Origin of the sequence: Rhodococcus sp. T2V, from assembly GCF_029269925.1 — a bacterium.
Taxonomy (GTDB): domain Bacteria; phylum Actinomycetota; class Actinomycetes; order Mycobacteriales; family Mycobacteriaceae; genus Rhodococcus_F; species Rhodococcus_F koreensis.
This window is the reverse complement of the sequence record NZ_JARJBD010000071.1, coordinates 1-52709: the sequence shown is the minus strand read 5'-3', so window position 1 is coordinate 52709 and position 52709 is coordinate 1. Positions and strand designations below refer to the sequence as shown.

General features: G+C 67.0%; 53 protein-coding genes and 6 pseudogenes. 20 read left to right on the top strand and 39 right to left on the bottom strand.

Annotation, left to right across the window (positions count from 1 at the left end; all coding sequences use genetic code 11):
* From P3H15_RS38870 to P3H15_RS55875, 8 genes and pseudogenes are all read right to left on the bottom strand, one after another.
* Window positions 1-1172 (bottom strand): annotated as a pseudogene (locus P3H15_RS38870) (IS3 family transposase); the annotation flags it as partial.
* Window positions 1173-2794: 1622 nt separating this feature from the next.
* Window positions 2795-3460, bottom strand: coding sequence for a ScbR family autoregulator-binding transcription factor (locus tag P3H15_RS38865; protein ID WP_276142118.1), 666 nt, complete (start codon window positions 3458-3460; stop codon window positions 2795-2797).
* A 1274-nt stretch (window positions 3461-4734) separates the two neighbouring features.
* A complete protein-coding gene (locus P3H15_RS38860; RefSeq protein ID WP_276142117.1) occupies window positions 4735-4962 on the bottom strand; it encodes a hypothetical protein in 228 nt (75 codons plus the stop codon).
* Window positions 4963-5050: 88 nt separating this feature from the next.
* Window positions 5051-5191: a hypothetical protein gene (locus tag P3H15_RS38855; RefSeq protein ID WP_276142116.1), complete on the bottom strand. Its 141-nt coding sequence runs from the start codon at window positions 5189-5191 to the stop codon at window positions 5051-5053.
* A gap of 258 nt (window positions 5192-5449) precedes the next feature.
* Window positions 5450-5638, bottom strand: a complete 189-nt coding sequence (locus tag P3H15_RS38850) for a hypothetical protein (protein WP_276142123.1) — start codon at window positions 5636-5638, stop codon at window positions 5450-5452.
* Window positions 5610-5906, bottom strand: a pseudogene (locus tag P3H15_RS55560) (amidase family protein); the annotation flags it as partial. The pseudogene P3H15_RS55560 and the gene P3H15_RS38850, both read right to left, overlap by 29 nt.
* 34 nt (window positions 5907-5940) lie before the next feature.
* Window positions 5941-6476 (bottom strand): annotated as a pseudogene (locus P3H15_RS38840) (transposase); the annotation flags it as partial.
* 62 nt (window positions 6477-6538) lie between these two features.
* Window positions 6539-6949 carry a DUF4188 domain-containing protein gene (locus tag P3H15_RS55875; RefSeq protein ID WP_369426223.1) on the bottom strand — a complete coding sequence of 137 codons (411 nt, stop codon included), beginning with the start codon at window positions 6947-6949 and terminating at the stop codon, window positions 6539-6541.
* Window positions 6950-7774: 825 nt separating this feature from the next.
* Here P3H15_RS55875 and P3H15_RS38835 point away from each other — a divergent pair.
* Window positions 7775-8764 (top strand): hypothetical protein, encoded by a 990-nt coding sequence (locus P3H15_RS38835; protein ID WP_276142115.1) that lies wholly within the window; start codon window positions 7775-7777, stop codon window positions 8762-8764.
* A gap of 23 nt (window positions 8765-8787) precedes the next feature.
* Here P3H15_RS38835 and P3H15_RS38830 read toward each other — a convergent pair whose 3' ends face one another.
* Window positions 8788-9069: a DUF1876 domain-containing protein gene (locus P3H15_RS38830; RefSeq protein WP_087557380.1), complete on the bottom strand. Its 282-nt coding sequence runs from the start codon at window positions 9067-9069 to the stop codon at window positions 8788-8790.
* A 268-nt stretch (window positions 9070-9337) separates the two neighbouring features.
* Between P3H15_RS38830 and P3H15_RS38825 the strand changes: the two are divergent.
* The 4 genes and pseudogenes from P3H15_RS38825 to P3H15_RS38810 all read left to right on the top strand — a co-directional run bounded on the left by P3H15_RS38825 (window position 9338) and on the right by P3H15_RS38810 (window position 13395).
* Window positions 9338-10511: pseudogene (locus P3H15_RS38825) on the top strand (FAD-dependent monooxygenase).
* Window positions 10512-10615: 104 nt separating this feature from the next.
* Window positions 10616-10900 carry a hypothetical protein gene (locus P3H15_RS38820; RefSeq protein WP_276142114.1) on the top strand — a complete coding sequence of 95 codons (285 nt, stop codon included), beginning with the start codon at window positions 10616-10618 and terminating at the stop codon, window positions 10898-10900.
* A gap of 68 nt (window positions 10901-10968) precedes the next feature.
* Window positions 10969-11616 carry a response regulator transcription factor gene (locus P3H15_RS38815; protein ID WP_072951667.1) on the top strand — a complete coding sequence of 216 codons (648 nt, stop codon included), beginning with the start codon at window positions 10969-10971 and terminating at the stop codon, window positions 11614-11616.
* A 48-nt stretch (window positions 11617-11664) separates the two neighbouring features.
* Window positions 11665-13395: a GAF domain-containing sensor histidine kinase gene (locus tag P3H15_RS38810; protein ID WP_276142113.1), complete on the top strand. Its 1731-nt coding sequence runs from the start codon at window positions 11665-11667 to the stop codon at window positions 13393-13395.
* Between the two features lie 12 nt (window positions 13396-13407).
* Here P3H15_RS38810 and P3H15_RS38805 read toward each other — a convergent pair whose 3' ends face one another.
* A complete protein-coding gene (locus P3H15_RS38805) occupies window positions 13408-13947 on the bottom strand; it encodes a TetR/AcrR family transcriptional regulator (protein ID WP_276142112.1) in 540 nt (179 codons plus the stop codon).
* Window positions 13948-14000: 53 nt separating this feature from the next.
* Here P3H15_RS38805 and P3H15_RS38800 point away from each other — a divergent pair, with 53 nt between their 5' ends.
* The gene (locus P3H15_RS38800; RefSeq protein ID WP_276142111.1) at window positions 14001-14936 is read left to right on the top strand and encodes an alpha/beta fold hydrolase; all 936 of its coding nucleotides are present in this window, start codon (window positions 14001-14003) and stop codon (window positions 14934-14936) included.
* A 97-nt stretch (window positions 14937-15033) separates the two neighbouring features.
* Here P3H15_RS38800 and P3H15_RS38795 read toward each other — a convergent pair whose 3' ends face one another.
* Entirely contained in the window at window positions 15034-15780 is a 747-nt protein-coding gene (locus P3H15_RS38795; RefSeq protein WP_276142110.1) for a response regulator transcription factor, read from the bottom strand.
* A gap of 158 nt (window positions 15781-15938) precedes the next feature.
* Between P3H15_RS38795 and P3H15_RS38790 the strand changes: the two genes are divergently transcribed.
* Window positions 15939-16787 carry an alpha/beta fold hydrolase gene (locus P3H15_RS38790; protein WP_276142109.1) on the top strand — a complete coding sequence of 283 codons (849 nt, stop codon included), beginning with the start codon at window positions 15939-15941 and terminating at the stop codon, window positions 16785-16787.
* Between the two features lie 22 nt (window positions 16788-16809).
* On the opposite strand, the gene P3H15_RS38785 is transcribed toward P3H15_RS38790, so the two are convergent.
* Window positions 16810-17493, bottom strand: coding sequence for a hypothetical protein (locus tag P3H15_RS38785; protein ID WP_276142108.1), 684 nt, complete (start codon window positions 17491-17493; stop codon window positions 16810-16812).
* A gap of 334 nt (window positions 17494-17827) precedes the next feature.
* On the opposite strand from P3H15_RS38785, the gene P3H15_RS38780 reads away from it, so the two are divergent.
* Window positions 17828-19333, top strand: a complete 1506-nt coding sequence (locus tag P3H15_RS38780; protein ID WP_276142122.1) for an MFS transporter — start codon at window positions 17828-17830, stop codon at window positions 19331-19333.
* Between the two features lie 156 nt (window positions 19334-19489).
* Window positions 19490-19915, top strand: a complete 426-nt coding sequence (locus tag P3H15_RS38775) for a hypothetical protein (RefSeq protein WP_072946288.1) — start codon at window positions 19490-19492, stop codon at window positions 19913-19915.
* 28 nt (window positions 19916-19943) lie between these two features.
* Here P3H15_RS38775 and P3H15_RS38770 read toward each other — a convergent pair whose 3' ends face one another.
* The gene (locus tag P3H15_RS38770) at window positions 19944-20480 is read right to left on the bottom strand and encodes a carboxymuconolactone decarboxylase family protein (protein ID WP_072946287.1); all 537 of its coding nucleotides are present in this window, start codon (window positions 20478-20480) and stop codon (window positions 19944-19946) included.
* 128 nt (window positions 20481-20608) lie between these two features.
* On the opposite strand from P3H15_RS38770, the gene P3H15_RS38765 reads away from it, so the two are divergent.
* Window positions 20609-21769 carry a zinc-binding dehydrogenase gene (locus P3H15_RS38765; RefSeq protein WP_276142107.1) on the top strand — a complete coding sequence of 387 codons (1161 nt, stop codon included), beginning with the start codon at window positions 20609-20611 and terminating at the stop codon, window positions 21767-21769.
* A gap of 13 nt (window positions 21770-21782) precedes the next feature.
* On the top strand, window positions 21783-22655 hold the full coding sequence (locus P3H15_RS38760) for a DUF4436 family protein (protein ID WP_276142106.1): 873 nt from the start codon (window positions 21783-21785) through the stop codon (window positions 22653-22655).
* A 38-nt stretch (window positions 22656-22693) separates the two neighbouring features.
* Here the strand turns inward: P3H15_RS38760 and P3H15_RS38755 are convergent, their stop codons facing one another.
* The 7 genes from P3H15_RS38755 to P3H15_RS38725 form a co-directional block, all read right to left on the bottom strand.
* Complete coding sequence (locus P3H15_RS38755) at window positions 22694-23101, bottom strand: DUF302 domain-containing protein (protein WP_276142121.1); 408 nt, start codon at window positions 23099-23101, stop codon at window positions 22694-22696.
* A gap of 110 nt (window positions 23102-23211) precedes the next feature.
* The gene (locus tag P3H15_RS38750; RefSeq protein ID WP_276142105.1) at window positions 23212-23481 is read right to left on the bottom strand and encodes a metal-sensitive transcriptional regulator; all 270 of its coding nucleotides are present in this window, start codon (window positions 23479-23481) and stop codon (window positions 23212-23214) included.
* A gap of 132 nt (window positions 23482-23613) precedes the next feature.
* Window positions 23614-24255, bottom strand: a complete 642-nt coding sequence (locus P3H15_RS38745; protein ID WP_276142104.1) for a hypothetical protein — start codon at window positions 24253-24255, stop codon at window positions 23614-23616.
* Complete coding sequence (locus P3H15_RS38740) at window positions 24255-25259, bottom strand: inorganic phosphate transporter (RefSeq protein WP_276142103.1); 1005 nt, start codon at window positions 25257-25259, stop codon at window positions 24255-24257. Before P3H15_RS38740 ends, P3H15_RS38745 begins: the two co-directional genes overlap by 1 nt.
* Window positions 25260-25384: 125 nt before the next feature.
* Entirely contained in the window at window positions 25385-26377 is a 993-nt protein-coding gene (locus tag P3H15_RS38735) for a nitroreductase family protein (protein ID WP_276142102.1), read from the bottom strand.
* Between the two features lie 162 nt (window positions 26378-26539).
* Window positions 26540-27952 carry a wax ester/triacylglycerol synthase family O-acyltransferase gene (locus P3H15_RS38730; RefSeq protein ID WP_276142101.1) on the bottom strand — a complete coding sequence of 471 codons (1413 nt, stop codon included), beginning with the start codon at window positions 27950-27952 and terminating at the stop codon, window positions 26540-26542.
* 62 nt (window positions 27953-28014) lie between these two features.
* Window positions 28015-28557 (bottom strand): hypothetical protein, encoded by a 543-nt coding sequence (locus P3H15_RS38725; RefSeq protein WP_276142100.1) that lies wholly within the window; start codon window positions 28555-28557, stop codon window positions 28015-28017.
* A gap of 287 nt (window positions 28558-28844) precedes the next feature.
* Here P3H15_RS38725 and P3H15_RS38720 point away from each other — a divergent pair, with 287 nt between their 5' ends.
* Entirely contained in the window at window positions 28845-29723 is an 879-nt protein-coding gene (locus P3H15_RS38720) for a universal stress protein (RefSeq protein ID WP_276142099.1), read from the top strand.
* A 178-nt stretch (window positions 29724-29901) separates the two neighbouring features.
* Here P3H15_RS38720 and P3H15_RS38715 read toward each other — a convergent pair whose 3' ends face one another.
* From P3H15_RS38715 to P3H15_RS38705, 3 genes are read right to left on the bottom strand one after another with little or no spacing between them, the layout of a single operon-like run.
* A complete protein-coding gene (locus P3H15_RS38715; RefSeq protein WP_276142098.1) occupies window positions 29902-30768 on the bottom strand; it encodes a universal stress protein in 867 nt (288 codons plus the stop codon).
* Window positions 30765-31703, bottom strand: a complete 939-nt coding sequence (locus P3H15_RS38710) for a universal stress protein (protein WP_276142097.1) — start codon at window positions 31701-31703, stop codon at window positions 30765-30767. The genes P3H15_RS38715 and P3H15_RS38710 overlap by 4 nt, the downstream gene beginning before the upstream one ends.
* Window positions 31704-31705: 2 nt before the next feature.
* Window positions 31706-31897 (bottom strand): hypothetical protein, encoded by a 192-nt coding sequence (locus P3H15_RS38705; RefSeq protein WP_276142096.1) that lies wholly within the window; start codon window positions 31895-31897, stop codon window positions 31706-31708.
* Between the two features lie 155 nt (window positions 31898-32052).
* Between P3H15_RS38705 and P3H15_RS38700 the strand changes: the two genes are divergently transcribed.
* From P3H15_RS38700 to P3H15_RS38690, 3 genes are all read left to right on the top strand, one after another.
* A complete protein-coding gene (locus tag P3H15_RS38700) occupies window positions 32053-33093 on the top strand; it encodes a hypothetical protein (protein ID WP_276142095.1) in 1041 nt (346 codons plus the stop codon).
* Between the two features lie 48 nt (window positions 33094-33141).
* On the top strand, window positions 33142-33807 hold the full coding sequence (locus P3H15_RS38695; RefSeq protein ID WP_276142094.1) for a response regulator transcription factor: 666 nt from the start codon (window positions 33142-33144) through the stop codon (window positions 33805-33807).
* A gap of 84 nt (window positions 33808-33891) precedes the next feature.
* Complete coding sequence (locus P3H15_RS38690; RefSeq protein WP_276142093.1) at window positions 33892-34767, top strand: universal stress protein; 876 nt, start codon at window positions 33892-33894, stop codon at window positions 34765-34767.
* Here the strand turns inward: P3H15_RS38690 and P3H15_RS38685 are convergent.
* The 6 genes from P3H15_RS38685 to P3H15_RS38660 are packed head-to-tail and all read right to left on the bottom strand — an operon-like array spanning window position 34691 to window position 39722.
* Window positions 34691-35215: a hydrogenase maturation protease gene (locus P3H15_RS38685; protein WP_276142092.1), complete on the bottom strand. Its 525-nt coding sequence runs from the start codon at window positions 35213-35215 to the stop codon at window positions 34691-34693. The genes P3H15_RS38690 and P3H15_RS38685 overlap by 77 nt on opposite strands.
* Window positions 35212-36504: a Ni/Fe hydrogenase subunit alpha gene (locus tag P3H15_RS38680; RefSeq protein ID WP_276142091.1), complete on the bottom strand. Its 1293-nt coding sequence runs from the start codon at window positions 36502-36504 to the stop codon at window positions 35212-35214. The genes P3H15_RS38685 and P3H15_RS38680 overlap by 4 nt, the downstream gene beginning before the upstream one ends.
* On the bottom strand, window positions 36501-37280 hold the full coding sequence (locus tag P3H15_RS38675; protein ID WP_276142090.1) for an oxidoreductase: 780 nt from the start codon (window positions 37278-37280) through the stop codon (window positions 36501-36503). The genes P3H15_RS38680 and P3H15_RS38675 overlap by 4 nt, the downstream gene beginning before the upstream one ends.
* On the bottom strand, window positions 37280-38122 hold the full coding sequence (locus tag P3H15_RS38670) for an FAD/NAD(P)-binding protein (protein WP_276142089.1): 843 nt from the start codon (window positions 38120-38122) through the stop codon (window positions 37280-37282). The genes P3H15_RS38675 and P3H15_RS38670 overlap by 1 nt, the downstream gene beginning before the upstream one ends.
* Entirely contained in the window at window positions 38119-38580 is a 462-nt protein-coding gene (locus P3H15_RS38665; protein WP_276142088.1) for a Crp/Fnr family transcriptional regulator, read from the bottom strand. The genes P3H15_RS38670 and P3H15_RS38665 overlap by 4 nt, the downstream gene beginning before the upstream one ends.
* Window positions 38577-39722: a 4Fe-4S dicluster domain-containing protein gene (locus P3H15_RS38660; RefSeq protein WP_276142087.1), complete on the bottom strand. Its 1146-nt coding sequence runs from the start codon at window positions 39720-39722 to the stop codon at window positions 38577-38579. Before P3H15_RS38660 ends, P3H15_RS38665 begins: the two co-directional genes overlap by 4 nt.
* Window positions 39723-40017: 295 nt before the next feature.
* On the opposite strand from P3H15_RS38660, the gene P3H15_RS38655 reads away from it, so the two are divergent.
* Entirely contained in the window at window positions 40018-40329 is a 312-nt protein-coding gene (locus tag P3H15_RS38655) for a dsRBD fold-containing protein (protein ID WP_276142086.1), read from the top strand.
* Between the two features lie 100 nt (window positions 40330-40429).
* Here the strand turns inward: P3H15_RS38655 and P3H15_RS38650 are convergent, their stop codons facing one another.
* Together P3H15_RS38650 and P3H15_RS38645 are read right to left on the bottom strand one after the other, a co-directional pair.
* Window positions 40430-40717, bottom strand: a complete 288-nt coding sequence (locus P3H15_RS38650; RefSeq protein WP_276142085.1) for a DUF1876 domain-containing protein — start codon at window positions 40715-40717, stop codon at window positions 40430-40432.
* 94 nt (window positions 40718-40811) lie between these two features.
* Window positions 40812-41075 (bottom strand): three-helix bundle dimerization domain-containing protein, encoded by a 264-nt coding sequence (locus tag P3H15_RS38645; protein ID WP_276142084.1) that lies wholly within the window; start codon window positions 41073-41075, stop codon window positions 40812-40814.
* Window positions 41076-41246: 171 nt separating this feature from the next.
* Here P3H15_RS38645 and P3H15_RS38640 point away from each other — a divergent pair, with 171 nt between their 5' ends.
* Together P3H15_RS38640 and P3H15_RS38635 are read left to right on the top strand one after the other, a co-directional pair.
* On the top strand, window positions 41247-41585 hold the full coding sequence (locus P3H15_RS38640) for a GNAT family N-acetyltransferase (RefSeq protein WP_276142083.1): 339 nt from the start codon (window positions 41247-41249) through the stop codon (window positions 41583-41585).
* A gap of 298 nt (window positions 41586-41883) precedes the next feature.
* A pseudogene (locus tag P3H15_RS38635) lies at window positions 41884-42837 on the top strand (1-phosphofructokinase family hexose kinase).
* A gap of 51 nt (window positions 42838-42888) precedes the next feature.
* Here P3H15_RS38635 and ppsA read toward each other — a convergent pair.
* Window positions 42889-45234, bottom strand: coding sequence for a phosphoenolpyruvate synthase (ppsA, locus tag P3H15_RS38630; protein ID WP_276142082.1), 2346 nt, complete (start codon window positions 45232-45234; stop codon window positions 42889-42891).
* 138 nt (window positions 45235-45372) lie between these two features.
* On the opposite strand from ppsA, the gene P3H15_RS38625 reads away from it, so the two are divergent.
* Window positions 45373-46059 (top strand): SRPBCC family protein, encoded by a 687-nt coding sequence (locus P3H15_RS38625; protein ID WP_276142081.1) that lies wholly within the window; start codon window positions 45373-45375, stop codon window positions 46057-46059.
* A 38-nt stretch (window positions 46060-46097) separates the two neighbouring features.
* Here the strand turns inward: P3H15_RS38625 and P3H15_RS38620 are convergent, their stop codons facing one another.
* Entirely contained in the window at window positions 46098-47000 is a 903-nt protein-coding gene (locus tag P3H15_RS38620) for a 3-oxoacyl-[acyl-carrier-protein] synthase III C-terminal domain-containing protein (protein WP_276142080.1), read from the bottom strand.
* Window positions 46984-48087: a 3-oxoacyl-ACP synthase III family protein gene (locus P3H15_RS38615; RefSeq protein WP_276142079.1), complete on the bottom strand. Its 1104-nt coding sequence runs from the start codon at window positions 48085-48087 to the stop codon at window positions 46984-46986. The genes P3H15_RS38620 and P3H15_RS38615 overlap by 17 nt, the downstream gene beginning before the upstream one ends.
* Before the next feature lie 198 nt (window positions 48088-48285).
* Here P3H15_RS38615 and P3H15_RS38610 point away from each other — a divergent pair, with 198 nt between their 5' ends.
* A complete protein-coding gene (locus P3H15_RS38610; protein ID WP_276142078.1) occupies window positions 48286-48849 on the top strand; it encodes a CBS domain-containing protein in 564 nt (187 codons plus the stop codon).
* On the opposite strand, the gene P3H15_RS38605 is transcribed toward P3H15_RS38610, so the two are convergent.
* The 5 genes and pseudogenes from P3H15_RS38605 to P3H15_RS38585 all read right to left on the bottom strand — a co-directional run bounded on the left by P3H15_RS38605 (window position 48831) and on the right by P3H15_RS38585 (window position 52501).
* Window positions 48831-50246, bottom strand: a complete 1416-nt coding sequence (locus P3H15_RS38605) for a wax ester/triacylglycerol synthase domain-containing protein (protein WP_276142077.1) — start codon at window positions 50244-50246, stop codon at window positions 48831-48833. The genes P3H15_RS38610 and P3H15_RS38605 overlap by 19 nt on opposite strands.
* A 510-nt stretch (window positions 50247-50756) precedes the next feature.
* Entirely contained in the window at window positions 50757-51017 is a 261-nt protein-coding gene (locus P3H15_RS38600; protein ID WP_276142120.1) for an SHOCT domain-containing protein, read from the bottom strand.
* A gap of 284 nt (window positions 51018-51301) precedes the next feature.
* Window positions 51302-51802, bottom strand: coding sequence for a universal stress protein (locus tag P3H15_RS38595; protein ID WP_276142119.1), 501 nt, complete (start codon window positions 51800-51802; stop codon window positions 51302-51304).
* A 15-nt stretch (window positions 51803-51817) separates the two neighbouring features.
* A pseudogene (locus P3H15_RS38590) lies at window positions 51818-52197 on the bottom strand (universal stress protein); the annotation flags it as partial.
* A 28-nt stretch (window positions 52198-52225) separates the two neighbouring features.
* Window positions 52226-52501 (bottom strand): DUF1918 domain-containing protein, encoded by a 276-nt coding sequence (locus tag P3H15_RS38585; protein WP_276142076.1) that lies wholly within the window; start codon window positions 52499-52501, stop codon window positions 52226-52228.
* Window positions 52502-52709: the final 208 nt, after the last annotated feature.

Below are 52709 nucleotides of genomic sequence, written 5' to 3'. Positions count from 1 at the left end.
TGAAGTACGAGAGCCACTCGAACAGCTCCAGCCGTGCCTGCGACTTCGACGTCCAACTCCGTCCGTACAGCCATTCCCTCTCGAGCCCTTGGAAGAACGACTCGGCGAGGGCGTTATCATAACTCGAGCCGACCCGGCCTCGACTCGGGCGGATCCCATGACCGCGGCAAACATCAGCGAAAGTTGCTGCAGTGTACTGAGATCCGCGATCGCTATGAAAAATCACCCCACCCACATCACCGCCGCGGGCGCGAACCGCCATCTCGATCGCATCCGTGACGAGCTCGGTGCGCATGTGGTCGGCGATCGACCAACCCACCACCCGACGTGAACAGATGTCGATCACCGTGGCCAGATACAACCACGAGGACCCCACCGGAATGTAAGTAATGTCCCCACACCACTTCGTGTTCATCGCCGTGGCGGTGAAATCCCGCATCATCAGATCAGGGACGGCCGGTGCGGATGTGTCCGCGATGGTCGTGCGCTTGCTGCGGCGCAGGTGCCGGCCGACCACGTGGTGGATCCGCATCAGCCGGGTCACCCGTTTGCGGTTGATCCTGCGCCCGCGGGACCGCAGTTCCGCATGCACGCGCGGGGCGCCGTACGCGCTGCGGTGCTGGGCATGGATGGCGCGGATCTCGGCGACTGTCGCGGCCTCCTCCGCAGCATGCTCGGCGCGAGAATCCTCGGTGGCCAAGTGCTTGTAGTAGCCGGAGCGGGAGGTCCCAAGACCCGGCATAGCCGCTGCACGCCGAACTCGACGCGATGAGCGGAGATGAAGTCCCAGCGGCGGGTCTTCACTTCACCTCCTTGGGCAAATAGGCGGCTGCCCGGCGCAGAATCTCGCGTTCGAGCTGCCATTCCTTCTCCGCCCCGCGCAGCCGGGCGTTCTCCGCTCGCAGCTGTGCAAGCTCGTCCGTCACGGCCTCAGAGTCGGCGTTGGCGCGGTCCGCCGAGCGAGTGTTGCGGGCGGTGTCCTGACGGACCCACGTCCGTAACGTCTCGCCGCTGATCCCTACATCCGATGCCACCGACGCGTACGTGCGTTTGCCGTCGGCCGCGCGGTACAGCACGACCGTGTCTTTCCGGAATTCCTCCGTGTACAGAGACTGGCGTCCATCTCGACATCCCTCCTGGGCTCCACTGGAACCATTGTCCGGGGTGTCCACTCCAAGGGAGCAACCTCAGTCTCATCCCGCCCCGAGCGGGCGGCCATGAGAATTGTGCGCCGCCGGCGACGTCGAGACGGCCGCGAACCGCGCGGCCTGCGCGACCACATACTTCACCGAATGGTGAACATATCCTCCCCGCTGGTCAACGGAGCATTCTTCTCAGGCATGTCGTCGGCGGCCGTATCACAGAGCGCCCACACCACGAGCGCCGCGGCGCCGACGACAAGACACCCGCACCTTAATCAGGACTCGACCGAGAGCACCTATCTTCGGCGAAGCGTGGACCACCGATCAAGGCCGTTGCCGTGCCGTCGGCGTCGGTCACGATGCCGAGCGAGCGACCAAAATGGTATTGGCGCAGAACATGATCGAACACGCGCGCGACGAGTCAGGTGCCGTTCGCCTAGCTCACCGCGGACGGGACCTACGGTCAGGTGAAATCCCTGCAAATCTGGCCCGAGGAACAAGAAGTGTCGTACATGCCGGCGAACCCGCCTGGGCGACGACGTGATCACCCCCGACGGGCGCAACGGCCGGGCGAACGAAATGATCGCCGCGCGGCTCCGCCGAGTATATGTCGCCGGACCTTCGCAACGACGGTATTCCGTTGTGCAGGTGCCGATTTCCATCTCCTAGGCGCCCGGATGTGGCGACTGACTGCCTGCGAAACGCCGTCGAGTTCGGCGACCTCGTCGACCGTGAGGCCCTTACGCCGCGCCACGAAATGCACGCACCGCTGCGTCGGGCGTGAGGCCGCCGCGATCGGCGTCGCGACACCTGTGGCGAGCGGCCACGCGTCGAGATGCACCTCCCGCTGGGGGGCGGACCCTTGTTTCCCCAACTCGACGACACACATAATTCGGCTCTCAAAGTTTCGCGTTACCGAATCGAGATAGGTCAGCGCCGGGACCGGTAAATGATCTTGAACTGTCGGACCATCCGCGAAAATGACATTCACGGCACTTCCCGTGAGGAACCGTCGCGGCGCACGCACGACCGAAAGATCCGGTACGACGAAAGGGGTCCGCAGGTAAAGCACGGCCCCCTTCCGTCACCCAAGAGCCAGTTCAGCAACTGGCCAGTGCTACCCGCCGCTGAGTGACCCAGCAGAACCCGAGAAGAAGTCGAGAACGCCGAGAAGGGTGGAGACGTTCGAGAAAAAGTCGGCCAAGAAAGCGAGGTCCATCTTTGTAACTCCAGTTCGATTGTTCAGAGAATCGTGACACACAGCACACGATGTGAATATTTATACCGGTCCGATAACAATTCCGCAACGCCAATTTGCGGTCAACCAGCAACGAGGGGAATCCGGCCCACACCGAGAAGATGGCACATCGCGGTCCGGATCCGCGGTGGTCAAGCCCTCGGTGTCCGCAAGACTAGCCGCCCATCATCGCGCCCACCACCGGGTCCGGCTCGCTGCCGCGTAGTCCTCGAGGATCTCTCCGATGACATCGGCCGCGGCGCTCCTGCGGACCAGCACCCGGCACGCGAGCGAACCTGCACGAACACGGCCCGGCAGGTCATCCGGCCGCTGTTCCAATCGCGGTCGCCTGGCGGAGTGCGCACTTCTCGGCCTGCGGCGAAGATGTACAGGCCGCGTCGGCACGGCGAGCGCACTAATCCTTACGATCGGGCGATCCGATAAGGGGAACGTCGGTGCGGGCCGCCCGGATCCGCATCATGCCGGGATGCCGGGCGGTCGGCATGATCCCCGGCAGCAGGAACCCCCACATCTCATCGACCCGCTGCTCGAGATCCACGCGATGGGTCAGGACCTGCGACACGGTCTGGACCCCAGTGAACGCGCCGATGACGAACCGCGCGAATGTCGGCGGGTCGACGGTGTCGACAAGATCGCCCTCGGCGACCGCCCGAACCGCCAACGCTTGACAGGCGGCGATCCAATCCAAATACGGGCCCGCGGGACCACGGTCGTCGGCACTGAGCTCGAGGGTGATGCGGATCCCGGCCCGCACGATCGGATCCTGCACGATCTGCCGGGCCATCTCGTGGCACAGCATCACGATCTGCTCGATCGCCGACGCCTCCTGCGCGGCGATCGCCTGCACCGCGGAGATGGAGATCCGGTGCTGCTCGGCGATGATGTGCCGGGCCAAATCCTCCTTAGACCGAAAATGAAAGTACAACGCCCCCTTCGTCATGCCGGCCGCCTCGAGGATTTCGACGAGACTGGCGCCCTCGAACCCGGACTTGTCGAACATTTCCGCTGCCCCGCGGACGATCTGCGCCCGGGTCACCGCCGCCCGTTGCTGTTGAACCATGTATCGCACCTTCCGTGCCGTTCGCCACTGCAGCCCGGCGCCTTTCGATCGCACCCCTGCAGCCCGCGCGACGCTACCACCAGCACCGGTGCGCCTCACCTCCGAAGGAACCCGCGTCCACACGCGTGGGCGCCGATACCGGCTCACACGAAAACAGACCACCGGGGCGCTTTTTCGATGAGCTCCGCCCGCCCTCTCGGGGCGTCGCAGCTCCCACGTGTCGTCATCGGTGGTCGCTGCACTACCCGGCGATCTCGTCGGCGTCCCATGCCAGCCAGGTCAACTGCCCACCGACCCATCCCCCGGCAAGAACAGATCCGCCCACCGGCACTGCGGCCCAAGGACACACACTAACGCCAACCCGGAATCGGACAACGTCTGCCACAGCTGCTCACCCACCCGCGACGCCATACCACCCATTCAACCGCACCACACCGCACCGCACCGACACGAGGTCCATACCAACCAGTCCGACCTCGAACATCCGCACCCACCACCGGGCGCTGTGCACCACACGCCGACCATCTCCCTACGTCCGGACGAGCGGAGTTCGGGGATCGCTGCCGACCAAATCGGTCAGGCACCAAATCCGCCCCGTTAGAACCAACGCCCACAGTTAGATGCGTCGTCGAATCGGCGATTCTGCGCCGACGGCCGCCAGCCGTGTGTCGGGCAACCCGAGAAAGCTATGTGGCGTGGATCACACTTAGGCCATCGAGGCACGCGGCTGATCTACCATTTCCTCGCACCGGAACACGAAGCAGCAGGTGAAAAGGCTTATACCGCGGCCGCCAAACCCCTACTGGCTAGCAGAGATTGGTGCACTACGCCGCTGAAAACATCCACTGCCGCCAGACGATATACGTTCCTGTAGATCCGGTCAAAAACCTCACACCCAGCAAACGTCCGAGGAGACATCAGCGACGCCAATCATCCAGGTACACCGACGCGGAACCCCCGCCCCTCGAACGGAGCGGGTCGCCTCACGGACGCACACTGCGTGACGAGCGCGGTCAGGATTGACGTGAGGGTACCTGTTACACGTCCCGGCGAGGCCCGGTCGGAGCGGACAATACTCCGACCGGGTCGCTTCGGCCCACCTGGATGCCATGGCATCTCGGGCGACCTCTGACGCGCGTATACTATTGGAGCAGCAGCTATTTCATGTTCAGATGACACTCTGGCCGCGCGGGCGTACTTTCGTTTGTGCAGCCGACGCCCGGCGGCAGGTGCGACCCGTCAAAATTGCACACTCTCGGCACATACCGTCACCGTCACCCGACACAGATCAGTGCACCCACGACCGCTACTGCGACCAGCGAGGCGCCGCCGCAGATCAGCCACGCTCGGGTTGTCAACTGCCGCCATCGATCACACCGCACTTTTACATCCGCACCAGCGACCGAGCCCACCGGATTCGGATGGGACGCCCGGGACTCCGCAAGGCGGCGGACCTTCGCGTCCGCTCGTGCCGCCACACCAAACGAGACGGGCACAACCACTCCCCTGTCAGCTCTATCGCCGAACTACCACCACGTGTTTCACACTGCAACGCCAGGCGTCGGCGCAGGACTGACTGGCGCCGCGGGCCTACACGCCGGGCATCGGGAACTTCCACACCGATACCACAACCACGCCCATGATCAGACCGGCGTACAGAACAGTGCCAACCACACCGAACCGCAACGTATTCAGCAGACTTGCACCCATGCTCTCGGTATGTCGTGCCATGACAACTCTTCCCTCACGTGCAGATATTCTCGATTGCCACGTCGACGGCGGCGTACCAGCTACTTTGGACCGACGTCGACACCCGCACATCGGCCGAACTACCTACACCCATACCCGAAATCGGGTCCGAAGGATTGGGTCTGCGCAAGACCACGTTGGCGGGGCTGCGCTTGGCCGCGAACCACACATCAACCGGTGCCGCCTCCCCATGGGCCCTTCGACGCGGCACCCTCGGCTGATGGTCACCCGCGAAGCGAGTCACTCCTCCCCCATCCCCTTCGACGACTTCTGTGCACGATGGTCCGCGAAGGTCGTGCGCTTGCTGTCGCGCAGGTGGCGGCCGACGACGTGATGGATCCGCATCAGCCGGGTCACCCGCTTGCGGTTGATCCTGCGTCCGCGGGACCGGAGTTCGGCATGCGACACCGAGCCGGGGCGCGAGCGCATCGGCACTGAGCGAGCTGCGGATCCGCGCGTCGGGTCCGGAGATCACCGACAGCAGCAGTTCCAGGTCGTCGACGTTGCGGGCCATCGGCCCCTGCGTCACCAGTGCGTCCCAGGGCGCGCTGTTGGGCCAGCACGGCACGCGGCCGGGCGTGGGGCGCAGTCCGACGACGTTGCAGAACGACGCCGGGTTGCGCAGCGAACCGCCCATGTCGCTGCCGTCGGCGAGCGGAATCAGTCCCGCGCCCAGTGCGGCTGCGGCGCCGCCGCTCGGCCTGGCGCTCGCCCTGCCCGAGAAGCCGTTGCATGCGCGGGGCATAGTAGGCGCTGCGGTGCTCGGCGTGGATGGCGCAGATCTCTGCGACCGTCGTGGCCTCCTCGGCCTGGCACTCGACCCGGCCGGCTCGGTGGCCAGGTGCTTGTAGTAGCCGGAGCGGGAGGTCCCGAGTACCCGGCACAGCCGCTGCACGCCGAAACTCGGCACGATGAGCGGAGATGAAGTCCCAGCGGCGAGTCTTCACTTCACCTCCTTGGCGAAATACGCGGCTGCCCGGCGCAAGATCTCGCGTTCGAGCTGCCATTCCTTCTCCGCACCGCGCAGCCGAGCATTCTCCGCGCGCAGCTGCACGAGCTCGTCCGCATCGGTCCCGTCGGCGCCGGTACTGCGGTCCTGCGACCGCCCGTTACGGGCGGTGTCATTGCGGACCCACGTCCGCAGCGTCTCGCCAGTGATGCCCAAGTCCGCCGCCACCGCCGCGTACGTGCGTTCGCGGTCGGCCGCGCGGCACGGCGCGACCGCATCCTTCCGGAATTCCTCCGTGTACAGAGACTGGCGTCCCACCTCGACATCCCTCCTGGCTCTCCTGGAACCGTTGTCCTGGGTGTCCACTCCAAGGGGGAGCCTCAGTCTGCCCGCGATGGCATCTTCCAGCGTGCTGACGCATACGGTCCGCCGTAGTTCTTACCGAACGGGGTCGACAATCCCTCGAACGGTGTCCGGTAGCGCGGTGTCAGGATGGTGGCTTGGCTCGGTGGTAGTGCGTCCGATCCGGACGGCGGCCAAGTCGTGTCCGCGTGTGATCGGAGCGACGGCGGTGGCAGCGGCCAGCCCATACGGCGGCATGTTGGTTCGATCGTCTCGAGGTTTGCGGTGGTGACCCGGTACGCCTCGTGCCAGATTCCGACATCGCCGAAGTTGCCGATGCGTTTGTTGAATTGGCACCAGGACTCGCGATTGGGGTCGTTGCGGTCTCTCGCGAAGCGGGTCGGGTCTTCGAACGAACGCCAGAACTGCACGATGATCGGCGACGGCATATGGGCCTACGGAAACGTCGGCCGTGAAGCGACCGCGGTGGATGTCGGCCATGAGCGGTACCTCCTGCGGATTGCGGGCGACATGGTCGGTCGCGGGTGCGTTGCCGGTTCGGGATCGTCTCCGCCCGCGTTGTGTGGCGACGCGATCGGGTGTTCCCCGCCATCCCGAGGTCTCGGAGACGAGAGGGGGCGCCCACGGTTCAGGCCGTGGTGAGGCATGTGCCCTCCGGCGAATGCGTGGACCCGAGCTGAGAGTGGGCTGCTTCCGTCCGGTCGTGTAGGTGAGTATGCGACGGCAGACCGTGGTCCCGATATCCCCCGAGTGTGCGATGGTTTCCGGCCCGGCCCAAGGCTGACACTGGCGGTAGTCACCAGTCGTGCCGACCCGGACGCTACGGGCACGGCAATCGCAGCCACGTGGGTGCCGCAGCGCCGCCGCCGGACCGGAGGTCAGCCGCACGTGTTTCGGGTCGGCTGCTCGCGTCGGCGAGGGGGCGGTGCGGACGTTCGACGACAAAGCACGAGTGGGTATGACGTGGCAGGCACGCCAGAGAGTTCCTGCGCGCGCCGGCATCCTCACCCCTCGAACTCGTACCCGCCGGTTCGGTGTGTCGTTTCCGAATGAACGTTCAGTGTCCCCCGCCCCGGCGATGACCTTATGTTTCGTCACTTTGACGTAATAGGGTGCCCGACCCGCACGTGAATCGTCGCGCGGGCGGTGACCATCGGCCCTTATCTCGCACCGATGGACGGCGAACACTGGGATACAGGCACCGGCGTTCCGCGCCGGGTGGGGGCGGAACGCGATTCACCGAGGAGGCGATCGTGAACAGCACCATTCCCGACGAGAACGTTGTTCGCATTGCCGTGGACCTTGCCTGCCGGGCGCCATCGGTACACAACAGCCAGCCGTGGCAGTGGACGTACGCCGACGGCCAACTCGACCTCTACACCGAACACGGCCGCGTCCTGGCGTCGACCGACCCGACGGGGCGGCAGTTGGTCGTCAGTTGTGGTGCGGCGCTGAATCATCTTCAGACGGCGCTGACCGCACTCAGATGGGCGGCGGACGTCCAGCGTGTCCCGGACGGGCCCCGCTCCGGTCACCTGGCGACGATTCGGTTCCGTCACGACGCCCGGCCGCAGTCGCACGACTTCGACCTGCTCGCGGCGATCCGGCACCGGCACTCCGACCGCAGGCCCTTCGGTCCCGTCAGCCTGAAGACGCCACTGCCCGCCGCGTTGGACGAGGTGGTGCGTCGCCAGGACGTCCACCTGACCGTGCTGAGGCAGGAGGCGCGTCCGGCACTCGCGAGGGCAACCGAAACGACCGCGGCCGCGAGAAAATACGACTCCGCCTATCAGGCCGAGCTGCACTGGTGGGCCGGTCATTCCACCGCGCAGGGCGGAATCCCCGCCGAGGCGCTGGCCACCGCGGACAACCGGGACCGCGTCGACATCGGGCGCCGCTTCCCCGCCGGCCGGGACGCCGGCGCGACCACGGAGACGGACCGCTCGACTGTGCTGGTGTTGAGCACCGCCAGCGACGGTCGCGGTGAGTGGCTCCGCGCCGGTGAGGCCCTGTCCGCTGTGCTGCTGGAGGCCACCGTCGGCGGATTGTCGACGTGCCCGCTGACCCACATGACCGAACTCCGCCAGGGCCGGGAGATCATCCGCGAACTGCTTCCCGACCGCGGGTTCCCGCAGGCGCTGATCAGGGTGGGCACCACCGAGAAGAAGTCGGCGCCGCGGCAGACTCCGAGACGGCCGGTCGAATCGGTCTTCTCGGTCGGCCGGCGTCGTATCCCCCGCTGACGGGTGCGCGTCGGCACGGGCGATTATCCGGTGAGATGGACGCGGCTGTGCGTAGCCGTTTCCACGTCGGCCGCGGTGGCCTCGATCAGTTGGTGGGCGAGGTCGGACAACGCGCGTGCGGTGGCCAGTTCCTCTCCGATCTCGGGGATTTCGGTGTCGTCCGGGTTTCGGCGGGCGAGTCCGGACCCGACGAACGTGCGGGTGTCGCGGGTGCGGAGCCGGGCCTGTGCGCGGGTTCTGGAGCCGCCTTCCTCCGAGTCATGTTCGTCGATGACGATCTCCACCAACCATGTCGTCTCGTTCATGTCCGGTGGCCTCCGTTCGGTGTGAGTGCGGGACCGAGGTGGTCCTGTTACCCAGTGTCCTACGGTGCCGGCGATCAATGAACCGTGAGAATGACGGAACGGCATAGGAAAGGGCAGGGAGTCGTCCGCTCCGTGCCCCTTTCAACGTATAGCGCACCGGGGGCCTTGCGGCAAGACCCTGGTCGTGCCGCAGAATCTCCCGTCGAAGCCAGAATCTGCGGAAAGCGCAGCAGCTGGCCGGAATGCAACCGTGCCGAATGGGGATTTCATGATCGACGTGATCGTTGCCGGCGGCGGACCGACCGGCTTGATGCTGGCCGCCGAGTTGCGGCTGCACGGCGTGGACGTGCTCGTGCTGGACAGGGAACCGGAGCCGATGACAGTGGTCCGCTCGCTCGGCCTGCACGTGCGCAGTATCGAACTGATGGATCAGCGCGGCCTCCTGGACCCTGCTGGCCGAGCACGCCACCGAACTCGGTGTCGAGATCCGGCGCGGCTGCGAACTGGTCGGGCTGAGTCAGGACGAGGACGGGGCGAGCGTCGAACTGGCCGCGTCCGGAGACACCCGGTTGCGCGCCCGGTATCTCGTCGGCTGCGACGGCGGCCGCAGCACGGTCCGCACGCTGCTCGGCGGCGGCTTCCCCGGCGAGCCGTCGAGGGTCGAGACACTGCTGGCGGAGGTGGAGCTGACGGCGCCGCCGGAGGAACTGGCAGCCGTGGTGGCCGAGGTCCGCAAGACGCAGAAGCGGTTCGGCGCCAGGTCCCTCGGGGACGGGGTGTACCGCCGCGTCGCGCCCGACGACGAGGTCGCCGAGGACCGGATGGTGCCGCCGCCCCTGGACGAGCTCGAGCGGCAGGTGCGGGCTCGCGCAGGCACCGACTTCGGCGCACGCTCGGCGCGCTGGCTGTCCCGCTTCGGCGACGCCACCCGGCTGGCGGACCGCTACCGGACCGGACGTGTGCTGCTGGCCGGCGACGCGGCGCACATCCACCCGCCGACCGGTGGGCAGGGCCTCAACCTCGGCCTCCAGGACGCGTTCAACCTCGGATGGAAACTGGCCGCCCAGATCGGTGCGCAGGCTGCTGGCGGAACTGATGGACTTCGAGGAGGTGAACCGGTATCTGATCGAGAAGATCACCGCGGTCGGCGTCCGCTACGACTTCGGTGCCGGCCACGCACTGCTCGGCCGGCGGCTGCGGGACGTCGCACTGAAACGCGGTCGCCTGTACGGGCTGATGCACGGCGGCCGCGGACTGCTGCTCGATCAGACGGGCCGGCGGCGGGCTGGGCGAATCGGATCGACCACGTCGTCGACGTCGGCGAGGAACTGGACGTGCCCGCGGCGTTGCTGCTTCCGGACGGTCACGTGGCGTGGGTCGGTGACGATCAGCGGGATCTGCTCGAGGTGCTGCCCACGTGGTTCGGCGCCGCCGACGCCTGAGGACGGACGTGTGACCTTCGGCCCTGTCATTGTGCTCGCCGTTATCGCACCGTTGTACGAGGGCCGGCGCACGACATCGGAGCCGGCGAAGGAACGAGGACACCATGTTCGAACACTCCCCCGCGTCGCCGCGCGAGGATCGTCACCGGTGGGAGGACGAGCCCGGCGAGTTCCTGTACGTGCATCCCGCGGGTTTCGCGCTTGCGGTGGTGGCGGGAGCGGTGACCGCGGGCCTGGTGGTCCTGCTCGGTGCCTGGCTCGCGACTCCCCTCGTCGGAGTCGGCGCCGCGGCGACGCTCGTCGCGACCGTGGGGTTGGCGGCGGCGATGTTGATGCCGCACCGGCCGCGGCGTCGCGGATCCGGGCCGTTTCGTCCGGCCGCGCGCTGACCGGCCCTGTGCTCGCCGGCGTAATCTGAATTCTCCGAGGGTAACGCGGCCAGGTCTGGAGGGTGCCCATGATCAGGGTTTTCCTGGTGGACGACCATGAGGTCGTCCGACGAGGGATCGCGGATCTCCTCACCTCCGATCCCGCGCTGACGGTGGTCGGTGAGGCCGCCTCCTACGCGCAGGCGATGGCGCGGGTGCCCGCCCTGAAACCGGATGTCGCCGTCCTGGACGTGCGTTTGCCCGACGGCAACGGAATCGAGCTGTGCCGGGAGCTGCACTCGCTGATGCCGGAGTTGCATTGCCTCATCCTGACGTCGTTCACGGACGAGCAGGCGATGCTCGACGCGATTCTCGCCGGGGCCAGCGGATACGTCGTGAAGGACATCCGGGGCATGGAGCTGGCTCAGGCGGTCCACGACGTGGGTGCGGGCAAATCGCTGCTCGACAGTCGTGCCGCCGGCGTCCTGATGGACAAGGTGCGTGCGGACGCCGATGGGAAGGACGGCATCTTCGCGCACCTGACCAATCAGGAGCGAACCTTGCTCGCCTTGCTCGGTGAGGGGCTCACCAACCGGCAGATCGCCGCACGCATGTTCCTCGCGGAGAAGACGGTCAAGAATTACGTGTCCCGGCTGCTGACCAAACTGGGCGTGGAGCGCAGGACGCAGGCGGCGGTGCTGGCCACGAAGTTGCCATCGAAACCGCCCGGCACCTGACGGGACCTATGGTTGTTCCGGCTCCTCGTGAGGTCACCGGGTGGGACAATGCGTCGTGTGACCCGTCAACCGGACGAACACGACCGTGGGCCCCTCCTCGGTAGCCTGTCCGAGCTGAGGCTGCGCGAACTCCTGACCGAAGTGCAGGAACGCATCGCGCAGATCGTCGATGTGCGCGACCATGTCGACGGCCTACTCGAGGCGATGCTGGCCGTCACGTCGGGACTCGACCTCGACAACACGCTCCGCACGATCGTGCACGCGGCGATCGATCTCGTCGACGCCCGGTACGGTGCGCTGGGGGTGCTCGCCCCGACCGAGGGGCTGAGCGAGTTCGTCTACGAGGGCATCGACGAGGAGACACGGGAGCGGATCGGCGACCTGCCCCGTGGTCGCGGCGTCCTCGGTTTCCTCATCACCGATCCGAAGCCGGTCCGGCTGGAGGATTTGTCCCGGCACCCGGTCTCGGTGGGATTCCCACCGCACCATCCGCCGATGAAAACCTTTCTGGGAGTTCCTATTCAGGTGCGGGACGAGGTGTTCGGCAATCTGTATCTCACGGAGAAGGCCAACGGTGCGCAGTTCACCGAGGACGACGAGGTGCTTCTCCGCGCGCTGGCGGCGGCCGCCGGTATCGCGATCGAGAACGCCCGCCTGTACGAGGAGTCGCGGACGCGGCAGGCCTGGCTCGAGGCGACACGGGAGATCGCGACCGAGTTGCTGGCGGGCAGTGACACCGCGGAGGTGCTGCAGGTGATCGCCGACGACGCGCTCTCCCTCACCGCCGCCGACAGCGCCTTTCTCGCGGTGCCGGACGATCCCGACATCCCGTCGGACGAGGTGACCGAGCTCGTGGTGACGGCGTCGGCGGGGACGGTGTCGGATCGGATCATCGGCCGGACGATCCCGGTGGACAGGTCCACGTCCGGTGAGGCGTTCCGGGAACGGACCCCGTTACGCGTCATGGCGCTGGCGTTCGATCCCGGGTTCGAGACCGGGGCCCGGTTCGGTCCGGCGTTGGCGCTGCCCCTGCGTGCCGCGCAGTCGGTGTCGGGTGTGCTGGTGACGCTCCGCCATGTCGATGCGGCGCCGTTCACGGACGACCAGCTGGCGTTGATGTCAGGTTTCGCGGATCAGGCGGCGGTCGCGCTTCAACTCGCCAACAGTCAGCGTCGGATGCGTGAGCTCGACGTTTTGTCCGATCGCGACCGGATCGCGCGTGACCTCCACGACCACGTCATCCAGCGGCTGTTCGCGGTCGGTCTGTCGTTGCAGAGCACCCTGCAGCGGGCGAAGGCTCCCGTCGTCAAGGACCGGCTCGAACAGTCGATCGACGACCTGCACGACATCGTGCGGGACATCCGGACCGCCATCTTCGACCTGCACGGTGGTTCGGGTGGGATGACCCAGTTCCGGCGGCGGCTGCACGAGATCGTCGCCGAGACGACCGCGGATTCCGGGTTGCGCACGACGGTGCACATGTCGGGGCCACTGTCCGTCATCGACTCTGCGCTCGCCGAGCATGCCGAGGCTGTTCTGCGTGAGGCGTTGAGCAACGCGGTGCGGCACGCGGGAGCCGACACGGTGACGGTGAGTATCTCGGTCTACGACGATCTCGCGATCGAGGTCGCGGACGACGGCAAGGGATTCGAGGAGAACGTCGCCACCAGCGGGCTGGACAATCTGGCCGCCCGGGCGCGGGAAGTGAACGGGCACTGCGCCGTCGACTCGACTCTCGGCGGTGGAACCACGCTCCGGTGGTCCGCTCCCCTTCCGTGAGTCCGGTGCGTGTCAGCTCAGCGCCGCCCGCACCACCAGTTCGAAGGCGGGCCGCGGATCGGTGGTGTCCTCGCGGGCGATGCGGTGCAGGATCAGTCCCTCCGCGCAGGCCATCAGTGCGGTGGCGGCGGTCTGCGGGTCCCGCGCACCGAGGTGGGCGAATGCCGAGACGACGGACGCTTCCATGGCGGTGCGCCCGCGTGCCAGCGCCTCCCGCAGAACGGGGTCGTGGCTGGCCTCGAGGAACAGGACCAGCCGTGCCGCGGTGACGGTTCGGTTGACGACGGTCGTGTAGTCGATCAGGCCGCAGACCGCGTCGACGAGGTCTTCGGCGGATGCCGGTGCCAGCATGCCGACTTCGGACAGTTCGCGGTCGACGATCGCGTCGACGGTCCCGGTGAGCAGCGCGGCCCGGGTGCGGAAGTAGTTGGACGTCGACCCCTTCGGGAGGCCGGCGCGGTCGTCGACCCGGGCGTGGGTGAGCGACCGCAGCCCTTCGGTTCCGAGCAGGTCGATCGCCGCGTCGAGTGCACTCGTTCTCGTGGACGTCACCTGGCTACTATAAACATAGTGACTTAGCACTATGATCGTAGTAACGTGAGGTCATGAGACGCGAGGCTCCCGGTCACGCCCGAACATCCGGACCGAACAGATTGCCGGACAACACCTTTCCCACACCGGGCGGGGTCCGGCACCGCTACGTTCGGCTCCCCGGCCTGCGCATGCACGTGGCCGAGGCCGGTCACGGCGAACCGGTAGTGCTGCTCCATGGGTTCCCCCAGCACTGGTGGGAGTGGCGCGGGGTTCTCCCGGGACTCGCCGAGCACTACCGGGTGATCTGCCCGGATCTGCGGGGCGCCGGCTGGACCGACGCCCCGCCCACCGGATACACCCGTGCGCAGTTGCTCGCCGACGTCGAGGCACTGCTGGACGCGCTCGAACTCGACCGGGTCTGCCTGATCGCGCACGACTGGGGCGCACTGCTCGGATACGAGCTGTGCCTGAGCGCACCCCACCGAGTCCGGAAACAGATCAGTCTCGGTGTCCCCCACCCCTTCATCCGGTTCGACCCACGGTTGCTGACGACGATCGCACGGCACGGCTGGTTCCAGCCGGTGATCGCCGCACCGTTCCTCGGTCCGTTCCTGCTCGGCCGCCGCCGACAACGGCTGACGTACCACCTGCTGCGGGGCTTTACGACGGACCGGAACGCGTGGTCGGAGCGCGACGTCGAACTGTTCGCCGGACGGCTGCGCGAACCGGCCCGCGCCCATGCGGCGTCGGCCCTCTACCGTTGCTTCATCATGCGTCAGGCGGCGCGGATCATGACCGGCGCATACCGGCACACCCGGCTCGCCACTCCCACCCGGGTGCTCGTCGGCGCCGAGGACCCCATCGTGCGCAAGGAATTCCTCGGCGGCTTCGAGGGGCACACCGACGACTTCGGTGTGGAGTTCGTCGACGGCGCCTCGCATTTCCTCGTCGACGAACGGCCCGATGTGGTGCTCGAACGCGCACTCGCATTCTTCGCAGCGGCCTGAGGGGGCCGGGCATCGCGGGGTTCCCCGGTCAGGCAGTGCCCGGCGGGTGTGCGCCGACGACGGGGTGGATGTAGGTGACCATTCCCGCGGGCCGGTGTCAGGACACGGCGACGGACACCTGACGGGCGGGGTCGATGGTCCCCGGGCGTACGTCCTCGCCGAGGGCGAAACCCACACCGCGCACGGTGTGGACGACATACGGCGATCCGACGGCCACCAGCTTCCGCCGGAGGGAGCAGATGTAGGCGTTGAGGACGTTCGTCTTCGATTCGACGGTCACACCCCACACCATCAGCATGAGGTCGCGGCGGGTGACGACCCTGCCGACGTTCTGCGCGAGCACGGTGAAGAGGACGAATTCCGTCCTGGTCAGTGTGGTGCGCAACCCGTCGTAGTCGGTGTCGTGCTGCTCCTCGCACAGGCACAGGTCCTGGCTGCCGGCGGGCGCCGGTGCGGGCACCTCGGGTTTCACACGGCGGAGGATCGCGCGGAGCCGGGCGACGAGTTCGTCCGCGCCGACCGGCATCTCCAGCACGTCGTCGGCGCCGGCCTCGAGGAGGTCGCTGCGACGGTTGCCGGAACGGAAGGTGCCGATCACCACGACGGCGAGCGCGAATCGCATCGCCTTCAGTCCCCGCACGGTGGTGTCGGCGTCGAGGTGGGGTGATCGCGCGTCGACGATCACCACGTCGGGGGGTTCGATCCGCGAACGCACCGGTTCCGCGTACGTTCGGGTGACGAAGAATCCTCCGTCCCGGAGGCGTTCGACGAGGGAGCTTTCCACGTCGGCGTCGATGAGCAGGACACGCGGCCGGGCGGCGGCCGGGCTCGACACAGAGTTCATGCGGATTCCTCCTGTTTTCGAGCCTCACGTCGGTGTGCCGTGTAGATCAACCCGGCGCCGAAGATCAAGTTCCCACGCCGCAGTTGATGACGATATCGAGCGGAACTCCCCTATCGTTACCGTGAGACCGCTGCATCACCCGATCGGGAGGTCGCTGTATGTCGGAGCTGCGACACATCGCGCTGCACGGGGACGACGTCGCCTACCGGCTGAGCGGGGAGGGCGAGACGCTTCTGCTCGTGCACGGGATGGCCGGAAGTTCGGCGACGTGGCGCGCAGTCCTCCCGCAGTTGGCGCAGCGCTACCGGGTGCTGGCCCCGGATCTGCCCGGTCACGGCGATTCGGCCAAACCGCGCGGCGACTACTCGCTGGGCGCGTTCGCCGCGTGGCTGCGCGACCTGTTGCACGAGCTGGACATCGAACGGGTGACCGTGGTCGGGCAATCCCTCGGCGGCGGGGTGGCGATGCAGTTCAGCTATCAGCATCCCGAACTGTGCGAGCGCCTGGTCCTCATCGGCAGCGGCGGACTGGGACCGGACGTGAACTGGACCCTGCGGTTGCTGGCGGCGCCCGGGTCCGAGTTCCTGCTTCCCCTGATGGCGCCCGCCGCGATACGCGACGCCGGCAACAAGGTTCGCAGCTGGCTGGCGGCGATCGGGGTTCAATCGGTTCGCGGCGACGAGATGTGGCACGCCTATTCGTCGCTGTCCGATCCGGAGACCCGGCAGGCGTTCCTGCGGACTCTCCGCGCGGTCGTCGACCATCGGGGGCAGGCGGTGAGCGCGCTGAGCCGGCTGTACCTGAACGCGGGTCTGCCCACCCAACTGATCTGGGGCGATTCCGACGGCATCATCCCGGTCTCGCACGGTTACGCGGCGCACGAGGCGATGCCCGGCAGCCGGCTCGCCGTCCTCGACGGTATCGGCCACTACCCGCACCTCGAGGATCCGGCCGCGGTGGTCGGCATCATCGACGACTTCGTTTCCGCCACGCCCGCACGCGTGTGAACTCTTGGGTGGTGTCGACGCGTCATGCCTGACGCAGGGGTGACGCGGATCGGGCGGCGCGCATGCGTCGTCCGGTGACCAGGATGTAGATGCTGACCAGCAGCACCCAGGCGGGGAACGCCAGCGTCGTCCACAGGCTGAAGCTGACCACCACCAGCAGGGCCAGGGCGAGCACGTACGTGGTCACGACGAGGAATCGCGGCATCAGTCCGGTCCGGAGCCAGATCGTTCCCAGCGAGATCATGAACACCGCTGCCATGCGCAGCGCGTAGACGTGGTTGATCTGCAGCATGATCTCGCGGCCGAAGTAGACGATCTCGTCCGCGGAACTGCCCGAGTGCCGGGCGATCGCGAGGACGCCGCCCGCCACGCCCATCGAGACAAAGCCCATCGCGAGGAACAGCAGCCCACTGCCCAGGAACACCGTCGCGAAGAAACGGTCCTCGAGGTCGCCGAGACGGTCGCGGATGACGCCGATGAACCAGAGGAACGCGATACCCGCGAACGGGGCGAGCACGAGGGCCGTTTTGATCCGCGTCTCACCGCTTCCGACCCAGGGCGTTTCGTCGAACGGGTCGGCAGGCAGCGCGGTGTGCAGGAGGACGAGGCTGGCGGAGAAGAACGCGGCGAACACGATTCCCGCGACGGCCGCCGAGCGTGGCGTTCTCAGCCGGCGGAACTGCTTCTCGCGCTGCATGGCGGCCATGGGTCAATCCTCGCTCGAGCGGTGACCGGGAATCACCGATTCGCGCCAACCGGCCCCGTGCCCGACGAAGAAACCGACCGCCGCGTCTGCTACGCCCGATTCGGCGACGCGAACAGGCCTTTCCCGGGCGATGGTGCAGACCGGGCGTCCCGGCCTCCCGCTGGGCGGAACGCCGCATGGCGTGCCGCATTCCCGAGAACTGTGATGTCAATTACACATTCGCGAGACTTCGACCACCGAATGTGACCACCCACCCCTACCGCCCGGCTCGGGCGCGCCGCACTGCCGCGGCACCGCCACGAGTTCCCGTGCAGGTATTCGAAAGGACCCGATGATGGTCACCCATGCGCCAGACGGCGGATCGGCTCGGACGCGACAGCAGGACGCGACCGACGAGCGATGGACGCCCCGACTGATCTTCTCGCTCGCCTCGATCGTGTTGCTGCTCGAGATGCTCGCGGTCAGCTACATGATGATCTCGATCGCGTTGCCGCAGATCGTCACCCACTACCGGACGACGCAGGGTGCGTGGTTGCTCACGTCGTTCCTGCTGGTCGGGGCGATCACCTGCCCGCTGATCGGCAAGCTCGCCGACACCCACGGCAAGCGCAAGATGCTGCTGACGGCCGTCGGTCTGTCGGCGCTCGGGTCGCTGATCTCGGCGATCGCACCGACGTACGCGGTGCTGATCGCCGGCCGCTCCCTGACCGGGCTGCTCGTGCCGTGTCTGTTCCTCAGCTATTCACTGATCCGCGACGTCTTCCCCGCCCGGACGGTGGCGCTGGCGGTCAGCATCGCCACGAGCGGGATGGGGCTCATCGCGATCCCCGCGCCGTTCTTCACCGGCTGGCTGATCGACAATTTCGGCTTCCGGAGCATCTTCTGGTTCTTCCTGGCCGGTCTCGTGGTCCTCAGCATTCTGATCCGGGCGACGACCGGCGAATCGACCGTCCGGCTGCGGTCGCGCATCGACCTGATCGGCGCCGCGCTCCTCGGCGCGGGACTCGCCGGCATCCTCGTGGGAGTGAGCTTCGGTCCGTCGTGGGGCTGGAAGTCGGGGTCGACCCTCGGGTTCATCGCCGGCGGTGTCGCCCTTCTGGTGGCGTGGATCGTGTCCGCACTTCTGCTGCCGGACCCGCTGATCGACATCCGGTTCTTCGGTAAGCGGCCCGTGTTTCTGACGGCGCTCGGCGCCGGATTCTGCTACGGAACGTCCTCGGTGTTCACGATCATGCTCCCGATGATGTGCATGACCCCGGCGATCCTGGGGCTCGGCTACGGATTCGGGATCAGCGCAGAGGGATTCGCGATCTTCCAGGCTCCGTTGGGTGGTGCGGTGGTGATCGGCGGACTGATCGTCGGAACCCTGGTGCCCCGGCACGTGAGGCCGCGGATCCTGATGGTCGTGGGCATGCTGCTGATGGCCGTGGCCTGCCTGCTCACGGCGACGATTCACGACGACAAGGCGCTGCTGATCGGCTTCGCCGCCCTCCTGGGAGTGGGAATGGGCATGGGGTACGCCTCCATCCCGAACCTGCTCATCGCCGCGGTGCCGCCGCAATTGCAAGCGACGACGGCGAGCATGGTGGCGGTGTTCCAGAGCATTCTGCCCGCCATCCTTCCGGTCATCGCGTTCACCGTGTTGAACTCGCACATCGCGACCGTCGTGCAGGGCGCCGTCTTCTACACGGACACCGGCATCACCATCGCATTCGTGATCGGCGCGATCTCGGCGCTGCTGGGCGCGGTGGTGGCCGTCGCGCTGCCCCGCAGGATTTCGCAGCTGAGCGCACCCGGTGCCGAGTCCACCTCGGCGACCGACGTGGTTCTCGCCCACTGAGCGGCTGGTCCTGACGTCGTCGCCGCGTCCCTGAGCGGGCGCGGCGACGACCAACGGGCGGCCCGCTCCGTCGAAACCGCTCCCGGCCGTCGGCCGAGTGGGAGGCTGAGGTGGGGAAACAGTTCTCTGGTTCGACTCGGACGACAGGAGACCACCATGCGACTGACCACACTCGGCGACCTTCCCGGACGCATCGCGACCGGGGGCTTCATCCTCCATACGGGATTGCAGAAATGGTCGGCGGACGAGCAGACCGCCCAGGGCGTTCACGGTATGGCGGCGGGCGCGTTCCCGTTCCTGAACGCGATTCCACCGGAACGATTCATCAAGTTGCTGTCGATCGCCGAGATCGGCACGGGCGCAGCGTTGCTCGCACCGTTCGTGCCCACCGTTGTCGCAGGGGCAGCGCTCACCGGGTTCTCCGGGGGGCTCGTGGCCATGTACGCAAGGACCCCCGCTCTGCGGAACCCCGGCAGCATCTGGCCGAACGAGAACGGCACCGCCGTCGCGAAGGACACGTGGATGCTCGGGATGGGGCTCGGTTACGTGCTCACCGGGTGGACGCGGCTCCGCAACCGCTGACGGTCCGGCGGTGGCGTCGACGCTGTCGTCACTGTTCGGGCACGGCGCAGAAGTCGCTGTCGGAGAATCCGGAAGGGCGCACACCGAGCGCCTGGTTGAGACGTCCGCGGTGATTCTCCCAGGCGATGGCCGCGGCGAGTTCGGTCACCTGGGACTCGGAGAAGGCGGCGAGCAGCGAACGCCGCAGGTCGTCGCCGATGTGGGCGGGGGTGCGTGTCATCGCGTCGGCGAACTCCAGGACCAGCTTCTCGGTGTCGTCGAACGCGGAGCTCTCGCGGAACGCCGGCAGGGCGCGCAACTGGGCGTCGCTGACCCCGAGCGCACGGCTGAACGCCGATCCGATGTCGAGGCAGTACTCGCAGTTGGTCAGCGCGGCCGCCTTGATCTCGGCGAGCGCCTTCAACCGGGGGTCGACCCGGGCGCTCGCCGCCAGCGCGACCTCGTGGAATCCGACGGCCGCGAGCAGCTGCGGCCGGCGTCGCAACCAGCGAAACAGGTCTGCCCGGTTGCGGCGGGCGGTGGGAAAGACGCGGCGAAACGAGTCCATCTGACCGAGGACGCTCATGCTGTCGGTTTACACCCGCCGCCGGACCGAGACAACCCCTGGGCCAATCGGCAATCACCGTGTCCCGGCCGCCGGAGTGTTCTACGTTCGGAGCTGAGGCCGACCCCGCCGCACCCCGAGGAGTCACCATGAAGGCAGTCGTCTGCACCGAGACTCGCCTGGAGTTCGGTGACGTCCCGGCTCCGGTCCCGGCCAGGGGGCAGGTGCTGATCGACGTGTCCCGGTGCGGGATCTGCGGCTCCGACCTGCACGCCCGCGTACACGCCGACGAGATGGCGGAACTGGCCGCCGAGACCGGCTACCGCGACTTCATGCGTTCACACCAGCGGGTCGTGCTGGGTCACGAGTTCAGCGGCACCGTTGCCGGTTACGGGCCCGGCTGCCGGAAGCGGTGGCCGGTGGGCACCGCGGTGGTGGCGTTGCCGATCGTCCGCACCGGCGCCGGGATTCACCTGACCGGCCTGTCTGCCTCGGCGCCCGGTGGCTACGCCGAACAGGTGGTGGTGCAGGAGTCGATGACGCTGCCGGTCCCGAACGGTCTGACGGCGGAGAAGGCGGCCCTGACCGAGCCGATGGCGGTGGCGTGGCACGCGGTGCGCAAGGGTGACGTCGGCAAGCGCCGGAATGCGGTCGTCATCGGGTGCGGCCCGATCGGTCTCGCGGTGATCACCATGCTGAAGGCGACCGGTGTCCGTACCGTGGTGGCCGCCGACTTCTCCACCCGCCGCCGCGAACTCGCCCGGCAGTGCGGTGCCGACGTCGTCGTCGACCCTGCCGGGGCGTCGCCCTGGACGTCGTATCCGCGACGTCGGGAAACGACCTCGATCACGAACGTGCTCGGTCTCGGGCTGGACACCATGGAGAAACTTCGCCGAATCCCGAGGCTGCCGTGGTGGCATGCGTTCGCCCTCGCCGACACGGTGGGCGCGACACCGTCCGGGCCGGTCGTCTTCGAATGCGTCGGCATGCCCGGCGTCATCGACGGCATCCTGGCCGGGGCCCCGCTGCGGTCCCGCGTCGTCGTGGTCGGGGTGTGCATGGAGACCGACACATTCCGGCCGGCGCTCGCGGTCAACAAGGAGATCGAACTCCGCTTCGCCGTCGCCTACGACCCCCGCGAATTCCGCGACACCCTCCACATGCTCGCCGACGGAAAGGTCGATCCGACACCGCTGATCACCGGCACGGTCGGCCTGCCCGGAGTCGAATCCGCGTTCGCAGCGCTGGGTGACCCCGAGGTACACGCGAAGATCCTGATCGACCCCGAGATCAGCACCGCTTCCCTGTGATCCGCCGCCGACCATGAACTCTCACCATCCCCGCCTCCGATGGGTCGCCCCGGCGCTGCTCCTCGCGTTGATCTACGCGGCGTCGCTCACCGTGTACGGGTTGAGCAGCCGCACCGGCGAGGACGAGGGACCGTTCGTGGGCAGCAACGACGAGGTCGTGGTCCTGGTGACGGCGAAGTCGCTGCAGCCGACGACCGACCGGGTGCAGGCCGAGGTGACGATCGCCGTCGGCGAGGAGTACATGCACGCCAACGGCGACACCCTGAATCGGGACATCACTCTGCTGCTCTTCCCGAGCACCAGTCATGAGGAGATCGTGTTCCGGGCGGGCGCCGCACCCACGACGTTCGATACCGAGTTCATCGCCACCGGCAACGCAGCGTACTGGCCGTTCGACCGGTTCGAGGTGAACCCGATGGTCGTGGAGGCGTACGAGGGCGCCGGCGCCGACCGTGAACTGCTGCCCACGGGTCTCCTCGTGGACGGCAGGGTCGACGGATGGAAGGCGCGGGCCGAAGCGGTGACAGTCGACACGGACCTCTCGCGGAACGGCACCGGCGCCGCGCTGCTGTTCGCGCGCACGGGCGGGAACCTGATCTACGCCGGCATCCTCCTGCTGATGATGACGATCCTCGCGGCGCTCGCCGCGTTCGTCGCACTGCAGACGTTCCGGCGGAAGCGGGCCGTCAACACGGACATGCTCGGCTGGATGGCGGCGATGCTGTTCGCGGTCGTGCCGTTGCGCGGAATCCTGCCGGGAAGCCCGCCGATCGGGTCGTGGGTCGACATCGCCCTCACGGTGTGGGTGGTGTCCACCCTCGTCGCGTCGCTGGCGTTGTTCGTATTCTGCTGGTGGCGGGACAGCGAGCAGCCCGCTCCGCCCTGATCAGCTGGGGCGCGTAAACGGCGCCAGCCGTGTGGGTGTCAGGCCCGGTGTGCGGTGAGGGAGTCGATCGCGGCCCGCAGTTTGGTGGTGGCGTCGTCGGCGACGTCGTTCAGTCCCGGTTCGCCGGTGACTTCGACCATCAGGGCTGGGTTCATCGCGTCGACGATGACGCTGTTCTCGGTGGCGGTGTCGGCGCGCACGACGACATTGCAGGGCAGCAGCAGCCCGATCTGCCGGTCCACGTTGACTGCGCGGTGGGCCAGAGGCGGATTGCACGCGCCGAGGATCAGATAGTCCTCCATGTCCTCGCCTAGTTTCGCCTTCATCGTGGCTTTCATGTCGATCTCTGTGAGAATTCCGAAACCCTGCTCGGACAGAGCCTTCCGAGTGCGTTCCACGGCATCGGCGAACGTTGTGTGCAGTGTTGTCGACAATGCGAGATTCATGACCATTCGGCCTTCTTTCGGAGTTCGTGGGATCTGGGTGTTCGGCATTCGCTGTGTGATCGTCGATGCGTCGAATCGGAGCGGCCCTGGGCCATGGGGGTGAATGACGATCAGGCGAGCGCGAGGAAGAGCTTCTCCAGTTCAGCCTCGGTCATGGGTTCGCTACCCTCCGCATCGTCGCCGGTCAGGCATTCACGCAACCCGGTTGCGACGATCTTGAACCCGGCCCGATCCAGAGCGCGAGAGACCGCAGCGAGCTGGGTGACGACGTCTTTGCAGTCACGTCCCTGCTCGATCATCGAGATCACCCCGGCCAGCTGCCCGTGCGCGCGGCGGAGCCGATTGAGTACCAACGCAATGCTGTCGTCGTCGCCGACCATGAGCGTCCCTTCCTGAAATCTGACGACAATAATACCCCTGGGGGTATTATTGTCGGGGTAGGTGAGTCCAGTGTCACCTCACTCGCGCCGCGCCCTGCTCCTTGAACGCCCGAGTGGCGGAGCGGGCCGTGCTCACCGCGACTTGTACACCGAATACCAGGTCCGCCGTGCAACACGCATCATCGCGGCGTGCAGATGTTCAGCTCGGCGATACAGTTCCCGCCTACGTAGCTCCCGTCGGACGTCGGGCTCGGTTTCGAGATCGGCGATCGCAGCGCGGTAGGCGTGCTCGACCGCGGACAATTCTTCGATAGCGTGGTCGGCGCACGTTGCCGCGTCTCCACTCGGCAGCGCCCGCAGCCCCTGTGCGAGGGGGATCAGCGCTTTCGCGAGCCTGTCTATCAACTCGACGAGGTAAGGATCAGGCGCGGCGCAGGTCGGGCCGGAACACGACAGCTCCGACTCCCGGACCAAGGCGTACCCGGCTTCGGTGATCTCGCCGAGACGCTCCCCTAGTTCGAAGAGGTCTTCCGCCTCGATGGGGGTGCTGAAACTGTCGCGCACGGCGTTGTTGAGAGTGCGGCGGGCACGATGCTCGTTCCTTGCGGCGACCCTCAGCTCCGCGACGGCATCATGGGTCGGGATGTTGCCGTGTCCCCAGTCGTTCAACACGTGTATGCACTGCTCGACGATGTCGAGCTGTTCGCGCAGCATGCCCAGCACGTCGAACGAGCGTGGCAGGAACCACGCATTGGACAGTCGCGGCCGATGCATCAGATCGCCCCCCACACCGGAAACAGCATCGCCCCCAGCAGTGCGGTCATCGGTAGCGTGACGACCCAGGCCACGCCCATCTCTGTGACTACCTTCCAGTGCACATGCCGCGCGCGGCGCTGCGCTCCCGTGCCTACTACACCGGCGGCAACTACATGTGTGGTGCTGACCGGTGCCCCCACGAGGGATGCGCCGAGGATCACGCCGGCGGCGCCGGCCTGACTGACCAGCCCGTCGAGCGGTGTCATCCGAAACACCCCACGCCCCACCGTCCGCACGATACGCCACCCGCCGAACGCGGTTCCGACGGTCAGACTCGTCGCAGCTGCCAGTTTGACCCACAGGGGCACGGTGAACTCGGTGAGATGTCCACCCGCTATGAGCAGCAGCGTGATCACGCCCATCGATTTCTGCGCATCGTTGCCGCCGTGGCTCAGTGCGAGTGTGGCGGCCGTGACCCATTCGGCGCGGCGCACCGGGCCGAGTGCGCGTCGGCGGGCACGTCGCATCAGTCGCCAGGCGATGGTCGCGAGCAGCGCACACACGACCGCGCCGAGAAGTGGGGAGATTGCCAGGCCGACCAGGATCCCCACGACGCCGGAAGGTCGGCCGTCGGTGAATCCGCCCCAATGCACGCCACTCGGGCCTGCAGCGATCAGGGATGCACCGACCAGTCCGCCGACCAGGGCGTGCGATGAACTCGATGGCAGCCCGAACCACCAGGTGACAAGGTTCCATGCGATCGCTGCAGTCAGTGCGGCGCCGACCGCTGTGACCGTCGCGCTCGCGGGCAGTGTGACGACCCCTCCGACGGTGTCGGCGACGGCCGTTCCCACGATCAATGGGCCGACGAAGTTCCCGGCAGCAGCCAGGATGAGCGCATGTTCGGGGCGAGCGGCCCGGGTGGCGACGAGCGCGGCGATCGAATTCGCGGAGTCGTGGAAGCCGTTGGTGAGGTCGAACGCGAGCGCTGTCGCGATCGCCAGGAGGACAGCGACCTCCACGGCTCAGTACACGCGATCGGTGTGCGGGCCCTCTGCGGCCGGCATCGAACAGGCCATCACGGCCGCACGAGACGGGCTGGTGAACATCTGCAGCGCCGTGGCGGCGCGATCAGTCGCGTGCACGGTCAGGCCTCCGATCGGTCGCGGAAGAGAACCTCGGAGAGCGGTCGTCTCGGCGTTGTCGAGGACGGTTCGGACCGTGGCCGGATGCCGACCCTGATGAGGACTTGAGGCAGGCCATCGCCCTCGAGCAGCTCACTCACACGGGTTCGCGTCTCCCCCAGCTCGGTCATGTGCGTGACCGGGCACGTACCGAGGCCTCGTGCTGTGCAGGCCAACAGGAGCGCCGAGAGCGCCTCGCCGCATCGCAACCAGTCCAGCCTCGAGTCCGAGCCGGTGGTGAGCACGAGTATCGCTGCACGGTCCTCCAAGTCGCCGGGGTCACACGTGGCAGTGCCTGGAGGGAACTCTCGTCCGACCGGGACAGTTCCCGGTGGCGCGGCCGGTAGCGCCGCCGACGGAATCCCGTCGGGATACAGTGCGTGCCCGGCCCACCAGTGCAGCTCGGCTTGGTACACCGGGTTCTCGCGGCGTAGACCTCGGAGGCGAAGTGACATTGCCTCGAGTGCGGGTCGTGCGCGATCCCCGATGTCTTCCACATGTGTTCCTGCGCGTTCGGCGAGTTCGGTGACCTGCGCGAGGGTGTCGTCCCACGAGGTTGGTGCAGACATCGGTAGCCGCTCGGTGTACCGGCGTGCGATCGCCGCCGCCATGGCGATCTCGGATCCGGACACCTCTTCCGTGGGCGTGAATGCAACGGTTGCCAGACACTGGCGGTTCGCCGAATGCGGCATGCGTTGGATCACCGAATCCCAATGATGCTCGAGTAGAGCGTATTTCAGATGGTTGAGCGCCGCACCGCAGGACACCACCATTTGACGTCCGAATGAATCGGTGGCAGGCAGGATGCGGTCGGGGTCACTGGACAGTGTCAGTCCCTCCGGCTGGAGGACCCACCGCCACGGTTGACTGTTGTGAAGGGATGGCGCCCGGCAGGCCGACGCGACCACCGACTCGATCATGCGCCAACTCGGCATCGTCTCCGCAGCTGTGCCCATCACCCACCTCATCACTCGTAGCCAGGTGCGCCGCTTGGTGCCATCGTGGTGATGTCGAGTCTCGCGTACCGGGCCCTCGCACCGGTAGGGCCGGAGGTCATCGCGACATTCTGCCGTCGCCCGCCCGAGGGATGGACCGACGGTGGGATGGCAGGTCCCCGATCAGCTCTGGCTGCCCGCGGTCTCCAACCGGGCTGCTGTCAGTAGCGAGGACACGCCCTGTTCGATCGCCGTTCCCAGGTCGGCGAGGTCCGGGGTGGTGTCGTAGTCACCGGTCAACCCGAACGTCAGATTGTCGGCGTAGCTGAGGATTGCGATGCCGACGCGCAATCGCAATGCGATGGGTACGTACGGGAAGATGTCGACGATTTTTCGGCTGAGGAGGTGACGAGTCTGTTGGGGTCCGGGGATGTTGGTGGCCACTGCCACCACGCTGTGCTGGGGGAATAGGGTGGCCAGGCGCAACGCCCAGGCGAGCGGCATGAACGGTCCGGATTGCGCCAAAGTGGTGAACACCTTTCCGCCCTGCGCTTCCTTGCCTGCCTTGTGCGCCGACATCCGCCGATGCACTGCGGTGAGCTGTTCGACGTGATCCTCGATATCGACCGGCAGGAAGGGCAGCATGAGCGATACCTGGTTGTGGGGAGATTCCGCGTCGTCGTTCGCGGACCGCACCGAGACCGGAACCAGTGTGCGCACCGTGTGTGCGTCGGGGTGTTCACCGCGCCGGAGGAGCAGTGTGCGTAATCCGCCGGTGATGGCCGCGAGGGCGACGTCATTGACCGTGACGCCGTATGCCGCACAGATCTCCCGGACATCCGCCATTCGGGTGCGGGCACCGCGGTAGCGCCGTTGCTTTCCAATCGGACCGATCAGTGAAGTGTCGGACGACGACGTCAGCATCTCGGTCAGGAGCCGGGCAAGTCCCCGACCCACTCCCAGTCCCGCTCGAGCGATCGTGAAAGGAGCGCGCAGGATTGTCTCGAGTAGTTCGCACTGGTGGCTCGGGGAGAGCAGCGTGGAGATCGACGGTGCCGGCGGTGGTTGATGCGCGGGACGATCCGGACCCGACGAGCCGGCGGCGGGGTCGATTGTCGGCTCCACCTCGTCGCACATCGCCTCGAACAGTCGTGTTCCGGTAATCCCGTCGGCCATGCAGTGGTGGAGTTTGGCGAGCATCGCCCAGCGGTCGCCGCTGAGTCCTTCCACTACCCAGCATTCCCACAGCGGGTGGTCCCGGTCGAGCCGGTGCCCCATGACTCGGGCAACGAATCCGAACAGTGCCTCCTCCTCGCCCGGGTTCGGGATGGCGACCCGTCGCAGGTGTCGGTCGAGGTCGAAGTTCGAATCTTCCGTCCACGACGGGGCACTGACATCGAGTGGGGCCGTGCGGAGTTTGTCGCGTGCGTGTGGAAGGTCGAGGAGACGTTCCGCGACGGCGTCGCGGAACTCCTTCTGATCGGGCGGGGGTCCTTCGATGACTGCCAGCGCTCCGATGGTCAGGCTCGCATGCCGGTCGGAGTCTTCAGTTTCCAGGAAGCCGGCGTCGAGGAAACTCAGCGTGTCATTGCCCATGGTCGACCTCATCGCCTTCCAGTGTGGTGTTCCTGAGGTCCGGATTCACAGCCGTGTCGACTTCAGCTCACGGGCCATCCGGGTGCCTTTCCGATCCCGGCCCATTCCCGGTTCCATTGCGCGAGGCGGTGCCTCGACGCGCTCCAGTGAACACCCAGAAGGAGCAGCACTCCCGCGATGATGCTCGTTGCCCACACTGCGATGGCGGCGATGACCGCGGCGACCGCGCTCTCCCCACCGGTCATCGGCGCCGCACTGAGATTCCCGTTCGCGTCGACCCAGATGCTCACAGCGTCGCCCTCTTTCGCCCCGGAATCGACGTCGATCATTTTCGTGTGCCCCGTCCCGCCAACGGACCAGTGCACCCGCGCCTGACCAAGATCGGACCCTCCGGTTCCGCGCACCGCGTCCTCGCTGTATACGCGCGCCGCATCCTCGACGAGCACGGCGGTCACCTCGCTACGGGTCGCCTCTTCGACTCGTGCTTGGCCGCTCAACCTGGTGTAGGTGGCGGTTCCGAACGCCCCGGCGACCGGAAGCAGGAGTACGACCACCGCGACTACAACGATGACGATGACGGATTCGAGGCGGTCGCTCGGACGCATCAGCCCGTTGTGGCTCCATGGCACCAACCGCCAGATTCGAACTGGTGTAGTCAGTTCCCCAGCCACCACGACCTCCTGCGTTCCGCACTCTCAGTCTTCCGGCTCGTGTCACAGGTCTGTAGAGACCAAGGTCATCTCGCGTCCCTCGGTCGGTGACTGGTGACTTCGGTTGTCGTCAATGCACGGCGGCCCTTCCGGAAGGCGGGACCTTCGGCTCTATGAGGCGTTTGTACCAGCGAAGACGATTGTTGAATCGCGCGAACGCACACCCAGTCGAGGAGACCATCATGACCGCCCACAAGCCGATCGTCGTCGGAGTAGACGGGCAGTCGGCACTGCAGGCCGTGACCTGGGCCGCACGTGAGGCCGTCTACCACGACGCCCCGTTGGTCCTGGTCACCGTCACCTCCGCGTTCGGCGACCCCGGTGTCCCTGCCGGCATACCCGCCAGGTTCTTCGACGACAAGGAACTCGCTGCGAGGAAGCGCCTGGCAAAGGCCGAGGAATTTGCTCGGGCGGCCGCCGACGGTCACGACATCGATATCGAGATCGCGCGCGCCACGGGCTCACCGGCTCACGAATTGCTCGAGCGGTCGAAGACGGCACGCATGGTGGTGGTCGGCAGCAACCGGTACGGCCCGGTGGAGCGGGCATTGCTCGGTTCGGTCAGTACCGCAGTCGTCACCCACGCCCAATGTCCCGTCGCGGTGGTCCGCGAGCTCCCCCATACCGAGGTGACCGAGATAGTCGGCCCGGTCGTCGTCGGGGTGGACGGGACAGCGAACAGCGAACCTGCGATCTCCGTGGCGTTCGTCGAAGCTGCGCAGCGGCACGTCGGGCTGGTGGCCGTGCACGCCTGGTCCGATATCGACCTCGATCTCGCGGGTTGGCGCGGTAGCGGATTCGAATGGGAGAAGCAGCACACCCGCGAGATGGCACTGCTGGCCGAAAGTCTGGCCGGTCGCGCTGAGGACTACCCGGACGTCAAGGTCCAGCCGGTGGCGGTGATAGATCGTCCTGTCCACAATTTGCGCGCACAAGCCGAACGCGCACAACTTCTGATTGTGGGCAGCCGCGGTCGTGGTGGATTCGCGAGCATGTTGCTCGGATCGACCAGCCGGGCCCTGCTGCATTCCGTCACCTGCCCGCTGATCGTCGCCCGCTGAGTTCGTCGCCCTCGCGCGGACAGGGTCATGCACCCGTGGCCATTTGTACTGCCGCCGACATGGCGATGGCGGTGCGCTGGCGGTGCGTCAGATCAGGCCACGACGTGCGGCTTCGTCTGCTGTGCATTATTCGTCTCCTTCTCTCTCACCGAAGACATCTCTTTCAAGGGAAAAGGCGTCAGCCCTCCGAGCGCGGGCGCACGATCAGCAGCGGGCACGTGGTGATATGCAACAGGGCCTCGCTGGTCGAACCGAGTGTCATACCGGCGAATCCGCCGCGGCCATGGCTTCCGACCACGATCAGCTGAGCTTCCTCCGCCTCGGCCAGCAGGTGACGCACCGGACGATCTCTGACCACGACGACCCGCACGGCGATGTCGGGATACTGCTCCTTGCGCCCCGCGAGGCATTCGGCCAGCAGGGACCGCTCTGACTGTTCTGCGGCCGCCCACTGTTGCGGATCGATGTGGATCTGCGACAGGTTCTGATCTGACCAGGCGTGCAGCGCAACCAGTTCAGCACCACGCAGTGCACATTCTTCGAAGGCGACGTCGATGGCGGCGGCGCTGTTGGCAGATCCGTCGACTCCGACGACGACCGGCCCCGAGCCGTCCTCGATCCGAGACCACCCCTCGATCACCGCGACCGGGCAGCGTGCGTGGCGGGCGACGATCGAGCTGACGGAACCGAGCAAGCCGCCCGTGAATTCACCGAGACCACGCCGACCGACAACGATCATCCTCGCGGAGTCCGAGCAATCGACGAGCGCCGCGGGCGCGTACTGCGCATGTACCTCGGCACGGATCTCGACTCCGCCCCCGCGGTTCTGAGTTCGCGCGATCCCGACCGCGGCGGCCAGGTCCCGTTCGGCGCGGGCGCGCAGTTCGGTTCCGATGCACGGGACGGCCTCGGCGCCACGATAGCTGACGCACGACAGGACCAGGAGTGGAGCGTGGCACATTCCGGCCTCACGCGTAGCCCATCGCACGGCATCCGACGACGACGGGGATCCGTCGACGCCCACGACTATCGGCGCGTTCGTCATGGCGTTCTCCTCGAATCCGTTGGGACGGATGGAGCATCGGTATGGGGCGGTGCCGGAGTCATGTCCGGACGGCAGATCGTGACGGGGCAGGGAGCGCGATGCAGCATGTCTTGACTGGTCGATCCGAGCAGCGCCCGTCCCAGCGCCCCTCGCCCGTGGCTTCCGACGACAAGGAGCTGCGCCTGACGACACCGCGCGAGCAGGGTATCCGCCGGGGTACCGCGTTCGGTGACCTGTTCGATCGTCACGTCGGGGTACTCGGTCCGGCAGCCGGCGACGCTTTCGGCGAGTAGTACGCTCTCTGCCGCCTCGACCGGATACTCGTGGCGATGCAAATCCCCATGGGGCGCTGCGCCCGTCCAGGTGTGAACGGCCACGACGGGCACCTCGAAGGACTCCGCGAACGAACACGCCCACCGCACCGCCGCGATGCTGATCTCGCTTCCGTCGACGCCGACGATCACCGGCCGGCGGTCGGGCAAGACAGGACCCGTGGCCTGCCGCCACACGGTGACCGGGCATTCGGCGTGGTGCGCCAACCGTAGGGCCGTAGTGTTCAGATATCCTTCGACGGGCCCGGCACACGACGATCCGATCACCACCATCGAGGCCGACGGTGCCACATCCAGCAGGACATCGGCGGGAGTCGGTCCGGTCATGGTTGTGCATTCGATCGCGGCGGCTGGTTGTTCGCCGCGGATGATGTCGGCGGCACGCGAGAGCGCGGCGTCGCCGAGCACACGGAGCGCCTCGATGTCCCGGACCGGTGCCGACACCCCATAGAAGACAGGTGCCTGCGGTAGGACGTGAACCAGTCGGAGCGGCACGTTCCATTGCGCGGCGACAGCGGCGCCCCATCGTGCCGCGGCCTCCGCCACGGCCGAGCCGTCGACCCCGGCGAGGATCTGCCGGCCGCCCGTGCCGTGCCCGGTCACCGCTACCTCACCATGTCCCACCGGTTGCATCCCACGACGATCAGCGCCGATTTCGTGGCCGGCGGGACCAGCGCTGAAGTGATGAAGAACCTGTGCTGACGGGGATCGAGTCTTCCAGTGGGTTCGTCGAGGGCGGGGGCGGAACCGTACGATTTCGTGAGCCCCGCGGTGCGGACGGCGAGCGGAGTGGCCATGTGCCCAGGCTTTCAGCTGTCGGGACGATGTCAGTAGGGTCTTCGGTCCCCGAATGACGGTCGCGCGGACGGACCGCAGTGCTGCCGACGGTGCGCCCTGTCACCGATGACAATCGGCCCTAACCCGCAGATCCCGCGCGATGGACACTGTTGTCATGCATCAGATCTCCGGCACGAATCGTGACGTAGCGTGGACTGAAGTGGAGACGAGCGTGGACACCACAATTCCTGATGTGAACGTGGTTCGAATCGCGGTGGACCTTGCGTGTCGTGCACCTTCGGTGCACAACAGCCAGCCGTGGCAGTGGACCTATTCCGACGGTCGGCTGGACCTGCATACCGACCGCGGCCGGCTCCTGGCGTCGACTGATCCGAAGGGTCGGCAACTGGTGGTCAGCTGTGGCGCTGCACTGCATCACCTGGAAACTGCGCTGACCGCTCTGCGATGGACGGCAGACATCGAGCGACTTCCCGACGGGCTTCGTTCCGGGCATCTGGCGACGATCAGGTTCCAACATGACGCGCACCCGCGGTCACACGACTTCGATCTCCTCTCCGCTATCCGCCACCGGTATTCGGATCGGCGTCCGTTTGGTCCGTTGAGTGTGAAGACGCCGCTTCCGCGCACTCAGCCGGATGTTGTCCGCGCCCCGGGGGTGCATCTGACGGTCCTGCCACCCGAAGCTCGCGCGACCCTCGCCGCGGCCACCGAGATCACGGCCGCAGCACGAAGATACGACACCGCATATCACACCGAGTTACATTGGTGGGCAGGTCATTCCATTCCATCCGGTGGGATTCCCCCGAATGCTCTGGCAACAGCGGAGAACCTCTCCAGGGTGGACATCGGGCGCGGTTTTCCCGCCGGTCGCGACAATGATTCCGCCGAGGAGATCGATCGGTCCACGGTGCTCGTGGTGAGCACCGATGCGGATTGGCGGCCGGACTGGCTCCGCGCCGGCGAGGCGCTGTCGGCGGTGCTCCTGGAGGCGACGGTGGAGGGCCTTGCGACCTGCCCCCTGACCCATATGACCGAACTTCGGCAGAGCCGTGAGTTGATCCGTGAACTGCTCCCCGACCGAGGATTTCCTCAGGCCCTGATTCGGCTGGGTGTGACGGACAGGAAGCTCACTCCGCGGCAGACACCGCGGCGCCCCACAGACTCGGTGTTGTCGGTCGTATCGCATCCGCGGTAATCGCCGACGGCCTTCCCGCCCAGATCTCTGCAGAGCGGAGGTTGCCGAATGATCAGCGTCTTTCTCGTGGACGATCACGAAGCCGTGCGCCGTGGCATCGCGGAACTTCTCACCGCGGACCCGGATCTCACCGTAGTCGGAGAGGCGGCGTCGTATTCTCAGGCGTTGGCCCGGATCCCCGCGCTCCGACCCGATGTCGCCGTGCTCGACGTCCGTCTGCACGATGGAAACGGAGTCGAATTGTGTCGCGAACTGATGTCTCGGGTGCCCGGCATCCGCTGCCTCATGCTCACCTCGTACACCGATGATCAGGCGATGCTCGATGCCGTCCTCGCCGGCGCGAGTGGGTACGTGGTCAAGGACATCCGCGGCATGGAACTCACCGAAGCGGTCCACGACGTGGGCGCGGGCAAGTCGCTGCTCGACAGTCGCGCGGCGGCAGCGCTGATGGCAAAACTGCGGTCGGACGCGAGCTCGGAGCGCGGAACCATCTCCCGCCTGACGAACCAGGAACAGACCCTTCTCGCCCTCCTGGGTGAGGGACTGACGAACCGGCAGATCGCGGAGCGGATGTTCCTCGCGGAAAAGACGGTCAAGAATTGCGTGTCACGGCTGCTGACGAAACTGGGGGTGGAGCGACGAACCCAGGCGGCGGCAGCACGATTCACTGGTCCGCGCCGCCGCCCTGACCTTCGACCAGTGCCGCGAAGGTGAGGACCTTCTCCCCTACGGCGCCGGTTGCGGTGGCGGTGACGATGGTGTTGACGGGATCATTCACGCGAATTCGAGGAGACCATCATGACCGCGCAGCATCCGATTGTCGTCGGGTTAGACGGGTCGCAGTCGTCCCTGCAGGCTGTGTCGTGGGCTGCGCGGGAAGCTGCGTTGCGCAGCGCTCCCTTGACGTTGGTCACCACCATGTTCGTGCCCGGTACCTATGGTGTGCCGATCGGGGTTCCCGTCAGCCTCTTCGAGGAAGAGGAACTCGCCACCAAGCAGCGACTCGCGCAGGCGGAAGAGGTGGTCGCCCAGGCCGCGGCGGGGCATACCCTCGACGTCGACACCGCGTTCTGCACCGGGGTGCCGTCGGGCGAGTTGATCGAGCGGTCGAAGTCCGCGCGGATGGTCGTGGTCGGCGCGCATCGGCACGGGTTCTTCGAACGTGCGGTCCTGGGGTCGGTCAGTGCCGCGGTCGTGGCCCACGCGCACGCACCGGTCGCCGTCGTACGCGGCCTCCCGCACACGGAGGTCAACGCCATTTCCGGTCCGGTCGTCGTCGGTGTCGACGGCTCCGCGCACAGCGAATCCGCGATCACGATGGCGTTCGAGGAGGCGGCGCTGCGCGGCGTCGACCTGGTGGCGGTGCACGCGTGGTCGGATATCGATCTATACGCGCCGTTCCCCAGCGATGTCGACTGGTCGCAGGTCGAGAGCCGCGAGCGTGCACTGCTGTCCGAGAGCGTGGCCGGCCGCGCCGAGCAGTTCCCCGATGTGACGGTGCGACCGCTGGTGGTCATGGATCAGCCGGTTCGGAATCTGCGGGAGCAGGCCGAGCACGCACAGCTGATCGTGGTCGGCAGCCGTGGGCGGGGCGGGTTCACGAGCATGCTGCTGGGTTCGACCAGTCGGGCGCTGGCGCATTCGGTGACCTGCCCACTGATTGTTGTCCGGTAGTGCTTCCGAGTTCGGACAGCACCGCCCCTACCACCGGTTCGACTGCACCCGCGGCCGCGGGTGAGAGCCCGCGGCCGTATCCGAGGTCGACCACCTCGACAGCGTAGAGCACCCACCGGCGGGGCAGTCGGTCGAGCACGCGCCCGAGCTCGAGTGCCGTGGCCAGTCCGACACCGTGTGTGCTGGTGTTCGGGATTGGCAGCTTGGCAACGGCGGTCGAGTCGAATCGATGAACGGTTCCGGGTCGTGATGGCTCGGACACGACGGCATCGACCAGGACGGCCAGGTCCGCTCCGGCCCAGGCGTCCAGCATGCGGGTGGGGTCACCGTCCGAGGTCGACACCCGAATGTCCGCGGCCACGCGGGCAGCGACTTCACGTGCGACGGCGGGTCCGAGGCCGTCGTCGCGGCGGTAGTCGTTGCCCAGGCCGAGCACGACGGCGATCATCGGCGGTCGATGGTGAGGGTGAGGAAATGAGTGGCGCACGAGATGCACGGATCGTAGTTGCGGATGATCCGCTCACACACCGCGGTCAGGTCGTCGTCGGCAAGCGTGAGATGTGAGTTCACGGCGGTGCGGAGGTCGTGTTCGATGGCCGCCTGGTTCTGTGAGGTGGGCGGGATGATGATAGCCGCCGTGAGGAGGCCGTCGGTATCGAGTTCGTAGCGGTGATACAGCAGTCCTCGCGGCGCTTCGCTGACGCCGTGTCCGACGGAGTATTTCGGTGCGGCGGCAGCAAAAGATGGCACGGGTCGCTGGTAGCGGTCGATGATCCGCAGGGCTTCCTCGACCGCGTACACGACTTCGACGGCGCGGACGACGATGCTGCGATACGGATTACGGCATTGCGCGCCGAGTCCCGCTGCGGTGGCACTCGATGCGGCCTGCCCCGTCAACTGGGACGAATTGAGGGAGTACCGGGCGAGCGGGCCCGTGAGATAACGCCGACCGTCGAGTTCGGCGTGCAGAGCGGTGGAGTGCGGCACCTGGTGTTCGACGACGTGCCGGGGGAATTCCTCGGCCGGGCAACGCAGTCCGGTGGACGAGACGATCTCGCCGTCTTCGATGGCGTATCGGGATCCGTGCCGGAGTGCGAGGAGATCGTGGCCGAGTTCGATGTCGGGGTAGGTGAACGAAGACACCCAATCAACCGTGGACACCGCGTGCTCGAGCGCGGCGCCGAGTTGTTCGGCGAGCGGGACCAGTTCGGTGCGGGTCGGTGCGCGATGGAAGCCGCCGACGCGGACGTTCACCGGATGGATGGGACGGCCGCCGATGGTGTCGAGGATGGCGTTGCCCGCCTTCTTCAGGGCAAGTCCCCGCTCGAGTGCGGCGCGATCGGTGCGGGCGAGCGCGATCGAGTCCGGCAGACCCAGGAAGTCGGGGGCGTGCAGGAAGTAGATGTGCAGCACGTGGCTCGCGATCCACTCCCCGCAGTAGAGCAGGCGCCGCAGATCGAGAACGGCATCGTCGATTGTCAGTGCGCAGGCCTGTTCGAGCGCATTGCACGCGCTCACCTGATAAGCGACCGGGCAGATGCCGCAGATCCGGGAGGTGATGTCCGGTGGTTCCAGATAGTGCCGCCCGCGCAGGAACGACTCGAAGAACCGGGGTGGCTCGTAGATCGCGAGGGCCACCCGGTCCGCGCGGCCGTCGCGGATGGTCACGTCGAGTCGGCCTTCCCCTTCGACACGGGCGAGGGCGCGGACGATCAGCTCCCTACGGGCGGATGTCATTCCGGACTTCCTCCGCTGCCGGGGCCGTAGGCCGCGACGTTGAAAGTCGCGAAAACGCGGGCGATGGCGGAATCGGTCATTCCGCAGGTGCGCAGCCATCCCGTCATCGACGCGAGATTCGGGTCGGTCGTCGGGCCGAAACATCCGTAGCACCCCCGCGAGACCGCCGGACACAATGCACCGCAGCCGGAATGGGTCACCGGACCGAGGCAGGGGGTGCCGTCCGCGACCATCACACAGGTCAGGCCGCGTCGTTTGCATTCAGTGCACACGCTGGTGTTCGGGATGTTCGGCCGCCGCCCCGCCAGGTACGCCGTGATCACTTCCAGGAGCTGGCGCCGGTCGATCGGGCAGCCGCGCAGTTCGAAGTCGACCGGAACGTGCGCCGAGATCGGGGTCGAGGTCGCGAGGGTGTCGATGTAGTCGGGGCCGGCGTAGACGACCGCCAGGAACTCATCGATATCGGCGAAGTTGCGCAACGCCTGTATTCCGCCGGCGGTGGCGCAGGCCCCGATCGTGACGAGGAACCGCGACTGCTCGCGGATCGCGTGGATGCGGTCACGGTCGGCGGCCGTGGTGACCGATCCCTCGACGAGCGACACGTCGTACGGTCCGCTCGTGACGGTGTCGGACAGCTCGAGGAAGTGCGCGATCGACACGGCCTCGGACAGTGCCAGTAGTTCGTCTTCGCAGTCGAGGAGGGTGAGCTGGCAGCCGTCGCACGAGGCGAACTTCCAGACAGCGAGCGTCGGAGTGGTCTTCGGGGGTGCACTCATCACAGCTCCGGTGTTCGTAAGAGGGGTTCGGCGACGGTGTAGTCGACGACCGGGCCGTCCCGGCACAGTAGAAGCTCACCGAGCTGGCAGTGGCCGCAGACTCCGGCACCGCACTGCATGTTCCGTTCGAGCGACACCTGGATGTCGCCGGGGCGCACACCCCGATCGGTCAGGGCCCGGGCGCAGAACCGCATCATCGGTTCGGGTCCGCACAGCAACGCGGTGGTCCGGGCCGGATCGACCGGAACCCGGTGTAAGGGTTCGGTGACGAATCCGACCGCACCCGTCCAGCCGGAAACCGGTTGGTCGATCGTCAGCTCGACGGCAAGGTCGTCGCGGGATTGCCAGGCGGACAGCTCGGATCGGAAGAGGATGTTCGACGGAGTCCGGGCGCCGACGACGAGAGTGATCCGCCGGAACCGGTCGCGAGCGGCGAGGGCAGCGAGGATCACCGGACGAAGCGGTGCCAGTCCCACGCCGCCGGCGACGATGATGAGATCCCGGCCGGACTCGGTGCGCAGGTCCCACCCGCGACCGAAGGGACCGCGGACACCGAGCACGGTGCCGACCGGTGCGTCGTGGAGGGCCCGGCTCACGGCGCCCACGTTCCGGATCGTGTGGACCAAGGTGTCGCAGTCCCGCGCCGGGTCGCCGCTGACCGAGATGGCCACCTCCCCGACACCGTGTGCGTACAGCATCATGAACTGACCTGGCGTGAAATGATTTTCGGGTCGGACGCCGATCGGATGCAGCGTCAGGGTGACGGTGTCGTGCGTTTCGACCGTGCGGGAAGCGACGCGGTAACCGAGCGGAAGCATGCAGTCCTGTGGCACGGGTGTCACCCCTGACGGTGGCCGGCGTAGAGGTCGAGCAACCGCGCCCGGGTGGAGTGGAGGCGGGCGATGAGCACCCCCGACAGCGCCCGGGTGACCGCGTAGGTAAAGGCCGGATCGTCGGCGGCTGTCGCCTGGAGGGCGATCACATCCAGTTCGGTGGCGTCGGTCGCGGCCACGGCGTGCGCTGTGAATTGCCAGCGTGGATTCGTGCCCAGCCAGGACCAGCCCAGGATGTCGCCGCCGTGCAGTGTCTCGAGGCTGACGGTGCCGTGCCCCGGCACCACCGTCGTCAGGACCACACTGCCGGTCTGCAGCAGCCAGCAGCGAGTCGCCGGGTCGTTCTCCCGGAAGACGAGGGCGCCGGGAGCGAATCGGGTCGCCGTCGTGAATTCTGCGAGCCGGACACGCTGTTTCTCGGCGAGCGCTGCGAGCGCGGCCGGAAGGACCGGTTCGCCGGCGTTCACTGGTCGTCCTGCCCCCACACCGGGAGGAGTTGCGCCAGCCGCGCCGCCTCCTCGGTGATGTCGATGCCGACGGGACACCAGTCGATGCACCGTCCGCATCCCACGCAGCCGGAGCTGCCGAACTGGTCGAACCAGGTGCCGAGTTTGTGGGATATCCACTGTCGGTAGCGGCTCTCCCCCGAGGTACGCACATCGCCGCCGTGCAGGTGGCTGAAGTCGAGTTCGAAACAGGAAGACCAGTGCTGCCACCGCTCGGCGTGCTCGCCGGTCAGGTCGGTCATGTCCTCGGTGGTGGTGCAGAAGCAGGTGGGGCACACCATGGTGCAGTTACCGCAGGTGAGACACCGGTCGGCAACGTCCTCCCAGACGTCGGCGTCCCGCGCCCGCTGCAACAGTCCACGCAGGTCCGTCTCCGGCATTCGCCGGCCCATACGCTCGGTGGCGGTGGCGACCGCGGTGCGTGCGGCGTCGACGTCGCCGGGTTCGGCAACGCGGCATCCGACGTCGCCGAGGATCTCGGTGCCGGCTTCCGTGCCGACGTCGACCAGGAAACGGTGGCCGCGGTCGTCGAGGAGTTCGGTGAGCGCCAGATCGAACCCGGGACCGGCTGCGGGGCCGGTCCCCATCGAGGCGCAAAAGCACACCCCGCCGGGATCGGTGCACTGCGCTGCGACGACGAACAGGTTCCGGAACCGGCGCGCGGTGGGAGTATCCGCGTCCGGGTCCGGACACAGGACACGACGCAGGACCTCGATCGCCGCCAAGTCGCAACCGTGCACGCCGAGGAACGCGTACGGTGTCTCGTCGTCGACGGGGGCCTCCCACGAGCCGTCCGGTTCGGTGGACCACAGTTGCCGCCGCGGCGGGTGCAGGAATTGTTTCCACGACTGCGGGCCCGACGAGTGCGCAAACACCGCGTCGTCGTCGCGGCGGTGCAGCCGGTACGTGCCGGGGCCGGTTTCCACGCCCCACCCCGTCGGCAGATCGGTGCCCGAATCCAGTTCTCCCAGAACGATGGCGCTGTCACGAACCGTCGGGCCGACCACCCGATATCCGTGGCCACGAAGCACCTCGATCAGAAGATCGAGTCCCGTGCGGTCGAGGATTCGTTCACCCGGTCGCTGGACACGTGCGCTGCCCATACGCTGACTCCTCCGCCGGCGGAATTGCCGTGACCATTCATCTCCCATTGAGCCAGCGCACACCCGGCGGTGATAAGGGCCGTTCGGCCTTTCCTCCGGCATATTCGGAGCCTGGCGGCCGCACTTACGATCGCGGCATGCCGCCGGTGTGATCCTTTGATCGGGCGAGGAGCAGCGGGCACGGGGTCGCGACGACGAAGGTCACCGCGCCCAGTGACCGGGTGCTCTACCTCGGCGCTCGCGGACCGAGGTTCGCTGAACACATGATCGAACGCACACGGCGAGGGAGCGGACAGTGGATGAGCAGCAATGGTCGGTGGATCTCCGTCTCGACGAGCACATGGCGGACGGCTCCGAGATGTCGGTGTCGGCGCGGGCGCGGCTGGTGGGGCTCGATGGTGTGACGCTCGAGGGCGCTGGGCGGGCACGGCTGTTCGCCCGCCACTCCACCGCGGTGACCATCAGCAAGAAGGTTGCGGTCGCGCGCGCGTTGGCGGACCTGTCACACAGACTGCTCCGCTCGGCGGCCGACGAAGAGGCGGTCTCCAGGCGCGCGAACCGAGCGGCGCAGGATATCGGGTCACCCGCGCAACCCGATATCGGGTAGCACGTCATCCCCCCATCCGTGTGGACACGTATTCGGTCGCGTCCCGCAGTGTGACGAGTTGGCGCTGGTCCGCCTTGGGGATGCCGATCGACGGTCTGCCTTACGCGTCGAGGTGAACCGTCTTGCGCGTGGCCGCTTCGAGGTCCGCGACCGTGGTTTCGATCAGTTGGTGGGCGAGGTCGGCGAGCGCGCGGGCGGTGGCCAACTCATCTCCGATCTCGGGGATTTCGGTGTCGTGCGGATTGCGGCGGGCCATTCCGACGCCGACCAGCGACGTGGTGTCCTGTGTGAGTAGGCGCGCCTCGGCCCGAGTCCGGGATCCGCCTTCTTCCGAGTCGTGTTCGTCGATGACAATGTCCACCGACCATTTCTTCTCGTGCGAGCCCATGGCTGTCTCCTCCTGGTAGTGGTGGCACGTCGCGGTTCGACGTGTTCGATGTGTGCGCGCATGATGTCGCTGCTTCCCAGCGAACTGTGCCGGTTCAGCCGGACGTTCGCAGAAGGCCCCCGCGATCCCACGAGGCGGCCCGCTCCAGGGCGGCGAGGAGGCGTTGACGGGCGACGCGTTCGGACAGTTCCGGAATGTCTGCCGCCGGAACTCCGGCCAGGTCTCGAACGCTCGCCGCGACGACCCGGGAGATGGTGGATCGGGAGATCGAGTCGTCGAACTCCACTGCAAGACGCGCGACAACCGCGTGTGTTGGGTCCGCATCGGTGCTTTCGGTGGGCGTATCGGTGCCGGCCATCGAGTGTCGATTTCCTCTCTGTGTGGTGGGAGGTTCCTTCAGCATCGCCGTCGCGACGCCGGGATCGATAGAGGCGAAGGACCGGTAGTCGGTGACTTGTGGCTCTGACTCCGCAGGCCCTCTGTGGGGTTGAATCTTCTGAGACGGCATCGACGGATCAGGTGAGTACGGATGGTGAGCACGTTTTCCCGGTCGCCTGCGGGCCCGGTGGTCGCCAACTATGTGGCCCTCGACGTCGGCGACGCACCGGCGGAGGTCGAATTCGCTCTTGTCGTCGACGACGAATACAGGATGCACGGGATCGGGACATTGCTGCTGTCCCGCCTCACCGCGGCCGCGCGGCAGCACGGCGTCACGCGTATGAGGGCTGAGATTCTGGCGCAGAATGCCATGGTGCTGAAGGTGATTCGAGATCTGAGCTGGTCCTCTGCGTTGCACCGCGATCGCGCCGAGGTGCACCTTGATCTCGACCTGGGTGACGTTCCGTCGCCTGCGGTTGCGGGCGGATGAACGGGGTCGGCATGCACGGGCGGACCTCGTCGGAATCAGAGGACCGTTCGGTCGACATCTTCCCGACGGTGGTCCGGGAAACCCCACACAGCGTATGTGGCAATGGTCGGCCACGGCGTCCTCCTGGCGGATGGCACCTTCTACCTTCCGGACGGCCAGCGCATCGTGGATTGCCTCGACGTCACGACCGTCTGCGCCACACGCAGTGCGCGCCAGACGCGCGGTCCGAGACACGCGGACATGTCCGTCTGGCGCTGCGGCACCTGCGCGCGGGTCGGCTTGCACCGGGGAGCCCACCATGAACGACATCGTGACCCTGACGATGAACCCCGCTCTCGACATCACCACGGTCACCGGGAGGGTCATCCCCACGGACAAGATGCGCTGCGGTGCCCCTCGGCGCGACCCGGGGGGGCGGCGGTATCAACGTCGCCCGGGTCCTGAACGTGCTCGGCGAACGGGCGACAGCAGTATTCCCGTCCGGGGGGCACAGCGGCCGGGCACTCGAGGATCTCGTGGCGACCGAAGGCGTGCCCAGTCGCACTGTCACGATCCGCGGATCGACACGGGAAAGCTTCACCGTCAACGAGGAACAGACCACATTGCAGTACCGGTTCGTCTTGCCCGGCCCGCTACTGACACCCCGAGAGGTCGATTCGTGCGTCCATCTGTTGTCCACCACCGCTGCGGATGCCCGGTTCGTGGTGGCGAGCGGAAGTCTCCCCCCGGGGGTTCCGGTGGATTTCTATCAGATCGTGGCGGACATCGTGTCCGACCTGGGCGCGCGCCTCGTTCTCGACACGTCGGGTCCGCCGTTGCGTGCGCTCCGTCGCGGCGTATATCTCCTCAAACCCAGCATTCGGGAGCTGCGTGAGTGCGTGGGGCGCGAGTTACAGACCATCGACGACCAGGTCACTGCTGCACGAGATCTCATCGCGTCTGGGGTGTGCGAGGTTGTGGTGCTGTCGCTCGGCGCGGCGGGCGCGGTACATGTGACGGCGAAGGAGGCGGAGCATTGTCCCTCCGTGGCGGTTCCCGTGGTCAGCGGTGTCGGAGCGGGCGACAGCATGGTCGCCGGCACTCTCTTCGGGCTGGCACGCGGCTGGGAACTGCGGGACTCGGTGCGTTTCGGCATCGCCGCGGGAGCGGCCATGCTCGGGACCCCGGCACGGCACTGTGCTGCCGCGCCGACATCGACCGCTACTACGCACAACTCAGCGACCACGCCCCGGTGGGTGATCGCGAAAGGTGACCGGTGCGCCAGCTATGCGGCGGTGTCGATTCGGAGTACGGCGGAGACGGTCTACGGGTCATATCGGTCACCGAGTCCGTCGCAACGCGCACGATCGAGGAGGATCCGGCGTTCGGCAGCGGACACCATGCGCCGGGTGGCCGCCGCCGCATCCGGTGCCACCGACACCGAGGTGATCCCCTTCCGGACCACGTGTTCGGCGAGGGCCGGGTTCGTCGACACGGCCTGACCGCACAAGGACGCGGTGAGCCCGGCGCGGGTCGCCCGTTCGATGATCGAGTCGATGGCATCGAGCACCGCCGGATCCATCGTGTCGAACAGGTCCCGGCAGATCTCGGAGTCACGGTCGACGCCGAGGACGAGTTGGGTCAGGTCGTTGGTTCCGATGGAGATTCCGTCGATTCCGAGGGCCGCGTACTCGGGGATCCAGTAGACGACCGACGGGACCTCCGCCATGATCCACCGGTGCATCCGGCGATCGGAGCCGAGCGGATGCGCATCGAGATGGCGGAGGCAGCTCTCGAGCTCCCAGCGGGTCCGCACGAACGGGATCATCAGGTGCACGTTCGGATGGCGTGCCCGCACGCGGTGAACGACGTCGAGATCCAGCCCGAACAATTCCGGTTCACGCACGTACCGGAAGCATCCGCGGTAGCCGATCATGGGATTGTCCTCCACGGGTTCGACGTCGCCACCCGTGAGATTGGCGAATTCGTTGGTGCGCAGGTCGATCGCACGGTAGATCACCGGCCGGGGCGCGAAGGCCGCGGCGATACGTTCGACACCAGCGGCCATTTTTGCGACGTAGTCGTCCCGCCGGCCCTCGGCCAGCACTGTGGCCGGGTGGGTCCCTTGCAAAGCGTCCATGATCATGAACTCTGCGCGCAGAAGCCCGACACCATCGACATCGCTTGCCGCGACTGATTCGGCGGCGTCGGGTGTTGCGAGATTGACGTAGACCGCGGTCGCTGTCGGTTCCGTCCAGGCGTGCCCGCCACCGCGCGGAGGGGCCGAGATGCCGGACGGGGTATCGACGGCGTGCCCGGTCACCGCTACGCCGCCTTCGGATATGGTGCCCGCGTCGCCGTCGACGGTGACGACGGTTCCGTCGATGAGTGTGGTGGTGGCATCCCTGGTTCCGACGACCACGGGTCGGCCCAGTTCCCGGCCGACGATCGCGGCGTGGCAGGTGATGCCGCCCCCGTCGGTGACGATCGCCGCGGCGCGTCGTAATACGGGCAGCCAGTCGGGTCGTGTCATCGGGGCAACCAGGATGTCGCCGTCCTGAAGTCGGTGGGCATCGGCGACCGACCGGAGAACACGCACCTGGCCCGATACCGTTCCGGGGCTCGCGCCGAGCCCCTGCGTGAGCACCCTGCCGGTGGACGCGATTCCCGATGCCGGTGGTGCAGCGGCGACCGGACGGTCACCGAGCGTCGTGATGGGGCGGGTCTGAACTATCCAGAGTTTGTCGCCGGCGAATGCGAACTCGAGATCCTGCGGCGCCTGGTAATGATCCTCCACCGAGACCGCCAGCAGGGCGAGGCGCTCGGCCTGGGTGTCGGTGAGGACCCGGATGCCGCGCTCGGTGACAGGGATCTCGGTTCGGTGTTCTCCGTCCGCGTCGGCTGTGATCGCGAAATCCTGTGCTCCGATGTGCACATCGAGGACGCGGAATCCGTCCTTGGAGACTGTGTAGGTGTCCGGCTCGACCTGCCCGCCGACCACCACTTCGCCGAGTCCTGTCGCGGCCTCGACGACGACATGATCACGTGCCCCGGTTCGCGGGTCGGCGGTGAACGCCACTCCGGAGCGGTCGGAATCGACCATCCTCTGGACGACGACCGCGACCGCCGGCTCCTCCGAAACACTGTGGACGCTGCGGTAGGTGAGCGCTCGCTCGGACCACAGCGACGCCCAGCATTTGCGGACTGCCTCGACCAGAGCATCCAGCCCCGCGATATCGGTGAAGCTGTCGTGGATACCCGCGAATGACGTGTCGGCGGCGTCCTCAGCTGGTGCGGAGGAGCGCACCGCGACACGTACCGTCGGGCCGAGTTCACGGTAGGCCTCGGCGATCTCGGCGCGCAGGGAATCGGGCACCGGCACCCCGAGGACGACGCCGCGCAGCTCCTGCGCGGCGGCCGTGAGCGCGGCCTCATCCGCCCCGGCAGGGGGCAGTGCCTGGTTGCGGAGGGTGGACCGCATCCCGGCCCCGTCCATCGCGTCCAGATAGGCGTCCTTGGTCACGACGAACCCCGGCGGGACGGGAAAACGGGCGTGGGTCAGCTCGCCCAAATTTGCGGCTTTCCCGCCGACGGAGGGAGCGTCGGGCAAGCGGACCTGATCGATCGGTCGCACCCATCGGTGCTCGACCGCCGCATGGGTGGCGTTCATGGGACCTCCTCACCGTCTCGCTCCAGACAACACCGCGCCTGCCGCGACCGCACAGGGTCGAAAGTCACCGTGCCGGCGGCCCCGCGCCGCGACCGAAGACCCTGGTGCCGTGCCGGCGCCGAACCGAGGATGAAGGCTATGACGACGACACCGACCGGGCACGCTCCCGCGCTGCGCCGGGCCGCGGCCAGGATCGGGCAGGCCATCGCCGGCGCTGCCCTCATCGGCTTCCACGTGGCCTGCACGAAACCGCTGCGGCGGTGGCGGACCACCTGGGGCGCCACCGCCGCGGAGGCCGCGGCCACGCTCCCCGGAGACGAACTGGTTCCAGCGGCGCGCTGGGGATACACCCATGCCGTCACGATCGACGCACCGCCGGGTCAGGTGTGGCCTTGGATTGTCCAACTCGGGCAGGGGCGAGGCGGCTTCTACAGCTACGACGGGCTCGAGAACCTCATCGGCTGTCGGGTACACAACACCGAGACGCTCCTGCCCGACTGCCAGATCCTGGCTGTCGGCGACGAGGTGCGGCTGCACCCGAAGGCTCCCCCGCTGACCGTTGCGATGGTCGCGGCAAACTCCGGCCTGGTCCTGCACGGACATGACCCGCAGACCGCCGACGCGACCATCTGGGCATTCCACCTGCACCCCCTCGGCGACCATCAGACCCGGCTGGTGGAGAGAGGGCGCGGCAGCTATGGGCCCGGCCTCGCCAGTCGTCTCGCGTTCGGTCCCACTCTCATGGAGCCCGTCAGCTTCGTCATGAGCCGGAAGATGCTGCTGACGATCCGCCGCCTAGCCTGCTCCGCACCCGAACACAGCTGATCGGGAGACCTCCCGGGTCATCTCGCGGGTGTGTCGCGCTAGCTCGGGGTGCGTGTCCCGGGTGCCGGGGGTTCCTCGTAGAGTGCGGCACCTGCGGTCACCCCGGCACCCGCGGCAACGATCAACGTCCGTGTTCCCGCCGGCACGTGGTCGCTGCCGCGGTCCAGTCCGGCCACCAGGGCAGCGGTGTGCATGCGGTGATCCGCGGCGATCGTGATGCGCGATTCGGGCAGCTCAAGTCGCTGCGCGAGTTCGGCACGGAACTGCGGTCGAGCCGGTGCCGCCACGATGCGGTCGACGTCCCCCAGTTGCAGGGATGCGTTCTTCAGGCACGCGGTGACGGCGGAGGCTGCCGCCGCCGCGTAGCGCGCATCCGTCCATTCGGATCGATCGACGCGCAGCACGTTCCGGTCGTCGAGGTGCCCGACGGTCGCGCGGAACGCACCGCCGAGATCGTCGTCGGTGTTCGCCCAATGGACACGGCCCAGGCCGTATCGGCTGTCCGTCCAGCTGCACAGCACGGCCCCGCCCGCAGCGGAGAAGGGGAAGTCCTCGCTCATCCCGTGGCCTGGGTCGGCGTCGCTGGCGACGACGAGCGCGTACTGAATGGTGCGCGAGCGGAGGAAGCCGTCCACGATCTGCAGTCCGGTCAGGACCCCACAGGTGCCGTTTGCGACGTCGAACGAGAACGTTCCGTGGGCGTCGGTGTGCGGGTCCTCCGGATGCGCGCCGATGTCTTCCTGAATCATCGCGGCGAGGGCCGGTTCGCCGAGATTGCGGTCCCGGTAGATGCCCGCGTTGACGAGGAGGTCGAGATCGTCCGGGCTTCGGCCGGCTCGTTCGAGGCAAGTTGTCGCGGCGTTCACCGCAAGGCGGAGCGCGCTGTGCCGGGAGCGCCATCCCCCGTGCGCGACGTCCACCCGTTCAATGATCGTGCCCATAGCCGGCCACCAATTGTTCGTCTACTTGTACCAGGACAATGCCGATCTCCAGGCCGGATGCCAACGAGATCAAGGCAACGGTCTCCCCTGGCAGGATACGACCGGCCTCGAGCTCCTCGACCAACGCCACGGTATGGGTTGTCGAGGCGGTGTTCCCGTACCGGTCCACCGTGATGACTGCATCATGGCGGGGTGCGTCGCCGAAGGACTCGGTCAGCTTGGCCATCCCTTTCCGGATCGCACGTGCGGAGGTCTGGTGCGTGATCACGTGGTCGATGTCGTGAACCGCCAGGCCGACGGTCTCGAGGACTTCGTGCAGCAACAAGGGAGTGTCGGCGATCGCTGCCTTCTGGATGGCTCGCGAATCGGTGAACATGCGTGCGCCGGGATCGTCGCCCTTCGGATACGCGGTGCACAGTCGGCTGTAGTCGGCCACTGTCGTGAACCCGGCGAGCCGAATCCCTCCCCCTCCGGCCGGGGCCCGTTCCAGAACGAGCGCGGCACCCGCGTCGCCGAGCGTCAACGACGCCAGCTCCTTGCTCATGATGTTGTGGATGTGCTGCGCGGCATTCTGTCCGAGCTGGGAGATGTACTCGCCACTGACGATCAGGGCACGTTCGATGACGCCCTGCCGAATCCAGTTGTTCGCGACGGTCACCCCGGTGAGCATTCCGGCGCAGGCATTGGCGAGGTCGAAGGTCATCGCGGTGACGGCACCGATGGCGTGGGCGACTGCACTACTCATCGTCGGTTCGAGCCACTGGGTCAGTCCTCCCCGGAATTTCGTGATACTGCAACTGATCACAACATCGATCGACGCCGCAGTATGCCCGGACCGGCGGAGCGCGTCCTGGGCTGCGGCGGTGGCCAGGGTGTAGGAATCCTCGTCGCCCACCGAGACCCGGCGCTCGCGGATGCCGGTCAACCGTTCCAGGTCGATATGTGTCGTGTGACGTGTCGACGCCATCAAATCGTCGGTGGTGAGCCGCGTCGACGGCAGATGCCGGCCCGCGCCCGCCACCCGCGTGCGATACGGCGCCCGGGCGCCGTCGTCCTCGGCCTCCATGACCAGCCAGTGCTTGACCATCGAACGTGCCTCCTCCGTCCACCCACCATCTCGCAGACGCGGGGCCGCTACCAGAGCACTTCGGCCCCTGTCCGGGCCCCGGCCCCCCGACCCCTCAGTCGGGACGCGTCGGGGTGGGTGAAGGCCAGGAGAGGCCCAATGGCCCTTTCCTCGAACATGTCCGACGGTGAGGCTGGATTTCGAGGGAAGGAGCCCGCCATGCATGCGCGGCACATCATGAGCAGCCCGGTCACCACCGTCACTGCGTCGACGCCGATCGACGAATGCCTCCGGATCGTCGAAGAATCCGGGTACACCGTCCTGCCCGTGGTCGACGAGGCGCACCATCTGGTCGGGATCGTCTCCGAAGGCGACCTCCTCCGCGAGAAATTCCGAACCTTGCCCCGGCCTGGCTCGAACATCGCAGAAACGATGACCAGCCCGGTGATCGCGATGACTCCGGACACCGACGTCAGTAGTCTCGCTTCCGCGATGCTGCGTTCGGGCCTGCGCGGAATTCCGATCGTCCACGACCGCGACGTCATCGGAATCGTCACGCGGCGCGACCTTCTCGGACTTCTGACGATGGACGACACACACATCGCGCACGAAGTGCAGCACCGCCTCGACGTGTATGCGGGATCACCGCGCTGGACGGTCACGGTGACGGACGGCGAAGTCGCGATCGCGGGGCTACGCGGCGACGACCCGGAACGCGGGGTCGTCGAGGCCCTCGCCGAGACGGTGCCCGGCGTTGCCGACGTTCAGTTCGTCCACACGTGAGTCGCCGCGACGTCCTGCGCGTCCGGGCACAGTGCGAGCACTTCCCGGAATCCGTCTGCGAGGCATGCGGTCAGAACATCGAGATCGGGAACGGCGTCGGTGTCGGCGTCGATCCCGACGCAGCATTGCGACGTGTAGGACATCAGCGTCACGTTGAACGCCGATCCCAGGGTGGGGCTGAACGCGTAGTACCGGAGGACTTCCGATCCGGCGATGAACAGTGGCACCGGCGATCCCACCACGTTCGAGGCGACGAAGTCGACATGTTTGAGCATGTTGCCCAAGGTCGATGCCGGAAGCAGATTCAGGGCACCGGCAATAGTGGGCGACAGCGCCACCGCGGGTTCGTTGCGCCAAACGTCGACGGTGGCGTGGACGCTGCGGATCAGCTCGGCGGGGTCACCGATGTCGGTGGGTAACCCGAACCGGGCGAGCGTGATGCGATTGCCTCCCAGCGAATCCTCCGCGGTCCGGAGACTGATGGGGAGCGTCAGGCGCAGCTCGTGGATGTCAACGCCGTGGCGACGGTGATACCGTGCCATTCCCCGCAGCACCGATGCCAGAAAAGCATCGTTGATCGAGCCCCCGCCGAGGCTGGCGGCCCGGCCCAGAGCTTTCACCGGGACGTCCAGCACGGCGAAGCGCCGTCGGGTGCTGCGCTTGGTCATCACCGGGGAGAGAGTGGTGACCACCGGGCGCGTGAAGCGCGAAATCGATCCCAGGACGGTGGCGGTGTTGCGCAACGTCTCACCTGGGTGCCGTGCCAGCTCCGCGCCGTGTCGGGTCACTGCTGTCGACGCCCGTCGCGCAAACTTGGTTGCGGTATCCCGGTACCAGGCAAGACCACCGGTCAGCGGCCAGGACTCGACCTCCTGAGGCTGCGCCGTCGCGGCGGGCTCTGCACGGGTGGTGCCCTCACGGGTGAAATCGACTATTTCCCGGGCGATTTGCATGCCGCCGACACCGTCGGTCAGGGAATGGTGCACCTTCATGACGAGGGCGGCCCGCCCCGTTTCGAGGCCGCTGAGCACCGTGAATTCCCACAGTGGGCGGTCCTTGTCGAAGGCTGTCATGCCCACGGTCCGGGCGAAGTCGAGGACTGCGGCCCAGCCTCCCAGGGCCGACACCGTGAACCGACGCAGATGCCAGCTGAGGTCGAAGTCGGGGTCGTTCACCCATCGAGGCGGGGCCGGACTCATCGGATCGGTGACGACCTTGCGCCGGAAGATCGGAATGTGTTGAGTCCCGCGGCTCATCATGTCGACGAACCGCGTCCAGTCGGGGCTCCGATCGAGGAGGGCCACGGCGACGATCGTCGAGCGCAGGATCGGGTCCTGCTCCATCCGCCACGACATGTAGTCCGTCTGTGTCATGTATCGGTGTCGTACCGCGCTCATCCTGATCACCTTGCTGCCCGCGGCCGCAGGCTCCGGAGGGAAAACACATGCGGTCGGGCACTTCTCGCCTCGGTTCTCGCTGCACGCTCCAGCATTTCGGGGAGTTTGAGGCTGCTCCAGTGCCGAAATGCTCTTTTCCCGACTGCCGCCGGCGACGGACGCCGAGGGGCGTCCGAATGTACCCACCGGAGAAGGAGCAACCATGTACCAGATCCATTCCGAGGTGTCGAGACTCCGGCGGTCGTGGGTCGTCGTGTCTGCGCCGCCCGGACGACATCGGTAGGCGTAGGCCTGATGAACGCCGCCGTGCAGATGGTCGTCCTCCGGGGCGTCAATTCGTTATGACTCCCCGATCTACTCGCGGTCCGCATGTCACATCGGCATCATGTTCATGGGCGGGAGTATGCCCATGCTGTGCAGCCACATCATGAACTGGTGCATCATCTGCATCGCATCCATCGCGGTCACCTCCTTCCACGCGGCAATCCCCGACGTCGTCGCGGTCCGAAGTCATGGCGGTCCGTGCGTCCGCAGCGTGGCGAGGCGTTCCCGGTACTCCGTCTCGTCGATTTCTCCTCGTGCGAAGCGTTCCGCCAGAAGCTTTTCGGCTCCGTGCAGGGCGGACGGTGAATGCGCCGGCGGCATCGACGCGTTGTGGCCGACGTAGTGGACGAGTACGCCGATGCCGAGTACGAGCAATCCCCAGAACAGTGCCATCCCAACGAACATCAGTCCATAACCCCAACCCCAGCCGGGTTCGTAGTCGTACATCACGGCGAGGCCTCCTACTCCTCGGTGGCGGCCGCTTCGGCTCGGTCGGCGGGTCGGCCGCTCCCGTGTCTCCAGTGTCTCGCTCCGGCCAAGACGGGCACAGAGTCTTTCGACTCCTGCCCTGGTCGCCCTGCGGACCTCCGCCGTCGCTGGAGGGCCGTTCGGCCCTCCGCGCTTGGGTCTGCGCATGTACACGGCGCGTGCGGCCTGCAGGTCGGAACGACATCGACGTCTGTACAGCTCCGCGTGTGTGCACCCCTGGGGGATACTGCAGCGCACTCCGCTCAGGCGTCGGTGCGGCAGATCATCACCGGGCACATCACGTGATGCAGAAGGTTCTGACTGGTCGATCCCATCAGAGAGCCGGCGAACCGATTATGGCCGTGACTTCCGACGACGACGAGTTGGGCATCGGCGGCATATTCGAGGAGAAGTTCCGCGGGATTCTGCTCCTCGATGATGGTCGTCAGCTGGAGGTCGGGGTACTTCTCTCGCCACCCGGCCAGACTCTCCGCCACCAGGACGGCATGTTCCTCCGCCACGATTTTCCAATTCACCTTCTCGTCCGCGGGCCGCCGACCCACGATGTCACCGGCGCTCCACGCGTGCACTGCCAGGATCGGGACCTCGAACAATGTCGCGAACTCGACCGCGGACTCGATGGCCAGGGCGCTGAGCTCACTGCCGTCGACACCGACGATGACGGGGCTGTGGTCCGGCTCCGGGGATCGGCTCTGCGACCGGAAGACCGTGACGGGGCAATGCGCGTGGTTGACCACTCGCATGACAGTCGAGCCGGTGACGAGCGAATTCATTGTGCCGGCACCGGTGGCGCCGGCCACCACCAATTCCGCATGTTCGCTCATTGCGACAAGGGCCTGTCCCGCGGGCCCCGGATGGGTGCTGCGCGACAACCGGATATCCGGGAAGGACTGCCGCACTCGGTGCTCGACCCGATCGAGGATCTCGTCCGCGGATCGTTCTACCTCCGCAGCGAATTCGTCCTGGAACAGCAGTGCCGCCTCGCTGAAGTGATATCCGGGGGTTGGCAGCGAGTGCGCCAGATGCAGAGCGCGTTTTTCCGCTGGGCCACCGCCGCAGCCCATACCGCGGCCCGCAACGCGCGTTCCGAGCCGTCGATACCGACGAGGATGGCTTGCCGGTTCGCGAGAGCGCTCATGGTCTACTCCTTCTCCGGGGCACACGTGTCAGGCTCGGCGGGCATGGGGCTGTCGGGCGATCGCCTGCTGAAGTTCGGCGATGCGGCTCCGCTCGCGACTGTCCGCCTTCAGCTTGTCGGCGGCCGTCACCACATGGGCGTCGGGTCCTGGAAAGACGAGCGCCTCATGGTCGTTGCGCAACCACCTGACGCGATACGGCGGCCCGCCGTCGGCCTGACGGACCTCGACAATCTGCCCGACGTCGTCCGGCGTGTCGACGATCGTGCCCTTGACCACCAGCCAATCCCCCGGTTCTGCATGCATTCCGATCTCCGTCCGCCACAACACATATGGCCGATTGGTGCGTCTCGATTGTTGGTGGCGGGTGCTGCGGCGGGCAAGAGGCTTTCGACACCTGTCCGGACCCAAGTGGCCGGGTAGGAGGCGGGCGGTGGCGGCCCAAAAGTGACGGTCGACCCTAGGAGCCCGCTGATTTATCGAGGCGGTGGGGGTTGACGGTGCGGGAGAATGC

Coding starts and splice junctions, on each gene's coding strand:
- P3H15_RS38865 (WP_276142118.1), bottom strand. CDS start 3,460: ATGGTTCAACAGCAACGGGCGGCGGTGACCCGGGCGCAGATCGTCCGC.
- P3H15_RS38745 (WP_276142104.1), bottom strand. CDS start 24,255: ATGCATCGGCCGCGACTGTCCAATGCGTGGTTCCTGCCACGCTCGTTC.
- P3H15_RS38830 (WP_087557380.1), bottom strand. CDS start 9,069: ATGAACGAGACGACATGGTTGGTGGAGATCGTCATCGACGAACATGAC.
- P3H15_RS38730 (WP_276142101.1), bottom strand. CDS start 27,952: ATGGGCAATGACACGCTGAGTTTCCTCGACGCCGGCTTCCTGGAAACT.
- P3H15_RS38765 (WP_276142107.1), top strand. CDS start 20,609: ATGAAGGCAGTCGTCTGCACCGAGACTCGCCTGGAGTTCGGTGACGTC.
- P3H15_RS38595 (WP_276142119.1), bottom strand. CDS start 51,802: ATGCGAGTGGTCAACCACGCGCATTGCCCCGTCACGGTCTTCCGGTCG.
- P3H15_RS38785 (WP_276142108.1), bottom strand. CDS start 17,493: ATGGCCGCCATGCAGCGCGAGAAGCAGTTCCGCCGGCTGAGAACGCCA.
- P3H15_RS38605 (WP_276142077.1), bottom strand. CDS start 50,246: ATGAGCGCGGTACGACACCGATACATGACACAGACGGACTACATGTCG.
- P3H15_RS38610 (WP_276142078.1), top strand. CDS start 48,286: ATGCATGCGCGGCACATCATGAGCAGCCCGGTCACCACCGTCACTGCG.
- P3H15_RS38720 (WP_276142099.1), top strand. CDS start 28,845: ATGACCGCCCACAAGCCGATCGTCGTCGGAGTAGACGGGCAGTCGGCA.
- P3H15_RS38615 (WP_276142079.1), bottom strand. CDS start 48,087: ATGGTCAAGCACTGGCTGGTCATGGAGGCCGAGGACGACGGCGCCCGG.
- P3H15_RS38780 (WP_276142122.1), top strand. CDS start 17,828: ATGGTCACCCATGCGCCAGACGGCGGATCGGCTCGGACGCGACAGCAG.
- P3H15_RS55875 (WP_369426223.1), bottom strand. CDS start 6,949: ATGCCGTCGCCGATCATCGTGCAGTTCTGGCGTTCGTTCGAAGACCCG.
- P3H15_RS38645 (WP_276142084.1), bottom strand. CDS start 41,075: ATGGCCGGCACCGATACGCCCACCGAAAGCACCGATGCGGACCCAACA.
- P3H15_RS38750 (WP_276142105.1), bottom strand. CDS start 23,481: ATGGTCGGCGACGACGACAGCATTGCGTTGGTACTCAATCGGCTCCGC.
- P3H15_RS38820 (WP_276142114.1), top strand. CDS start 10,616: ATGTTCGAACACTCCCCCGCGTCGCCGCGCGAGGATCGTCACCGGTGG.
- ppsA (WP_276142082.1), bottom strand. CDS start 45,234: ATGAACGCCACCCATGCGGCGGTCGAGCACCGATGGGTGCGACCGATC.
- P3H15_RS38675 (WP_276142090.1), bottom strand. CDS start 37,280: ATGAGTGCACCCCCGAAGACCACTCCGACGCTCGCTGTCTGGAAGTTC.
- P3H15_RS38810 (WP_276142113.1), top strand. CDS start 11,665: ATGCGTCGTGTGACCCGTCAACCGGACGAACACGACCGTGGGCCCCTC.
- P3H15_RS38660 (WP_276142087.1), bottom strand. CDS start 39,722: ATGGGCAGCGCACGTGTCCAGCGACCGGGTGAACGAATCCTCGACCGC.
- P3H15_RS38815 (WP_072951667.1), top strand. CDS start 10,969: ATGATCAGGGTTTTCCTGGTGGACGACCATGAGGTCGTCCGACGAGGG.
- P3H15_RS38770 (WP_072946287.1), bottom strand. CDS start 20,480: ATGAGCGTCCTCGGTCAGATGGACTCGTTTCGCCGCGTCTTTCCCACC.
- P3H15_RS38705 (WP_276142096.1), bottom strand. CDS start 31,897: ATGGCCACTCCGCTCGCCGTCCGCACCGCGGGGCTCACGAAATCGTAC.
- P3H15_RS38650 (WP_276142085.1), bottom strand. CDS start 40,717: ATGGGCTCGCACGAGAAGAAATGGTCGGTGGACATTGTCATCGACGAA.
- P3H15_RS38790 (WP_276142109.1), top strand. CDS start 15,939: ATGTCGGAGCTGCGACACATCGCGCTGCACGGGGACGACGTCGCCTAC.
- P3H15_RS38625 (WP_276142081.1), top strand. CDS start 45,373: ATGACGACGACACCGACCGGGCACGCTCCCGCGCTGCGCCGGGCCGCG.
- P3H15_RS38755 (WP_276142121.1), bottom strand. CDS start 23,101: ATGAATCTCGCATTGTCGACAACACTGCACACAACGTTCGCCGATGCC.
- P3H15_RS38735 (WP_276142102.1), bottom strand. CDS start 26,377: ATGGGCACAGCTGCGGAGACGATGCCGAGTTGGCGCATGATCGAGTCG.
- P3H15_RS38760 (WP_276142106.1), top strand. CDS start 21,783: ATGAACTCTCACCATCCCCGCCTCCGATGGGTCGCCCCGGCGCTGCTC.
- P3H15_RS38725 (WP_276142100.1), bottom strand. CDS start 28,557: ATGCGTCCGAGCGACCGCCTCGAATCCGTCATCGTCATCGTTGTAGTC.
- P3H15_RS38680 (WP_276142091.1), bottom strand. CDS start 36,504: ATGACATCCGCCCGTAGGGAGCTGATCGTCCGCGCCCTCGCCCGTGTC.
- P3H15_RS38850 (WP_276142123.1), bottom strand. CDS start 5,638: ATGCGCTCGCGCCCCGGCTCGGTGTCGCATGCCGAACTCCGGTCCCGC.
- P3H15_RS38800 (WP_276142111.1), top strand. CDS start 14,001: ATGAGACGCGAGGCTCCCGGTCACGCCCGAACATCCGGACCGAACAGA.
- P3H15_RS38700 (WP_276142095.1), top strand. CDS start 32,053: ATGCATCAGATCTCCGGCACGAATCGTGACGTAGCGTGGACTGAAGTG.
- P3H15_RS38795 (WP_276142110.1), bottom strand. CDS start 15,780: ATGAACTCTGTGTCGAGCCCGGCCGCCGCCCGGCCGCGTGTCCTGCTC.
- P3H15_RS38585 (WP_276142076.1), bottom strand. CDS start 52,501: ATGCATGCAGAACCGGGGGATTGGCTGGTGGTCAAGGGCACGATCGTC.
- P3H15_RS38620 (WP_276142080.1), bottom strand. CDS start 47,000: ATGGGCACGATCATTGAACGGGTGGACGTCGCGCACGGGGGATGGCGC.
- P3H15_RS38855 (WP_276142116.1), bottom strand. CDS start 5,191: ATGGCACGACATACCGAGAGCATGGGTGCAAGTCTGCTGAATACGTTG.
- P3H15_RS38695 (WP_276142094.1), top strand. CDS start 33,142: ATGATCAGCGTCTTTCTCGTGGACGATCACGAAGCCGTGCGCCGTGGC.
- P3H15_RS38715 (WP_276142098.1), bottom strand. CDS start 30,768: ATGACGAACGCGCCGATAGTCGTGGGCGTCGACGGATCCCCGTCGTCG.
- P3H15_RS38600 (WP_276142120.1), bottom strand. CDS start 51,017: ATGTACGACTACGAACCCGGCTGGGGTTGGGGTTATGGACTGATGTTC.
- P3H15_RS38640 (WP_276142083.1), top strand. CDS start 41,247: ATGGTGAGCACGTTTTCCCGGTCGCCTGCGGGCCCGGTGGTCGCCAAC.
- P3H15_RS38690 (WP_276142093.1), top strand. CDS start 33,892: ATGACCGCGCAGCATCCGATTGTCGTCGGGTTAGACGGGTCGCAGTCG.
- P3H15_RS38685 (WP_276142092.1), bottom strand. CDS start 35,215: ATGATCGCCGTCGTGCTCGGCCTGGGCAACGACTACCGCCGCGACGAC.
- P3H15_RS38775 (WP_072946288.1), top strand. CDS start 19,490: ATGCGACTGACCACACTCGGCGACCTTCCCGGACGCATCGCGACCGGG.